Raw genomic sequence first — 57,671 nt, forward strand, 5'->3', positions numbered from 1 at the left:
TTCAGAAGGGCCGTGGCCGGAGTTGGACGGTGGGGTAGGGGGTGGTTTGGGATGGGGTGGCCTGGTGGTGGCCGGTTCGTGCGCGTTCGATGAATTCGAACTGGGATCGGCGTGCGGGTTCGCCCGGTGCGGGGCGGGCGTGGCGGTAAGTGCCATCCGGCTGCAGGATACGGGCGCGGGTGTTGTCGGCCAGGGGCAGGGCGAGCAGTTCGTGGATGACGCGGTCGCGGAGGACGCCGTCGAGTATGGGGAAGGTGGTTTCGATGCGCCGGTGGAAGTTGCGGGGCATCCAGTCTGCGCTGCTGAGGTAGACCTCCGGTTGACCGCCGTTTTCGAAGTAGAGGATGCGGCTGTGTTCGAGGAAGCGGTCCACGATGCTGCGGACGCGGATGTTTTCGCTGATGCCGCGGAGGCCGGGTCGGAGGCAACAGATGCCGCGCACGATCAGGTCGATGGAGACGCCGGCCCGGGAGGCGCGGTAGAGGGCTTCGATGACCTCGCGGTCCACGAGGGCATTCATTTTGGCGATGATGCGTGCGGGGAGGCCGTGGTGGGCGTGTTGGCTTTCGCGCTCGATGCATGCGAGCAGGCGGGTTTTGAGGTCGAACGGCGCGACCCAGAGCTGGCGCAGTTTTTGGAACTGGGTCATGCCGGTGAGCAGGTTGAACAGGTCGGTGACGTCCTCGCCGATGTCGGGGCGGCATGTGAGCAGTCCGATGTCGGTGTAGAGGCGGGCGGTGACGGGGTTGTAGTTGCCGGTGGCGAGGTGGACGTAGCGGCGGATGCCGTCGGGTTCCTTTCGGACGATGAGGGTGGCCTTGCAGTGGATTTTGTAGCCGACGAGGCCGTAGACGACGTGGACGCCGGCTTCCTCCATTTGGCGGGCCCAACGGATGTTGTTGGCTTCGTCGAAGCGGGCGCGCAATTCGACGACGGCGGCGACCATTTTGCCGTTGCGCACGGCTTCGATGAGTGCATCGCCGATGCGGGGGTCGCCGCCGGTGCGGTAGAGGGTTTGTTTGATGGCCAGCACGTCGGGGTCCCGGGCGGCCTGCTGGAGGAGGGCGACGATGCTTTCGAAGGATTCGTAGGGGTGGTGGAGGAGGATGTCGCGTTGACGGATGGCTGCGAAGAGGTCGTTCTGGCCCTGGAGGGGGCGAGCCACGGGCGGGATCCAGGTGGGATAGCGCAGTTCGGGTCGGGGGTGTTCCTCGTAGAGGACCATCAGGCGGGCGGGGTTGAGGGGGCCCTCCACGAGGTAGAGGTCTTCGGGGCCGAGGCCGAGTTTGTCGAGCAGTTCATTGCGGACTTCGGCGGGGCAGTTGCGTGCAACTTCGAGTCGGACGGCGGCGCCGCGGCGGCGGCGTTGGAGTTCTTCCTCCACGGCGGCCAGCAGGTTGGCCACCTCTTCCTCGTCGATATAGAGTTCGCTGTTTCGGGTGACCCGAAAGGGCCACCAACCCTGTACGGTGCGTTCCGGGAAGAGGTCGGGGAGGAAATGGCCGATGAGGTCGCCGAGGAAGACGTAGTCCGAGCGGCCTTCGCGGCCGGGCAGGCGGAGGAGCCGGGGGAGGACACGTGGGACTTCGAGGACGACGAGTCGGGGGCCCTGGTTGGTGCGGCCGGTGCGGCCGAGTCGGATGACCAGGTTGAGGGCGCGATTGGGCAGGAGTGGGAAGGGGTGGGCCGGGTCAATGGCCAGCGGGGTGAGGACCGGTCGGACCACTGTTTGGTAGTAGTGTGACAGCCAGGCGCGGTCGGCCTCGCTCCAGTTGACGGGTCCCAGGAAACGGATCCCGTGTTGGGCCAATCCCGGGAGGAGTTGTTGTCGCCAGCAGGCGTTGTGGTCCCGGACCATGCGGAGGACGCGGCGGCGGATGGCGAGCAGGGTTTGGCGCGGGGTCAGTCCGTCGGGACCGGTTTCGGTGCTGCCGGTTTCCAGTTGTTGTTTGAGACCGGCCACGCGGATTTCGAAGAATTCGTCGAGGTTGTTGCTGACGATGCAGTAGAACTTGAGTCGTTCGAGCAGGGGATTGTCCGGTCGCAGGGCCTCTTCCAGGACGCGATGATTGAATTCGAGCCAGCTGAGTTCCCGATTGATGAAGTGTTCGGGGCCGAAGCCGGGGGGTTCGGCCGCGGGGTGCGATGTGGGTGAATCGGTGCGGGCCGGCCCGGGCCCGTCCGGGCTGGCGGCGGGGCGATTCGGCCTGGATTTAGGTGATTTGCGGCTCATGACCGGCGGGTGCGTTCACGGCGTCCGGGGAGGTGACCGCATCAGGGTGCTGGCTCTGTGGACGTTACAGGGGGTTCGGAGGCGCCGTGGGGATGCGGTCGTGGGGGCTCAGTCCACCACCTCCATGTCCATTTCGCGGCTGTAATAGAGGATGCGGCCGCAATGGGTGCAGGTGACAATGTCCTGTCCGGAGCGGCAATCCACGACGACCTGGGGCGGCAGGCGCATGTGGCAGCCGCCGCAGACGCCGTGGGCGATGCCCACGACGGCGTTGCCGCCGCGGGTGCGCAGCAGCCGCTCGTAACGTTGGCGCAGGGAGGGGTCCAGATTCTCGGCCAGGCGCGTGCGTTCGGCCTGCAGGCGTTCGCCCTCGGCCCGGAGGTTTTGTTCGCGTTGTTGCAGGCGGGTTTCCTCCTCGCGCACCCGTGCTTCGGTTTCGCGCAGGGCCTGTTGGGCGGCCTGGATTTCCTTTTGGACCTGTTCGGCTTGTTCCATCAGGTCCAGCTCGCGGTCCTCGATTTCCCGGATGGCGTTGCGCAGGCGTGAAATTTCCTGGGACAATGCCTGGTATTCGTTATTCTTACGGGTTTGGAGTTGTTGCTGGCTGTAGCGTTCGATGAGCTGCTGTTTACTGGCGACGTCCAATTCGAGCTGGCGGCGTTCGTTTTCGAGCTGGCGGAGGCGTTGTCGGGCGTCCTCCAGGGTCTTTTGGGCGGTCTGCAGGCGTTGACGCAGGGCCGAACGCTGCGGTTCGAGTTGGGCCAGTTCTTCCCGGACCCGCAGCAGTTGGCGGTCCCGGTCCTGCAAGATCAAGAGTTGTTCCAGAGCTTCCAGCATGGTGCAGACCCCTGCCGCGAATGCTAGTGGGTGGGGACGGGTAGCGTCAATGCGCGGGAGCCTTTTGGGCGGGGTTTGTCCCGGGCGGGTCGGGTGCTGGCGTGACGCGGAGGCCGTGGAGGTGGGCCAGTTGAGGCAGGGGCTGGGAGAGGAAGCGCTCGTGGAATTCGGGGCTTTCCAGGAGATGTTGTTCGAGGACCGGGCGCCGGTCGCGTTCCAGCAGGTGGCGGAGCTCGTGCAGGTTGTCGGACCATCGGAAGCCGTTGAAGAACTCGACGCCTGCGAACTGCGTTTTGTAGAGGGCGTTTTGGGAGTAGCAGGTGCCCAGGTGGAGGTAGCGGAGGCCGGTGCGTGCCAGTTGGTCGACGGCCGTGGTCATCATGAACATGCCGATTTGGGCCCTGCGCCAGGCCAGGTCGTAGAAGGCGTAGGAGTAGTAGGCAGCCCGCGGGTGTTCGAGGTACAGAGTGGCCACGCCGACGATTTGGGAGTTTTCGCGCAGTCGCACTTCGAGGATGTGGGAGGTCATGGGGCAATGGAAGAGCTCTTCGAGTCGGGCTTCGGACATTCGGCCGGGGCCGAAACGTGCGTCGGCGCAGGTGCGGCACAGATCGCGGACGGTCGGTGTCCATTCGAATTGGTGGCGCGGCAGGAGTGCGGCCTGGAACAGCTCGGCGCGGCGGAGGATGCGGCGGTTTTCGGAGGAAGGCCGGTAGCGGCTCAGGTCCACGCGGATTTGGCGGCAGAGGTAGAACCGGTCCAATTGGCGAGAGGAGGGCAGGAACCCGGCGGCGAAGAAGTCGGCGGGGGTTTCGCCCGGATCGGGGAATGCCCAAACTGCGTAGGGGAAAATGTAGTGGTCGTAATCGGGTCGGGCTTCGGAGAAGAGGAGTTTCATGGTGCGGGCACGGAGGGGGCTGCCGTGGCCGGGATGTAGTGTCGGGGCAAGCGGGGTTGCCAGCAGACGAGGGCTTCGTAGACCACGGATTGCCTTAGAGTGGCGAGGTCGAAGGCGGTAATGGTTTCGGTGCCCTGGCGACCGAGCAGGACTGCTTCATCGCCCAGGTCGGCCTCGGGGATGTGGGTGATATCCACGGCGAAGGCGTCCATGGCGACCCCGCCAACGAGAGGTGCGCGTTGGCCGCGGATGAGGACGTGGCCGGTGTTGCGGACGCGCGGGAATCCGTCGCCGTAACCCACGGGGATCACGGCGATGCGGCGCGGGGCAGTGGCGCGGTAATGCATTCCGTAGCCGACGGTGTCACCCGGCTGGAGGTGTTGGATGGCGACGATGCGGGCCTTGACCGAGAGGGCGGGTTCGAGTCCGGCGATGCGGCGGCAGACCCGTGAGGGATACACGCCGAGGGGTAGCAATCCGATGCGGACCATGTCGAAATGGGCTTCGGGGAGGTCGAGGTATCCTCCTGTGTTGCAGATGTGGCGCCAGCGGGGTCGGATGCCGCGTTGTTCGAGTTGGTCCAGGGTTTGGTGGAACCGTCGGAGCTGTTCCCGGGCGAACGTTTTGTCGGATTCGTCGGATTGTGCGAAATGGCTCAGGACACCTTCCCACTGGAGGGATGGTTCCGCCATGACGGCCTCGATCATCGGGGTGACGTTGTCCCAGCGGATGCCGTAGCGGTTCATTCCGGTATTGATTTTGATGTGGACCGGGACCCGTTTACCGGCCCGGGCGGCGGCGTGAGCCAGGAGGGGCACGAGACGGGGTTCGCCCAAAACGCAGGTCAGGTCATGCCGGACGGCCCAGGGGAATTCTGCCGGGTCCCGTTCACCCAGCAACAGGATGGGGAGGTGCAGACCGGCTTCGCGCAGTTGGATACCCTCCTCCAGTGTGGCTACGGCGAGAAACTGTGCACCGGCGTTGACGGCCACGTGGGCGACGGGGACCGCGCCATGGCCGTAGGCGTTGTCCTTGACGACGACCAGAAAAGCCAGGGAAGCGGGGGCGTCCTGGCGGATCCGCAGGAAATTTCGGGCGATGGCGCCCAAATCCACTTCCACCCATGCGGGTCGTGGTGGGTGGAGGGGCGGGGTCTGGACGGCCGCGTCCGGGCGGACCTTTTCGGGTCCATTGAGGTGCGGGACCGGTTTCACGGCCGGCTCGGACTGCATGGCGGTTTGTGTTGCCGGTTTCATGCAACGGTTTGGCGTCAGTCGCGGGGCCCGTGGTTGGGTGCCGGGGTGGGCGGGTGGTTTACTCGCTGCCGGGGGGCCACAGGCACCGGCCGATGTCGGTTCGGTAGTAGCTGCCCGGGCTGCGGATCCGCCGGATGTTGTTGTAGGCGCGTGACACGGCGGTTTCCAGCGTCGGGCCGAATCCGATGACATCGGCCAGTCGGTGTCCCGTGGCCCAGAGCCGGCCCTGGTTGTCCTGGCGCACCTCGTTCCACCACAGGTCCGTTTCCTCGGTGTCCAAAGGTTCGGCGATTTCCACCGGCACTTCGGGGCCGGTCAACTGGACGTACGGGTACCCGTAACCTGCCAGGGTGATCGAGCAACCGAACCGCCGATGGGCGACGAACCGCGGGTCCAGTTTCAGGTTTCGGGCGGTGCGGTGCAAGGTTTCCCATGGATTGGCCAGCATGCGCAGGAACATGGCGCCGGACGTGACGCCAATGCGCACGTTGTATTCCAGCACCCACCAACGGTCCCGGAGTCGGGCGGCCGTGACCTGGAGGGGTCCGTGGAACCCCACCTCGCGCAGCCATGGCAGCAGTGGATGGACCAGTGTGCGGGCCAGGCCGTACCGGTCTTCGGGATCGGCCTCGACCACCCCGCCGAGGGGTGCGCCGGCCACGATCCCGAGATTGCCGGTGAATGCGCGCTTGTATTCCTGGTTGGTGACCAGGGACCAGACCTGACCGGCGCTGACCAGGACGATATGGCCGATTTCCGCTCGCCCCATGTACTCCTGGAGGAACAGGCCTTCGCGATCGTCCACGCGTTCCAACCAGGCGCGGGTGGCCTCCGGGCTTTCGCAGACGATGGTGTGGACGGGGCTGAAGGGGCCGCACAACGGGTTCTTGATCACGTACGGGGCCGGGTGCGACGCCAGCCAGGCCAGCGCCTCCTGGCGGTTCTTGACGGCTACGGAGGTGGGGAAGGGGATGCCCACCTTTTGGCACAGGGCCCGTGCGAAGTCCCGTTCACGTTCCAGGCGCAGTCCCTCGCCGGTGGGGCAGAGAATGGGCACACCGGAGCGGATCAGTTCCTCGGCCCAGGGAGCGCGGGCCCAGTCGATGGATTGGGGGATCACGAGGTGGATGGTTCCGGAGCGGAGCAGGGGCATCGGGCTGGGGTACTGGTCTTTCGAATAAGTCGGTCCGGCCAGGGATGGGGCCCAATGGGCGTAGTCGCGGGTCAGGTAGGTTGCCACGCGCACGCCGTCGTCGCGCAAAATGGAGGCTGTGCTGTGGGCGAAACTGCCCACGCCCAACACCAATGCGCCGCGGTCGTCACCTGGAGAAGCGGGTAGTGGTTCGGCCATGGTGATCCTTTGCCGCTGTCCTTGTTTTGTTTCGGGAGACTCTGGTTTGGACGGGATTTGGTCAAGCTCCGGGGTTGAGCCTCTGCCAGATGGAAGCCATCCAGCTGTGTTGCGATCCTGCCGGTGGCTGGAGAGGGTTCGGGGTTGAACTCGTGGGAGGCCGGAGCCCGCCGGGCGCAAGTTACGGACCCGTGTGCCGGGGAGTTTGGGGTGTGCAACGCGGGCCGCTGCGGCCCGTGGGGCGCCCCGGGCTGTGCGACTTGTTATCGAGACCGGTCAAAGGGACGGCAGGGTGCGGTGTGCCGGTGGAGGAAGGGGACGGATGGGTCTTGGGGCGGGGGCGGATTCAAGGAGTGCGGGGTTGGCTGGTTGGGTTTGGGCAGAGGCGGTGGGTGAGCCAATCTTTGAATGCGTCGAGGTTCTTCCATGCGGTGGCGACGTGAACGGGGCGGCCGGTGGGGTCGATGCGGGTGAAGCCGTCGGAGGTAACGGTCAGCGGCAGGGTTTCCATTTCGCAGAGGTCGCGGGAGACGGCGAGGTAGATGGCGACGCAATCGAAGAGGGTGGAGGAGCGTTGTTCGATGTCCCGGGGTGCCAGTTCGGGGCGGCGTGCGGCCCAGACGCGGTAATTTTCGAGGATGGTGCGCGGGATGGGGTGGTTGCTGGTGCGGAGTTGCGCGAAGCGCGGTCCGTCAAGTTGCACGAGTCCGCATGTATCCAGCGGTGTGAGGGTGATGTCCCATGGGGCGGCGAGGACCTGTTGGGCGGCACGGGGGTCGCAGCGGACGTTCCACTCGGCGTCGGGGCTGTTTTTGCCGCCGTAGCCGCGGCGCACGCTGCCGTGCATGCCAATGAAGCGGGCGCGTTGGGCGATGCGGGGTTCCTGGGTGAGGGCGGCCGCGATATTGGGAAGCGGTCCGATGGCGATGAGGGTGACCGGCCGGGGGGATTGGAGGATGGTTTCGATGAGGGCGCGGATGCCGTTGGTGTGCACGGGACCCGGGTAGGTGGCGAGGTCGTAATCGCCGAGCCAGGCGGCCTGGGATTCGTCTCCGCCGACGTTGGGCACGTCGATGCCGAGGCCGATGGGGACGTCGGGTCGGCCCATGGTTTGGAGGAGTTTGGCGGCGAGTCGGGCGCGGTAGAGGGGTCGTCCGTAGTCGGTCAAGACGAGTTTGAGGTCCAGTTCGGGGCATTGGAGCAGGAGTCCGAGGGCCCAGGTATCGTCGATATCGTCGCCGATGTCGGTGTCGAGGATGACAGGAGTTTTGTGGACCGGTGCGGGAGGTTGGGATGGGGTGGTGTGCTGCGTCCCTGGCGGAGCGGCGGGGCTGGAGAGGGCGGGACAAACCCACAGGACCAGTGTCAGGAGGGTGAGCATCACCGGTTTCATGGTTTTGGATCAGCGTGGGAATGAAAGCAGGGCGAGCCGGGCAAGGCGAGTCGGAAACGGTGTGTGGGCGCGGTTCGTCGTGGGCTTCGGGTTGGGCCGTTGGACCGGCGTGGGCCCGGTGCGAGGCGGTTTGGTGGCGTGGTGGCTGGACCGGTGCCGGCGCGAGGGTGTGGGGACTTGTGCGCGATGGCGGTGGGGCTGGTCCTGTTAGAAAAAAAAGAGCCGCCCGGGTTTTGCGGGCCCGGGCGGTGGGCGATGATGTCGGTTGAGGGTGCGGGTCGGGGTCAGGCGGCGAGGGCGCGGGCTTCGAAGGTGAGCTCTCCGTTTTTGCAGTCGACGGTGACGATGCTGTGATCGGGGACCTCGCCGGCGAGGAGTTTGCGGGCCAGGACGGTTTCGATGTGGCGTTGGAGGTAGCGTTTGAGCGGGCGGGCGCCGTAGACGGGGTCGTATCCGGCGCGGGCGATGTGTTCGCGGGCGGCCTCGGTGAGTTCGAGTCGGATGTGTCGGTCGGCGAGGCGCTGGCGGAGCAGTTCGAGTTGGAGTTCGACGATTCGTTTGATTTCGGCGAGGGTGAGGGGTTTGAAGAGGACGATTTCGTCCACGCGGTTGAGGAATTCGGGTCGGAAGTGGGCGCGGAGTTCGGCCATGACCTTGCGGCGGACGCCCTCGGCGATTTCGCCGGTTTCACCGGCGTTTTCGATGAGGTGGGGGCTGCCGATGTTACTGGTCATGATGATGATGGTGTTTTTGAAGTCGACGGTGCGGCCGTGGCTGTCGGTGAGGCGGCCGTCGTCCAGGATTTGCAGCAGGACGTTGAAGACGTCGGGGTGAGCCTTTTCGATTTCGTCGAAGAGGACGACGGAATAGGGTTTGCGGCGGACGGCTTCGGTGAGCTGGCCGCCTTCTTCGTAGCCGACGTAGCCCGGGGGCGCGCCGATGAGGCGTGCGACGGCGTGTTTTTCCATGTATTCGCTCATGTCGATGCGGATCATGTTGTCCTCGCTGTCGAAGAGGGCCTCGGCGAGGGCGCGGGCCAGTTCGGTTTTTCCGACGCCGGTGGGTCCGAGGAAGATGAAGGAGCCGATGGGGCGTTTGGGGTCTTTGAGGCCGCTGCGGGCGCGGATGACGGCGTCGGCGACGGCCTGGACGGCCTCGTCCTGGCCGATGACGCGGCGGTGGAGGATTTGGTCGAGGCGGAGGAGTTTTTCTTTTTCGCCCTCGAGGAGTCGGGCGACGGGGATGCCGGTCCAGCGGGAGACGACCTCGGCGATTTCATCGGGAGTGACCTCTTCGCGGAGGAGGCGCTGTCCGGATTTGCTGACGGTGTCGGCTTTGGCCTCGAGTTCGCGGAGTTGTTTTTCGAGGGCGGGGATTTTGCCGTACTGGTATTCGGCGACGCGGCCGAGGTCGTGTTGGCGCCGTGCCTTTTCCATTTCGTTGCGGGCCAGTTCGAGGGCTTCGCGGAGTTTTTGGATGTCGTCGACGAGTTGTTTTTCGGTTTGCCACTGGGCGCGGAGGGCGTCGCGCCGGGACTGGAGGTTGGCGAGTTCTTTTTCGAGGTTTTGGAGGCGTTCGCGGCTGGCTTCGTCCTTTTCCTTGCGGAGGGCCTCGCGTTCGATTTCGAGCTGGGTGATGCGGCGTTCGAGCTGCTCGAGTTCCTCGGGCATGGACTCCATTTCGGTGCGGAGTTTGGCGGCGGCCTCGTCGACGAGGTCGATGGCCTTGTCGGGCAGGAAGCGGTCGGTGATGTAGCGGTGGGAGAGCTGGGCGGCGGCGACGAGGGCGGCGTCCTGGATGCGGACCTTGTGGTGGAGTTCGTAACGTTCGCGGAGGCCGCGGAGGATGGAGATGGTGTCTTCGACGCTGGGCTCATCGACGAGGACGGGTTGGAAGCGGCGTTCGAGGGCGGCGTCTTTTTCGATGTATTTGCGGTATTCGTCGAGGGTTGTGGCGCCGATGCAATGGAGTTCACCGCGTGCGAGCATGGGTTTGAGCATGTTGCCGGCGTCCATGGCGCCCTCGGCCTTGCCGGCGCCGACCATGGTGTGGATTTCGTCGATGAAGAGGATGATCTGGCCCTGGGCCCGTGCGATTTCCTGGAGGACGGCCTTGAGGCGTTCCTCGAACTCGCCGCGGTATTTGGCGCCGGCGATGAGGGCGCCGAGGTCGAGGGCGATGATGCGTTTGTCGCGGAGGCTGTCGGGGACGTCACCGGCGACGATGCGCTGGGCCAGGCCCTCGACGATGGCGGTTTTGCCGACGCCGGGTTCACCGATCAGGACGGGGTTGTTTTTGGTGCGGCGGGAGAGGATCTGGATGCAGCGGCGAATTTCGCTGTCGCGGCCGATGACGGGGTCGAGTTTGTTTTGGGCGGCCAGGCGTGTGAGGTCGCGGCCGTATTTTTCGAGGGCTTCGTAGGTGGCTTCGGGGTTTGCGCTGGTGACGCGCTGGTTGCCGCGGACCTCGGTGAGGGCTTTGAGGAAGTCTTCGCGGTGGAGGCCGAGGTTTTTGAAGATCTTGCCGATGCCGGTGCCCGGGGGTTCATCGAACATGGCCAGGACGAGGTGTTCGACGGAGACGTACTCGTCCTTCATGCGCCGGGCATGGTCGCGGGCGGTGACCAGCAGGCGGTTGAGTCGTTGGGTGATGTAGATGCCCTGCTGGGTGGTGTCGGTGCCGGAGACGCGCGGCAGGCGGGCGAGTTCCTCCTCGACCCTGGCCTTGATGAGTTCGGGGTTGACCCTGGCTTTTTCGAACAGGCGCGGGATGAGACCGCCCTCCTGTTCGAGCAGGGCCAGCAGGAGATGTTCGACATCGACCGCCTGGTGTTGGTGTCGGACGGCGATGTTCTGGGCTTCCAAAAGTGCCTGTTGGGATTTTTCGGTGAATTGGTTCAGGTCCATAGGCGTAAAGCGGTTGGTTCAAGGGTTGGATGAAATGGCGGCAGGTTTGGGTGAAGCCGTCGCCTTCCGTCGAGTGCGTGTTGGGGTGGATGCGGCGGCGCGGCGCCCGGTTTTCAATGCCAGGGCCAACACCTCGTCCACGGTCTCGACGGGATGAAATTGGATCTGTTGTTTGACCTCGGGGGGCAGCTCGGCGAGGTCCTTTTCGTTGTGTTTGGGGATGATGACGGTGCGGATGCCGGCGCGCAGGGCGGCGAGGCTTTTTTCCTTGAGGCCGCCGATGGGCAGGACGATCCCGCGGAGGGTGATTTCCCCGGTCATGGCGATGTCGGGTCGTACGGGTTGGTTGCTGAACAGGGAGGCGATGGCGGTGAACATGGCGACGCCGGCGGAGGGACCGTCTTTGGGCACGGCGCCGGCGGGGACGTGGATGTGCAGGTCCATGTCCTTGAAGGCGTCCGTTGGGATGCCGAGCTGGCGGGCGCGGCTTTTGACCAGGCTGAGGGCGGCCTGGGCGCTTTCCCGCATGACATCGCCGATCTGGCCGGTGAGGAGGATGTTGCCCTTGCCGGGGTAGGCGAGGGCCTCGATATGGAGGATTTCGCCGCCCGTGGGTGTCCAGGCCAGGCCGGTGACGACGCCGGGCCGGCCGGAGGTGAGCCGGGTTTCGTGGATGTAGCGGGGCGGGCCGAGGATGGTCTCGACCTGCTGGGGGGTTACGGTGAAGCTGGTGATTTCGCCCCGGGCGACACGTGCGGCCACGTGGCGGCAGATGGCGGCGATTTGGCGTTCGAGTTCGCGGACGCCGGCTTCGCGGGTGTAATCCTGGATGATGCGGCGCAGGGCCGGTTGGGTGAACCGGCACTGCCCGTTTTTGAGGCCGTGTTCCTGGAGCTGGCGTTTGACCAGGTAGCGTCGGGCGATTTCGAGTTTTTCGCGGTCGGTGTAGCCGTGGAGTTCGATGACTTCCATGCGGTCGCGGAGCGGGGCGGGGACGGTGTCCATGACATTGGCGGTGCAGATGAACATGACTTGGGAGAGGTCGAAGGGGACGTCGAGGTAGTGGTCGACGAAGGCATGGTTTTGGCGGGGGTCGAGGACCTCGAGCAGGGCGCTGGCGGGGTCGCCGCGGAAGTCGCTGCCCAGCTTGTCGATTTCGTCCAGCATGAGGACGGGATTGCGGGAGCCGGCGCGACGGATTTCCTGGATGATGCGGCCGGGCATGGAGCCGATGTAGGTGCGGCGGTGGCCGCGGATTTCGGCCTCGTCGTGGACGCCTCCGAGGCTGACGCGGGCGAATTTGCGGCCGAGGGCGTCGGCGATGGACTGGCCGAGGCTGGTTTTACCGACGCCGGGCGGGCCGCAGAAGCAGAGGATGGGTCCGTGCCCCTGGGGGTTGAGTTTGCGCACGGCCAGGTATTCGATGAGCCGGCGTTTGACCTTTTCGAGGTCAAAGTGGTCGCGGTCGAGGATCTTCTGGGCCCGGTCCAGGTCGAGGTTGTCCTCGGTGAGTTTGTTCCAGGGCAGTTCGGCCAGGGTCTCGAGGTAGGAGACCACGACGGCGTATTCGGGGCTGGCCGGGTGCAGGTGTTGCAACCGGCGCAGTTCGCGTTCGGCCTGTTGGAGGACCGGCTCGGGCGGGCCGGCGGCCTGGAGACGTTGTCGGAGTTCCTCGATTTGCTGTTCGACGCCGCCGTCGTCTTCGCCGAGTTCCTTTTGGATGGCGCGGACCTGTTCACGGAGGAAGGCGCGGCGTTGCTGGTCGGTGATGGCGGAGGTGACGTCCTTTTGGATTTTCTGCTGGATGCGCGCGATTTCGAGTTGGGCGGCGACGTGTTTGAGGACGGCGCGGACGCGCCTGGCGACGTCCAGCTCCTCCAGGAGGGGCTGTTTTTGTTCGACGGGCAGGTTGAGGCTGCCGGCCATGAAATCGGCGAGTTGGCCGGGGTCCCTGAGGTTGCGGATGACGGCTGCGGCCTGGTCGGGCGGGTCGAGGGTCATTTCCACGAGTTTGAGCGCGGTTTCGCGGAGTTCCTCGACCGTGGCGGTGAACTCGAGGTTGTCGGCGGGCGGGGTGGTGGATTTGAGGAGGCGGATTTCGGCCCGCAGGAAGGGGGCGACCACAAGGGCGCGGACGAAAGCGATGCGTTCGAGGGCCTGGACGACGATGACCAGGGTGTCATCGGGCTGGCGGAGGAGCTTGAGGACGCGTGCGGCGACGCCCACGTGATAGATGTCCTCGGGGCCGGGCTCCTCCGTGGCGGCGTCTTTCTGGGTGAAGATGCCGATGATTTTGCTGTGGGGCAGGGATTCCTCCAGCAGTTTACGGGAGGAGGGGCGTCCGATGGTCAGAGGGGCGATCAGTCCCGGGAAGAGCACCGTATTCCGGACGGGCAGGACGGGCAGTGTATCCGGGATGGCGACTTCGTCCTCGGAGGATCCGGTGGTTGCACCGCCGGGGCTGGCGGCGGGGTCGGTGCCGGGTTTGGGATCCTCCATGCTCAGCGGGATGGCGATGAAATCCAGCAGGCGTTTCATGGGTTCACCACCTCCGTGATGGGCGTCTGGCCGCCGTGGTCGAGCGGCAGTTCGATCCAGAGCAGGCCTTCGCGGTACCGCGCGGTGACGCGGTCGGTTTGGACCGGCTCGGGCAGGCGCACGATGCGTTGGAAGGGCCCGTAGTCGATTTCCATGGCCAGGACCTGGGGTGTCGGGTCGCCCGGATTGCGATTGGGTTCGGGTGAGGGGCGGTTGCCTTCGATGATGAGGCGCCGGGGTTCGACCCGCACGGCGATCTGGTCTTTTTGCATGCCGGCCAGGTCCACGCAAACGAGGTAGCGGTCGGACAGGCGAAAGGCGTTGATGGCGGGCTGCCAGAATCGCTGGGACTCCATGTGCACCACGCTGAGCTGGTAGAGCTCGCCGGTGACCTGGTTGAGTCGGAACTGCCATTTCTCGAAGGCGCTCATAATACGGACGGGTTGGTTGTGTCCGGATGCCGGGAGTGTGGCTGGGTGGTTGGGCGTGCGTGGGTGGTTTTGGCGGATGCCGGGTCGGCGGTGGAAAGGGCCATGGGGCCGGGTGTGGGCAGGGCCGGCACGGGTTCTTTGGGTTGGGGCCTGGGTTTACCCACGAGGCGGTAGAATTCGTTGCCTTCGAGGGTTTCGCGGGCGAGCAGCTCGGCGGTGATGGATTCGAGCTGGTCGCGGTGTTGGGAGAGGATTTGGCGGGCTTCTGCGTAGGCGCGGTCGAGCAGGGCACGGACTTCCTCGTCGATTTCACGGGCGGTTTGTTCCGAGCAGTCGCGTTGGAATCCGCCATCGGCTCCCGGGAGGAAGGTGGCCGTGCGTTGGGCGCAGTGGGCGAGGCCGATGCGCTCGCTCATGCCGTAGACGGCGACCATGTGGCGGGCGAGGGCGGTGGCCCGCTCGAGATCGTTTTGTGCGCCGGTGGAGACCTCGCCGAACACGATTTCCTCGGCGGCGCGGCCGCCCAGCAGGCATTTGATTCGGTCAAACAATTCGCTGCGGGTGAGGAGGAACTGGTCTTCCTGGGGCAGTTGAAGGGTGTAACCGAGGGCGGCGCGGCCGCGGGGGACGATGCTGATTTTGTGGACGGGGTCGGCGTGGTTGCAGTAGGCGGCGACCAGTGCGTGGCCGACCTCGTGGTAGGCGACGCGTTTCTTTTCCTCGGCGTTGAGGCGCCGGGAGCGGCGTTCGGGACCGGCCACGACTTTTTCGATGGCGGCGTCGATGTCGGCCTGGGAGATGGCATCGGCCTTGCGGCGGGCGGCCAAGAGGGCGGCTTCGTTGAGGACGTTGGCCAGGTCGGCTCCGGAGAAGCCGGCGGTGGCGGCGGCGACGCGGCGCAGGTCCACGTCGGCGGCCAGTTTTTTGTTGCGGGCGTGGACTTTGAGGATGGCCTCGCGGCCGTCGAGGTCGGGTGCGTCCACGATCACCTGGCGATCGAACCGGCCGGGTCGGAGCAGGGCGCGGTCGAGGATTTCGGGCCGGTTGGTGGCGGCGAGGATGATGACGCCGGTGTTGGCCTCGAAGCCGTCCATTTCGACGAGGAGGGCGTTGAGGGTTTGCTCGCGTTCGTCGTTGGCGGGGCCGAGGTGGACGCCGCGCTGGCGGCCGATGGCGTCAATTTCGTCGATGAAGATGATGCAGGGTGCGTGTTCCTTGGCCTGTTTGAAGAGGTCGCGCACGCGTGCGGCTCCCACGCCGACGAACATTTCGACGAAGTCGGCGCCGCTGATGGAGAAGAAGGGCACGCCGGCTTCACCGGCGACGGCGCGGGCCAGTAGGGTCTTGCCGGTGCCGGGCGGCCCGACCAGGAGGACGCCCTTGGGGATTCGGGCGCCGAGCTGTTCGTAGGCTCGGGGGTTTTTGAGGAAGTCGACGACCTCCTGGAGTTCCTGTTTGGCCTCGTCGCAGCCGGCCACGTCGGCGAAGGTGACACCGGTATTTTTGTCGAGGATGAGCCTTGCGCGGCTGCGGCTGATGCCGAGGACCTGTTCCCCGGCGGTACTGAGGCGGCGGCTGAGGAAGTAGAACAGGAGGACCATGAGCCCGATGGGCAGGACCCAGCCCAACACCAGCTGGCTCATCAAGCCCGGCCGAACGCCGCTGAACTCGACCCCGGCTGCCTCGAGGTCCTTGATGAGGTCGGGATCTTCCACGCGCACGGTGCGAAAGAGGAACGATCGTTCGGCCGCGGCGGTTTTGTTGGCAGTGGCTGCTGTTTCGGGGGCGGTATGATCGTCGGGCGTGGTCTGGCCCGTTTGCATCCCGGGTTGCGGGGCAGGGCCGGGGGCGATGCGCCCGAAGATTTCCGTTTCGCGGACTTCCACCTGTCGGACCTCGCCCACTCGGAGGTGACGTTTGAACTGGCTGTACGGGATGGTTCGGACGGTCCAGTGATCGAACCATTCCTGCCAGCCCCAGAGGACCAGCAGGGTGGCGATGAGATACAGGAGAACGAACCGGCCCTGTGGGCCCTGCGGGTTGGGGAGTTTCAGTTTGGGTGGTTTTTGCGTCATGTCGTCGGTTGTTCGGCCCGCGGTGCCGGGACGGGGTGAACTCGGACCCGGCGCCGAGGTTGGACCCCGTCCCGGCTTTCGAGGCTCACGTTCCTAGCGGCGTCGAGTGGCGTCAATCACAATGTAGCGGCTGGCGCCCTGACTCCACACGCGCAGCAGGACGGTGGACTGCCGGTTGGCCTCGCTTTCGCGGACGGCGTCATCGGCGTTGGTGACGCGGCGGCGGTTGATTTCGAGGATGACGTCGCCGGGTCGCAGCCCTTGTTGGCCCGCGGGGGAATCAGGGGCCACCTCCACGACCAGTGCGCCGCGGATGTGGGAGGGGATGCCGTACATTTGCCGGTTGCGCGGGGTAAGGTCGTCCACCACCACGCCGTCCAAGGGGTCGGCCTGGGGACCTCGGCGGAGGCCGCCCGGGCGGCCGGCGCGGGCCAGGCCGCCTTCCTCGGGCATTTCGCCCAATTTGACGCGCAGGGTTTGTTCACGGCCGTCCCGCAGGATGCGAATCCGGACCTCCGACCCGGGCCGTGTTTGTGCGGCCATGAGGCGGAGATGCCGATCGTTTTGGACTTTTCGCCCGTCGAATTCGAGGATGACGTCGCCGGCTTTCAGGCCTGCGTCAGCGGCCGGCGAGTTTTCGATCACATCGGCCACCAGGGCGCCGGAAAGGTCTTTCAGCTTGAATTCCCTGGCCAGTTCGGGGGTGACGGGCTGGATGTAAACGCCCAGATAGCCCCGGGTGACCTTGCCGTCTTCGATCAGCCGCTCCATGACGTAGCGGGCCAGGTTGGACGGGACGGCGAAGCCGATGCCGAGGTTGCCGCCGGAGCGGCTGATGATGGCGGTGTTGATGCCCACGAGACGGCCGGCGATGTCCACGAGGGCCCCGCCGGAGTTGCCGGGATTGATGGGGGCATCGGTTTGGATGAAGTCCTCGTAGTCCAGGCCCAGCCCTGCCCGGGATTTGGCACTGACGATTCCCATGGTGACGGTCTGTCCGACGCCGAAGGGATTTCCGATGGCCAGGACGACGTCGCCGACGCGGAGTTTGTCGCTATCCGCGATGGTGATGGCGGGCAGGTCCCGGGCATCTACCTTGATGACGGCCACGTCGGTCCGGGGATCGGTCCCGACGATTTTGGCCTCGTATTCGGTTTTCCCATCGGCCAGGGCCACGCGGATTTCGTCGGCACCCTCGACCACGTGGTTGGCTGTCAGGATGTAGCCGTCCTCGGTCACGATCACGCCGGAGCCGAGGCTGCGTTCGCGGCGCTCGCGGGGGAGGGCATCGGGGATTCCGAAGAATCGCCGGAAAAACGGATCCTCCATGAATGGGCCCCACATGGGCAGTTGGCGGACGGTTTTGGTGCTGTAGATGTTGACCACGCTGGGGGCCACCTTTTCGACAATGGGACTGAAGGAGAAGGAAGGCTGCGCGGTTGCCGGAAGCGGCGCATCGTCCACCTTGAAGCGCGGTGCCTGGGCCGCCGTCAGCGGCGTACTGCCGCCCAGCCAGGTCAGGAGCACGGCGACAAGGCACCGGCAAGCCAACAAGCCGATGCGGGATCGATGTTCGGTTGGAACGGGGCTTTGCACGTGGCTCGTTCGCGCGTGTTCAAAACCTTGATTGTTTCGGTGTGGTTTCATGGTCAAACTCCTGTTTTCGTGGTTCATATTTGAAGCTTCGACAGCACCGGGTGGGTAAACGTTTTGTTGTCATCGTCCGCGGGCTGCTCGGCTGGTTCCGGTTGGTGGGACCGGCCGAGTCCGGGGCGCGACCCGGCGCTCCGGCAGGGCTGGGGTACAATAAGAGGGGCGCCCGTTGTGAAGGGCGCCCCGCTTTGCGCCCGTGCCGGGAGCGGAGGAAGGTCAGCTGACCTTGACCTCAATTTGTTTGGGCCGTGCCTTCTCGCTCTTGGGCAGGTGCACCCTCAGGACACCATCCTTGAACTCGGCCCGAACATTGTCGGGATCCGCGTCTTCAGGGATGGTGAAGCTTCGGACGAACCGCCCATAGAAGCGCTCCACCCGATGATATTTCCGGTTCTTTTCCTCCTTCTCGGCCTTGCGTTCACCCGAGATGGTCAGCGTGCCACCTTCGACGGTGACTTTGACGTCGTCTTTGCTGACCTCGGGCAGTTCGACCTTCAGGAGGTACTCCTTGTCATCCTCGACGATGTCCACCAAGGGCGACCATTCGGGGACGGTGATGGTTTCCTCGTCCGTGGCCAGCGAGGTGCGGCGGAAGGGCGACCAATCCAACAGAGCGGCCATCCGCCGTTGCATTTCCTCCAGCTCCCGGAACGGATTCCAACGGGTCAATGCAGCCATAGGCAACCACTCCCAGCACAGGCGGACAGGTTTCTGTTGGTTGGCCCGGGCGCGCCGCCGCCTGATGATCCGGCTACCCCGGGTGGCCGGGTTTACTCCTTTCGCCGATGCCCACCCGGACACCGGCGCCCAGCCACCTGCACATATAGAAAAGGCCATGCCAACTGCCGGTGCGATTTAACATGTTGATAATCAGCATGATATGTGTTTGAAGGCGGGACGCTCGGGTGTCACAATGACACACACAGCGGTTTTTGGTTGTGTCACGCGATGTAATAGTGTCACAGTGACACACTTGGGCTTTGGGTCTGGGCCGGGTGGGTTGGTGTTTGGGTGGTCGTTGGCTGGGGGTGTTGGGGTGTGCGGTGTTAGGTGGTGTAGGCATGAGTTGGTTTGCGGGGTTGCGGGTTGACGCAGGTGAGGCAAGGGCTACGGGGGCTACACCGGGGCAGGGGGAAGGGAGGAGTCATTCACGGTTGGCACGGGTTGGGTTGTCTGGGGTGGGCCGGGGCGGTTTGGCGGTGGTTGGGTTGCGGCCGGGGGAGGCGGCGGCTGGCGAGCTCGGGAGTGCGAATGGGTGGTATCAGGTTTGCCTTTTGGGTCCGATTGTTGAGATCGAGCGGTTGGGCAGGAGGGTTTTTGTGGTCCGGGAGTTCGATGTGGCCGTTGGGTCCGGACCGGATCCGTTCGGAACGTCGTTGGGTTGATGAAGCGGCGTTTTCAGGGGTCGGGTGGTATTGGTTTTGGGGCCGGCGGGAATTGAAGTGCGGGGCGGGCAGTGTTGCGGTAGAGGTGGGGTCATGCTGAAGACGGGCATTTTGAATCCGAACGTGTTGTCGCTGTTGGCGCGAGTCCGGCATACGAACACGCTGGTGATTGCGGATCGGGGTTTTCCCTACTGGCCGCAGATTGAGACGGTGGACCTTTCGTTGGTGGATGATATTCCCACGGTATTGGATGTGCTGCGCGCCATCCGGCCGAATTTTCGGATCGGGCGGGTATGGATGGCGGAGGAGTTTCAGCGCGAGAACACGGCCGAGACGCGGGCGAGGTTTGCGGCGGCGCTGGAGGGTGTGCCGGTGTTTTTCGAGCCGCATGTGGAGTTCAAGAAGCGGGTGCCGTCGGCCGTCGGGTTGATTCGGACGGCCGACACGGTCCAGTACGCGAACATGATCCTTGAGTCTGCGTGAAGGGCGCGTGTGTTGGTGCGTTCCGGGCTCCCTGGGGCGCGGCGGCGGGTTGGCGTGGTCAGGCCAGGAGCACGGCGCGGTAACGGACCTGGTTTTGGCGGACGCGGTTGAGCGCGTCGTTGACCTTGCTCATGGGGAAGGTCTCGACCCTGGGCAGGACTCCGAAGCGCGCGGCGTTTTCCAGCATTTCGAGGATGGTGGCGCGGCTTCCGATGGGGCTGCCCATGATGCGTCGGCGTTTGACCAGGAGCGGGAAGATGGGCACGGAGATTGGGGCCGTGGGGGCGCCGACGTAGCAGAGGACGCCGTCGGAGGCCAAGAGGTCCAGGTATGGTTCAACCGGTGTGGGCACCGGGGCGGTGTTGAGGATGATGTGGAGGGGCCGGTCGGGCCGGCGGGAGGGTTGGTCGTTGCGGATCAGGATGGCGTCGTGGGCGCCCAGTTGAGCGGCCTCTCGGGCCTTGGCCTCGGTGGTGGTGAAGGCGGTGACGTGGTTGCCGAGTCGACTGGCGAATTGGATGGCCATGTGGCCCAGGCCGCCCATGCCGATGATGCCGATGCGGAGGCCGGAGCCCATGCCGGCGGCGCGGAGGGCCGAGTAGACGGTGATGCCGCCGCAGAGAAGCGGTCCGGCGGCTTCGGTCGGCAGCTCATTCGGGAGGGGGAAGCAATAGCGGGCGTCGACGGCCAGGTGCGAGGCGAACCCGCCGTGGCCGTGGGTGATGACGCCCTGGCTCTGGTCGCAGAGGTGGTCCTGGCCGCGGAGGCAATCTTCGCATTGGCCGCAGGAGGAGCGTTGCCATCCGATACCGACCCGCATTCCGGGGCTGAGGTGGGTGACGAGGGGACCGACTGCGACGACTTCGCCCACGACCTCGTGTCCGGGGACCAGCGGGTAGCGGGCGAAGCCCCAATCGTTGTCGATCATGTGCACGTCGCTGTGGCAGATCCCGCAGGCGCGGACGCGCACGAGAACCTCGTTGGGTTGCAGTTGTTGGATTTCGTAGGACCAGGGCACCAGCGGTTGTCCGGGGCCCAGGGCGGCATAGGCCTCTACTTGTGTCATGGTGGACAGGATAGGCGGGAACGACTGGCCGCACAACTGAGGCCGGTTCGGCTTGGGCTGAGGTGTTGGTGACGGCGGTTTCCCGGGGCGCACCCGGTTTATGTCGGGATCGGATCCGGTGTTTTCCCGGGTGCATCCGTAGAAATCCGGACAAGGCGGGTTGGTGGGTTCCCCGGATTGTGGATGGGGCTGGCGCGGGGTGAGAGTGTGGGGTGTTGGGGCCGTGCAGTGTTTTCGGCCCTGTGGTCATCAGCCATGCAAACCCGTGGCAATACAGCGAGAGCTTGGGGCGTTTTTGGGCCTTTGCGTTTTGCCTTTGGGCCGCGGCATGGGCGGCGGGTGCGGGGTGAGGTTTTGTCGGTGGTGTTGCAGGGTTTGATGGTCATGGGGCTGTTGGGTGGGAGTTTTGCGTTGTGTCGGGCGTATGTGTTGCAGTCCATTTGCGTGCAGGGTTCGAGCATGGTGCCGACGTTGCGGGAGCGGCACTGGTATTTGGCGAGTCCGCTGTTGGTACGGTGGCAGGGGGTGCGGCGCGGGGACATTGTGGTGTTGCGGGATCCGACGGATGGGGGGCTGGTGGTGAAGCGTGTGGTTGGGGTGGCGGGTGACACCGTGGAGTTGCGCGGGGGCCGGGTGTATTTGAACGGGCGGTTGTTGGACGAGTCTTATTTGCCGGAGGGGACGCGGACGGATCCGGTGCGTGGGCAGTGGGCGCGGGTGACGTGTGGTCCGGGGGAGGTGTATGTGTTGGGAGACAACCGCGGGGTGAGTGCGGACAGTCGGGAGTATGGACCGGTGCGGTCCGAGGCTGTGCTGGGTCGGGTTTTGTGGTGAGGGGGGCTGGTCTGCGGGTCAGCGGCTGGAGTAGTAGGCGTCGACTTTGGCGGCGACGTCGCGGTAGTTGATGTCGACTTCGTAGATTTGCTTGAAGGCTTCGATGGCTTCGTCGCGTTTGCCCATGGCTTCCAGGACGGAGCCGAGCTGGTAGAGGAGGTCTTTTTTCTCCTCGTCGAAGACGGTTTTTTCCTTGATGGCGTTTTGGAGGGTGCGGGCGGCCAGGTCGTACATTTTCCTCTGGGCGAAGCAGCGGGCGAGGTAGGCGAGGGAGGGGATGCGTTTGTGGGGGTTGTTTTGGGCTTTTTGGAACTCGGCGATGGCCTCGGTGATGCGGCCGGCTTCGAACAGGAGCTGACCGTATTCGAATCGGATGGCGAGGTCGGTGGGGTATTTTTCGACGCGTTTGCGGCATTCTTCGAGTCGGAAGGCCTGTTTGGCGGCTTCGATTTCGCGGGCGCGTTCGGCGTAATCGGGTGCGGCGGGGTCGAGTTGGGACAGTTGGTGATCGAACTTGCGGACGATGGTGTCGGCGATGGCGCGGTCGAGGCTGGGATCCTGGCCGGCTTCGGTGGCTTTGATGCGTTCGTAGCAGGCCAGGGCGCGGTCGTAGTCGTGTTTTTGGGTGTAGAGTTCGGCAAGGGATCGGAGGAGCCGGATGTTTTGGGGTTCGGCCTGCAGTCGGGTTTCGTATTCGCGGATGAGACGTTCGGTCGTGTCTTCGGTTTTTTGGACTTTTTGTTCCTGTTCGAGGACCCTGGCTTCTTCGGCGTTGCGGAGGATGTCGCGGTAGGAGCCGGTGCCGGTTTCGAGGGCGCCGTAGCCGGCTTCGGTGAGGGTGCGCCGGGCCGACAGGTTTTTGAGTTCCTGGGCGAGGTCGGGGTCACCGGGGTAGACATGGACGAGGGCTGCGAGGACCTGTTCGCCTTTGGCGACCTGGCCGGCGTCGGCGAGGGCGTGGGCGTATTGGACGGCCACGTCGCGGTCGCGCGGGTCGTGGGCGAAGAGGACCTCGTAGGAGAGGAGGGCGGTGCGTGGGAGTCCTGCGGCGACGGCGGCTTCGGCGAAGATTTTGTGGGCGGTCATGTTGTTGGGGTCAGCGTTGAGGGCTTCCTCGGCCAGTTGCATGGCTTCGAGGGGGTTGGAGCGGAGGGCGATGCGTGCGCGGGCCAGTTCGGGGGAGGCGGCGGCGCCGCTGAGGATGCGTTTGAGGAAGCCGGTGCTCCTGGCGGCGGCCCTGCGCTGTTGGGCCTGTCGCAGGGCCTTGCGGGCGTCGAGGAAGGTGGGTTCGCGGTTCAGGACCTGGGTGAGGAGCATTTGGGCATATTCGTAATTATCCCGTCGGAGCGCTTCCAGGCCGCGCTCGTAAAGTTCTCGAACCTCGCGTGAAACTTCATGGAGCGACTTTTCGGACATGGTTCCAAGTGTAGGACGGCGTGGTGGTGGGGGCGATTCAAAACTGGACGGGGATTGGGTGGGGCAGAGGCGGTTTTGGGCGGGCTTCAGTCAGGGGTGATTTCGCGGAGGCGTTTTTCCAGCTCCCGGCGGAGTTGTTCACGGTCGGTTTCCGAGGCGTCTCTGGGCACCTGGAGGGGCGGGGCAAGGATCACCTCCCAGCGGGCGAAGGGAATGGGGACGAGGAAAGCGTCCCAAGAACGGAGGCGGATGCAGTGGCTGAGGCGGTACGAGGCGGGGATGATGGGCAGGCCGGTGACCTGGGCCAGGGCGATGACTCCTTCCTGGACGACGTAACGCGGACCGCGGGGTCCGTCCGGAGTGATGGCCAGGTCGTATCCGCGTTGGGCCCAGGTGGTCAATTCCAGCAGGGCCTGGGGGCCGCGGCGGCTGGAGGAGCCGCGGACGGGTTGGACGCCGTAGCATTCGAGCACGGCTGCGAGTAAACCGCCGTCGCGGCTGGCACTGACAAGGGCGGCCAAGCCGCGGGATGCCGAGTGGGGGCGGGCATAAGTGAAGTAGGCTTCGAGGCACAGGGCCAGGCGGTTGTGCCACATGACGTAGATGGCCTGCGGCGGCACCCGGCCGCCGGTCCCGGTTTGATCCACGAGCGACTTTCGAAGGGTTCGTGCGACGGTTCGGGCGGCTACGTGGATGAGGCGGGCCAGGAAGCGTTGGAGCGGCGTGGGCTTGTGGGGGATGACCACTCCGCCCCGTCTGCGGCGTTGGGGGTGTTCCTGGGGGGCTGGCGGTGAAGGGGTCATGAGCCACCGAAACCGCGCTTGAGCGCGGCGCGCACCAATTCCTCGACCGTGGCCCGGGGGCCGAGTGCGGTACCGACTTCACGGATGCGCATTTGTGCTTCCGGACCTTTGTAACCGAGCGCCATCAAGGCCAGCACGGCGTCCTGCCATCTGGCGTCCGAGCCGGCGGGTGTGCCGGGGCCGGCGGGCGGCGGGCCCAGGTCGGTTCCGCCGAGTTTGTCTTTCAGTTCGACCACGATGCGTTCGGCGGTTTTGCGGCCCACGCCGGAGATGCGGGACAGGGCGCGCACATCGCCCTGGGCCACGGCGGCGCGAAAGGCCGGCACGCTCAATCCGCTCAGGACGTTGAGTGCGATTTTGGGGCCGATTCCATTGACCGTGTGGATGAGCAGGCGGAAGGTGTCGCGCTCGGCGGCGGTGAGGAAACCGTACAGGCGGTGAGCATCTTCGCGGACCACGAACTCGGTCAGGAGGCGGACCTGCTGGCCGATGGGCGGCAGTTTTTCGTAGGTCGAAAGAGGAATGAAGACCTCGTAACCCACGCCGTGGACGTCTACGAGGACCTGGGTGGGCCAAGCTTCGACCAGTGTGCCATGAACGAAGGCGATCATGGATGTCTGTTGTGGTGATCAACGTGCATGCGTGGGTGGTGTGGTGGCGGGCGACGTTCAAGTCGGGAAATCAGTGCGGCTGTGCCCGGGGTCATGGACGGTCAGATACGTTTGCTCAGGCCGGTCCAGGGGCGGCTCAGGGCCTGCCAATGGGCGAGGGCCAGGGCCAGGGCGTCGGTTTCGTCGGACCGGGGTGTGTTGGTGAGATTGAGCATGCGGCGGACCATGTTTGCGACGGCCTGTTTGCCGGCGGCGCCGTGGCCGGTGACGGCGAGTTTCAGTCGGCGCGGTGCGATTTCGTAGATTTCGAGGCCGGCTTCGGCGAGGACACTCAGGGCGGCCCCACGCGCCTCGCCCATGATCAGCGCGGTTCGCAGGTTTCGTGCGTGGAACAGGCCCTCGAACACCGCGATCGTGGGGTGGTGGGATTGCACGATTTGCCGCAGGGTTTGGGCGATGGCGGCCAGGCAGGTCGTGCGTGACCAGGTGCGCGGGCACAGGACGGTGCCGTAGGCGACGGCGCGAAGTTCCGCGCCGCGTTTTTCCACCAAGCCGTAGCCGGTGCCGCGCAGGGAAGGGTCCACGCCGAGTACCAGCCCCTCTGTGATTGCCGGGGCCACGGTTTGGGTCGGGTCGGTGTTCCTGCCCGGCCGGCGGAGGCGCGCCTCCAATGTTTGGTAGTCTCGAATTGAGATACCCACCGCCGTCAGTTTGCCAGTCCGGGGAGGATCGTCCAATGGGAAATTGTTGTTCGTGCCGGCTGCCGGGAGCGGTCAGCCGAAGAGCCATCGGCAGATCCAAACCGAGGCAAGCATGGCCACGGCGTCCGTGATGAGTCCGGCCCAGAGGGCGTGCCGGACCTTGTGAACGCCGACGGCGCCGAAGTAAACGGCAAGGACATAGAAGGTGGTTTCGGTGCTGCCGTACATGGTTGCTGCGGTGCGGGCCAGCAGGGTGTCGGGTCCATGAGCACGCACGATTTCGGCGAAGATCCCGAGCGCGGCGCTGCCGCTCAGGGGTCGGACCAGGGCCAACGGGAGAAGTTCCGACGGGAACCCAATCCATTCCAACAGGGGTCCAAGCAATCGGCCCAGCCATTGGAGTCCGCCCGATTCGCGGAACACGCCGATGGCCACCAGCATGGCCACCAGGTAGGGGATGATGCGGAGGGCAATGCGGAGGCCGTCGCGGGCGCCGATGACAAACTGCTCGTACACGCGCACGCCGCGCAGGGCGGCATAAAGGGGAAATCCGGCCAGCAGAAAGGGGACGGCCCATTGCGACAGGGCGTTCAACCACCGGACGAGGGCCGGATCGGCGGTTGGCGGCGTGGTTCCCCACAGGCCCAGGGCACCATTGGCCACGGCGGCGACAGAGCACAGGGCGTAGACAGTGAGGACGCAACGCCCCGGGCCGCTCAAGGGCCGTGACGGTTGCGGAATCGTCGTCGGTTTGTCTGCATTTTCCGGACGTGAGGGGTTTGGGGCTTGTTGTCCGGGTTCTGGCGGAGGCGGGGTGCGGGTGTGGGGTTGGCGAAACCAAGGGAGGCGTTCCAACAGGCGTGTGGCGGTGACAGCGGTGACGGCGCTGCAGGCGGTGGCGAGGAGTGCGCTGGCCACGATGGCCGTGGGCCGGGCCGATTGATGGGCGGCCAGGACGGAGATGGCGGTGGCGGGCAGGAGCTGGAGTGAGCCGGTGTTGAGGGCCAGGAACGTGCACATGGCGTTGGTGGCCGTACCGGGGTGGGGGTTCAATCGGTTGAGCTCCTGCATGGCGCGCAGTCCGAGGGGCGTTGCCGCGTTGCCGAGGCCGAGGATGTTGGCCGCGATGTTGAGCAGCATGGCGCCCATGGCCGGGTGCCCGGGCGGGACGTCGGGGAACAACCGGCGCAGCAGGGGCTGTAGCGCACGGGCCAGGAGGTTGACCAAGCCGGCCTGTTCGGCCAGTCGCATCATGCCGAGCCAGAGGGCCATCAGTCCGATCAACGGAAGGGCGATGGCCATCACGGCGTCCCTGGCTGCCGACAGGGCGGCTGTGGTCAGTGCGTCGGCCCGGCCGGTGAGCGCGGCCAGGGCCACGGCGATCAACAGCATGGCCAACCAGATGTGGTTCAGCATGGGTGCGGTGGTGATGGCACCGGGCTGGTGCGATGTGCCGATGTATTCATGGCATTGGAATGCCGATCCAGTCGAGTCCGAGCCGGAGCCACAGGGGCATGGTGACCAGGCTGACCAGGGAGGTGCTCAGGACGATGCGCAGCGCGGTGGCGGCGTCGCCGTGGTAGTGCCGGGCCATGACGATGGGAAACACGGCCGCGGGCATGGCAGCTTCGAGAACCAGCACACGCTGGAGGTCGGGTGTGATGGGGAGCCAGCGGGCCATGGCCAGGAACAGGAGGGGGAGGAGCCCGAGTCGCAGGAGGGTTGCGACGGACATGACGCGCCAGCCGGCTGCGGTGCGCAGTTGGGGCAGTTCATCGGCCATGATGGCTCCGATCAGGAGCAGGGCCAGGGGCACGGCGCATTGGCCGAGCCAGTGCAGGGCCGTGTGCAGCGGGGTGGGGATCCATTCGTTCAGGCGGGTGCCGTTCAAGATCAAGCTCATCACGACCGCCCCCAGCGCGGGGTTGAGGACGCGGCGCCATTCGATGCGATGGCTTGCGCCGGACAACCCCATCACGCCCAGGGTCCACAGGGCTGCATCCACGCCCACCATGTAGAGGAAGAGCACGCCGGCGGTGGCTTTTCCGAACCAGAGGAGACAGAGGGGCAGGGGGATGTAGCCGTAATTGTGAATGGCGGTCGTAACGGCGAAAGTTCGGGCTGCGGCCGGGTCGGTGAGGCCGTGCCAGGGGCGGGCGGCCGACGCGACGACAAGCGCCAGGGCCACGGTGGCGTACCCGGTCAACGGCGCCCACAGGAGGTTGTCCCAACGGTTGAATGCGGGGTTGCCCAGTGCGGAATCCAGGATGAGGCACGGCACAAAGACGTACAAGGTCAGCCGGAGCAGGCTTGCGTCAGCCTCGGTGGTCAACCATTCGAGTCGGCGGAGGAGGAAACCAGTGCCGATCAAGCCGAACACGGGTAGGACCGCCTCGAGGATGGTTCGATACGCGTTCATTGCACGGTCAGCCCCGGCCGGTTGAATCCCCGGGCGGCACTGTGCCGGTGAACACTGCCAGGACGGTTTGGAATTCGATGTGTTGGAGTTGCCGCGCGAGGCGTGCAGCGGCCGCGTCGGACGTTGTGAGGATGGTTTCGATCAGGTCCACGAGGGCGAACGGATCCCAGGCGTCGTTGCGGATCAAGCGCCGTGTCCATTCGGCGGGCGCGTGTTGTTTGAGCCACGGTCGGGCGCGTTGGGCCAGGGCGGTGAACGCCGGATGCTGGCCGGTCCGCCGCCACCAGTATTTGGAATTCCAGAAATCGGGTTCGCGGCGATGGACGAGGGCATGGACGAGTGCGCCGTCGCGGTTTTCCAGGGCCTGGACCAGTTCGTGGGCCCGGGTCCACTGATCGTACCACAACAGAATCAGGGCGCGGATGGCGCGCGGGTCGGCTGCGCCGGGTGGCAACGAGGATTCGAGCCGGGCACAGCTGGATTCGACTTCTGCCGGCACTGGCGGCGGTTGCGCCGGGGCGACAAGATCCGGCAGGGTGGGTGTTTCCAGGAGGCTGAACCAGGCTTGTGGGGTCATGGGGGTGTGGTCGGGGTTGCGGGGCGTGCGGTTGAGGCGACGCGGTGTGGTGCGACCCGACCCAGCGTCCGGACCAGGTCTTCCACGACCCAGGCGGGGTGGCGCCGGCTGAGTGCGTCGGCGGCGGCACCGTGTTGCCACACGGCGTATCGGATGAGGCGCTCCGGGTCGCCCTGGAGCGGCGGTTGAGCGCAGAGACCGGCCAGGTAACCTGCCAGGACATCGCCGCTGCCGCCCTGGGCAAGGTCGGGATTGCCGCTCGGGTTGACAAAGATGGGGCCGTGCTGCCGTCCGATGAGGGTCTGATAACCTTTGAGCACAATCCAGGCTCCGCCGAACTGCCCGGACAGCGCGCGGACGGCAGCCACGCGATTCGATTGGACCTCGTTGGTGGTGGTGCCGAGCAGGCGCGCGGCTTCGCCCGGGTGCGGGGTCAGGACGCGCAATGCGTCCCGGGGTATTGGGCCGCGTGGCACATGGTCCAGGGCGCTTGCGTCCACGACAATGGGGACATTGGCCTCCTGCCACAACCGGGCGAGCGTGGCGGGGATTTCCGCCGGAAGATCTGCGGCGGCCAGGCCGGGCCCGAACAGCAGGGCGGTGTACCGACCGGGTAGCGGATGTGCCGCCGACCAGGGATGGACCATCACGGCCTGGAGCTGGGAGGCCACCACAGCGTAGACGGAGGCGGGTGTGATCAGCGTGATGAGACCTGGCCGTGCGCGTTGGGCGGCGCGGGCAGCCAGGACGGCCGCGCCGTGGTAGCCGGTGCTGCCCGCCACGATGGCGAGGTGGCCGAAGGTGCCCTTGTGGGCCGCTACGGGCCGGGGCGGTGGCCAGTCGAGAAAATCCTCGGGCAACGTCCAGCAAAGCTCCGATTGGATCGGGCAGGGGACCAGGCCGATGTCGGGAATCACTTCGAGTCGGCCGGTGAAGGTATGGGCCGCCGGATGCAGGAGTCCTTGTTTGGGGGCTGCGAGGGTGAGGGTGCAGGTGGCGCGGAGGGTTGCGCCCCAGGGTCGGCCGGTGTCGGCGTCCAGGCCGGAGGGGACGTCCACGGAAACGATGCGGCTTCGGGCCTGGTTGATGCGCTCGATCAAGCGGCACCAGGGCTCGGCCAGGGGGCGGTTCAATCCGATGCCGAAGAGGCCGTCGAGGATCCAATCGGGGCCGCGGGCCAGGGCGCGTTCGAGGTCGGGCAGGGCGGTTTCCGGGTCCCGTACCTCGACGAGGTCGACGGCGCGACCCTGGAGGTGGGGCAGTGCGGCGCGGGCGTCATCGCCGTTATGTCCCTTGCCGGCCAGGATCAGGATGCGATCGTTGTGGGGCACGTGTCGGCGGAGCCAGGCTGCCAGGCAGGCTCCGACGCGTGCGATGACCGCCGCTTCGGTTCGGCCTGCCGACCAGCTGGCCTGTTCCCACTGGCGCATTTGCGCCACGCTTACCACGGGCACGGGCATGGGCCAGGACGCTTACGACTGTTGGTTGTGCTGGCGCCGGACCGGCAGTCCCGGACCTTCGTGTATGGGCGGGTCGGCGCGGTTTTGTCGGAGCCGGCCCGGAAGATGCGGGTTGCTGTTCGGTCCTTTGTCCGCTGCGGTTGCAGCGGGCATGTGCGCGAATCTTTGTAATCCGCCGTGACCAACGAAACAAGGCCGGTCGTCCGGAGCCGTTGGTTGCGGCGGTTTTTGGCGGGTGCAACGGGGCTTGTCCGCCGTGTGAGGGGGTTTAACGGGGGCGGCCCCTTTGCCAAGCCTTTGGAATGGTGCGGGATGGCGTTGTGCCGGTTTGGGGCGGGTCAGGCACAGGCCCGGGTTTGCGGGGTTGTTTCCGCGAGGTCTTGTCGGGTCTGGCAGGCCGGCCCGGTTTCACCGCGCAGGCAACGCTCAATGGCATCGAACAATGCGCGGGGGTGATAGGGTTTGGGCAGGAACAGCGTATTGGGCTGCTTTTCCAGGGCATCGCGGACGACGTCGGGGCTGTAGCCGCTGGTGTAGATGACCTTGAGGTCGGGGTTGAGGCACTGGAGGGTGAGGGCCAGGTCGTGGCCGTTCATGGTGCCGGGCATGATCACGTCGGTGAGGAGGATGTCGGGGACGGCGCCGCAACTTTCCCAGACCTGCATGGCTTCGTCGGCGTCGCGGGCTTTGAGTACGCGGAATCCGCGGCGCTTGAGCAGTTCGGCGGTGAGGTCCCGCACCGGCAACTCGTCTTCCACGAAAAGGATGAGCGGGCCTTGTCCCTGGGGCGGTGTGATCGGTGCGGGCGCGGTTTGGCTTACTGTGGTGGGGGCTGCGACCGTGGCGGCGGGTGCGACGGTGGGTTCGTTGATGCTGGTGGTGGCCACGGGGAGGTACACACGGAAAGAGCTGCCCCGGCCCGGCTCTGTGCGGACCTCGATCCAGCCCTCGTGTTGTTTGACGATGCCGTGGGCGGTGGAGAGGCCGAGCCCGGTGGCGCGGCCCAGGCCCTTGGTGGTGAAGAAAGGATCGAAGATGCGCGGCAGCACGTCGGGGCTGATGCCACAACCGTGGTCGGTGACTTCGAACCAGACGAAGGAACCGGGTCGGGCTTCGGGGTTTTTTGCGGCGGCGGTCTCGTCCAATTGGACGTGTCCTGTGGTGATTTCGATGGTATCGCCGTCGGGGGCGGCATCCCTGGCGTTCAGGAGCAGTTGGAGCAGGACCTGCTCGATGCCGTTGGGGTCGGCCAGGATGGGCGGCAGGGTGGCCGGTGATTGGAAGCGGACGGCATGGCGGTCGCCGAGCTGACCGGCCAGGGCGGGTACCAGCCGCTGCAGGGTTTGGGCCAGGTCGGTGGGCCTGGGTTGGAGCCACTGGCGCCGGCTGAAGGCGAGCAGCTGTTGGGTCAACCTGGCGGCGCGTTGGGCGTATTCGATCGTGCGTTCGAGCAGGGCATTTTGAAGGCCGGGGTTCACGTCGCCGCTTTGCAGGAGTGAAACATTCCCGATGATGACGGTGAGGATGTTATTGAACTCGTGGGCGATGCCGGCGGTGAGCTGGCCGACGGCCTCGAGTTTCTGGGTTTGCCGCAGTTGCTCTTCCAGGCGGATCTGGGTTGTGATGTCCTCGGCGGCCACCAACAGGCAGGTTTCCTGGTCCAGGACGAAGGGTTGGGTGCTCAGGAGGACGTGGCGTTCCTGACCGTCGGGGCGCCGCAGTCTGCAGTTGTGCTGGCGCAGGGGCTTTTGGAGGTCGAGCACGATCGGCGTGGCCGGGGATTGGTCCTGGCTCAACCATTGGAGCGGGAAAGGTTCTGCGGCCAGGAGGTCGGCGCGTGTCCAGCCGCTGAGCTCGACGAAAGCCGGGTTGGCGTCGAGGCACCGGAGGGGGTTGACACGGAGGAGGGCGAGCGGGACGGGGCTGAATTCGAAGGCGCGGCTGAAGCGTGCCTGGCTTTCGCGGAGTGCGACCTCGGTTTTGAGGCGTTGGGCGATTTCCTTTTGGAGCTCGGCGTTGGCGGCCACCAGTTCGGCCGTGCGTTGTTGGACGAGGCGGTCGAGGTCGGCGATGCAGAGCCGGGCCTGCCGGGCCAGTTCCCATTTTCGGGTCAGGGCATGGGCGAGCTGGAGGACTTCGATGGTTTCGAAGGGTTTTTTGAGGATGAGGAGGCTGTCGGTTTGGCCCAGGCGCCGGACGAAGTCGTCCCAGGCGTAGTCGGAGTGTGCGGTGCAGATGACGGCCTGCAGGTCGGGGGCGACCTGCCAGAGCCTCTCGAGGGTTTCGACGCCGTCCCAGCCTGGCGGCATGCGGACGTCGACGAAGGCGAGCTGGTAGGGGTCACCCTCTGCCACGGCGCGCCGGACCATTTCGAGGGCTTCCTGGCCCTGGTGGGCGGAATCCACGCGGAAGGTCGTCTTGAGGGTGGTTTGTTCGGGTTCACCGAACAGTGCGGCTTCGGCGGCATCCAGCTCTGCGGTGGCCCCGGCGGCGGACCCGCCGCAGAGGATTTTGCGAAAATCGGCGTGGATGGCGGGGTTGTCATCCACGACCAGGATACGGGGTGCGGGGCTGGAGCTCGGCGTGGTCATGAGGTGGCCGTTGAGGATTTATACGGGATGCGGAGGGTGAAGCGGGCGCCGCGGCCCGGTCCGTCGCTGTGAGCGGTGAGCGTGCCGCCGAGGGCCTTGGCGGCCAGGGCGCTGCTGTGGAGGCCGAAGCCATGGCCGTTGGGGCGGGTGGTGAACCCGTGGGTGAAGATCTTGGTGAGGTTTTCGGCGGGGATGCCGACGCCGTTGTCCTCGATTTCGAGCACAAGCCATGCCTCACCCTCGCGCCGGATGCGCGCGATGATGCGCTTGTCGGGCCTGCCCGAGTCGCTGACCGCGTACTTGGCGTTGCGGATCAGGTTGACGAGGATTTGGAGGACCTTGTGTCGGTCCACGAGGATGGGCGGTGCCGGTTCGAATTCCCGGACCAGGTTGACGGTGTGGCGGGTCAGGGCGGCTGCGTTGATGCGCAGGGCATCCTCCATGAGCTGGGTGGGATCGATTTGTTCCTCGATGCCGGCCAGTCGGGCGTAGTTTTGCTGCATGGCCACGATTTGCTTGATGTGTTCGACGTGGTCGCGAACCTGGCCCAACTCGGCCAGGAGGAACTCCTGCTGCTCGGTCAGGGCCTGGCTGACCGCCTCGAGATAGCCGGGGAGATGTTTGCCGCGGGGGTCTTCGGTCAGGAAATGGTCGAGGTGGCCGATATGTTCCCGCAACAGTTGCGGCACGCGGGCCAGGTTGGCGAAGCGGTTTTGGCGGACGCGGTCCAGCAGCATGGAGCAGGAGACGTTGATGCTGTTGAGCACGTTGCCGACGTTGTGCAGGACGTCACTGGCCACCTCGGCCATGCCGGCCAGGCGCGAAGCGTCCACGAGGCGCCGATGCACCTGTTCGAGCTCGGCTTCGGCCTTTTTGAGCTCGGTGATGTCCTTGGAGATGCCGAAGGTGCCGATAATTTCGCCCCGGGCGTTGCGCCAGGGCATTTTGGTGGTGAGGCACCAGGTGACGCGGCCGTCCTTGTGGGTTTCTTTTTCGACCTTGCCGATGACGGGTTCTCCCGTGGCGATGATGCGCTGTTCGTCCTCGAAGGCGGGGCGGGCGTGTTCCTCGGTGAAGATGTCGAAATCGGTTTTGCCCACCAGGTCCTGCGCCTGACCCACTTGGGGGAGCTTGTCCAGAAGGGCCCGACTGAATCGGACGAAGCGCGATTGCCGGTCTTTGAAGTAGATGGCGTCCGGGATGTTGTCCAACAACGTTTGGAACAGTTCCCGTTCGTATCGCAGCTGGTCCTCGGCCTGTTTGAGTTCGGTGATGTCCTTGGAGATGCCGAAGGTGCCGATGATTTCCCCCTGGGCGTTGCGCCAGGGCACCTTGGTGGTGAGCGCCCAGGTGACGCGTCCGTCGGCGTGGGTTTCCTTCTCGAGTTTGCCCACGATGGGACGTCCGGTGCGCATGATCTCCTGTTCATCCTCGTACGCCGGCCGGGCGTGTTCCTCGGTGAAGATGTCGAAGTCGGTCTTTCCGATCAGTGCGTTGGGATCGGTCAGCCCGTAACGCTCCACGAAGGCGCGGCTGTAATGGACGAACCGGGACTGCCGGTCCTTGAAGTAGATCATGTCCGGGCAATGCTCCATCATGGTTTGGAAGAGATTGCTGGCGTGGGCTAGGGCCTCCTGGGCCTGGCGTACCGCTGTGATGTCCTCGTAGGTGCCCAGCACACCGATGATTTCGCCGCGGGCGTCCCGGATGGGGACCTTGCTGGTGCGCAACCAGGCGATGGAACCGTCGGGCCGGGTTTGCGGTTCCTCGTAGTTGATTTTGGCCTGACCGGTACTCATCACCTCCTGATCGTCGGCCCGATACCGCTCCGCGTCGGTGTGCCACGGCAGGTCGTAATCGGTTTTCCCCACGATGGCGTCCGGATCGGGCAGGCCGCAATCCTCCGCAAAGGCGCGGTTGCAACCCAGGTAGACAGAGTTTCTGTCCTTCCAGAAGATCCGGTTGGGTGCGGCGTCCAGGATCATCCGCAGCATCTGCCGGGAGCGGAAAAGCTCCTCTTCCATCTGTTTGCGCGCTGTGATGTCCCGGCCGATGCACTGGACCACGGGGCTGCCGTCCACGGCCTGCGTCCGGCGCAACGACAGTTCCACCTGCAGTTCGCGTCCGGAAGGTCCGCGGAGCCGTGTTTCAATGCGCAGGGGCGCATCGGACGCCGTTTCGTCTTCGAGTAACCGGCGGATGGTCTCGCAGCAGGGAGGGGAGAGCACGTCTTCCAAAGCGATGTCGGTCCATGTTGCCGACTCCACCCCCACGGCCCGTTGGAACGAGGGGTTGCCGGATCGGAACCGGCCCGAGCCGTCCACGGTGAATATGAAATCGTGGGCCTGTTCGATGAGCTCCCGGAAGGAACGTTCCAGTGCAGCCTCGCGTTCCAATCGTTCCTGCAGTGCCCGGGTGCGCAGTGCCACCTGACGACGGAGCCAAAGGCCCCAGACGCCCATGCCGGCGGCAATCGCGGACAAGAAGCTGATGACTGCGGCTGATTGTTGGACGGTCCAGCCGGCCGGGATGGACACCTGCGCCATGGTACGGCCTCCCGGCTGGTCGCCTCCCGTTGGTCCGCCTGCCATCAGGGACGGCGCCGAGGCCATGGCCCTGGAACCCATCACGGGGGTGTGGGCCAGGGCCAGGAGGAAACCGGCTGCCGCGGTAAGGCTCCCTGCAATCCACCAGAACCTTCCCGGTTGAACCACGGGTTCCCGGGCTTCATCGCGGGCTGTTTGTTTGAGGTCCATGGCATGCAAGCCCCCGGGTTCGGGCCCGGCCTGCTTGGGTCGTTCAGGGTTGGGTCGTGCGCCCTGCCGACCCCGTGTCCCCCGGACCTTTGGAGGGCCGGTGATCCGATCCTGCGGCGGCTGATTGTCGTTGCTCTTCGGCCGGCGGGTCCCGTTCGACGGGTTGAGCCCCGCCGCTCATGGATGCCCGGTGGCGAGCGGAGTCCACGAGCCGACGCCTGGCCGGCTCAGCGGGTCCACGCCAGCCATCACAATGTGACTGTCAGCAAGCCTATCGGCGGAAATGGCAAGGACTTTAGAGGCAAAATGAAGCCACCTTTCCGGTCAGGTCCCCTGCCGGAAGGGGAGAGTGGATGGCGGAGTGCACGATCCCGGAAACTTGGCGGGCGTAGGAGGGTCCCGGCCGGGATATGGCAGCGGTGGTTTTGCAGGACCCCGACGGGCGAAGGTGCAGGTTGCCGCCCTTGCCCGGGTCAGGCCAGTGCACGTGCGGTGGCCTCAAGCGAGGTCAGGTCTCCCACGTTGTAGATCTCGGTGTCCTTTTGGATGCGCTTGAGGAAGCCGGAGAGCACGGTACCGGGGCCCAGTTCAATGAAGCGGGTGAATCCTTCGGCCAGGAGGTGGCGCATGCTGGCTTCCCATAGCACGGGTGCGGTGACCTGCTCGACCAGGCGCGATCGGATGGAGTCCGGGCCGTTATGGGGCCGGGCTGTCACGTTGGAGATTACGGGCACTCGCGGGGGTCGGATGGTCACTGTGCTCAGGGCATCGCGCAGGGCCGGCTGAGCCGGGGCCATCATGGGCGAATGATAGGCACCGGCCACGTTGAGCAGTACGGCTCGTTTTGCGCCGCGTGTCCTGGCCAGTTCCACCGCTTTCTCCAGGGCGGCACGAGGGCCGGAGATCACGATCTGCCCCGGGCAATTCAGGTTGGCCATGACCACGCCGGTTTCGTCGCAGACGGTTTTGGTGGTGGCTTCGTCCAGTCCGATGACAGCAGCCATGGCGCCGTCACCGGCCTCGCACGCCTCCTGCATTTTTTGGCCGCGCAGGCGCACGAGCCGCAGTCCATCCTCAAAATCGAGGGCACCGGCGGCGGTTAGGGCGGTGAACTCGCCGAGGGACAACCCGGCGGTTGCGTGGAACTGCAGGTCCGGGCAGCGGGCTTGCAGAAGCTGCCAGGCCACCCAACTGACCAGGAAAATGCCGGGCTGAGCATGCTCGGTCCGGGTCAACACTTCGTCCGGTCCTTCAAAACAGATTCGGGCCAGATCGTAACCGAGGATCTGCCGGGCGCGGTCGAACCACCCCCGGGCTGCGGGGTCTGATTCGGCCAGATCCCGGCCCATGCCGACGTATTGGGCACCCTGACCTGCGAACAGCAAGGCGGTTTTTTTGTCCATGGCGCAGTTTACTGAATCGGAAAACGGCCCCTGGGGAAAGCCTGCAATTTGGGTTCGTGCGGGGGCGGGCCCTGCGTCCGTGTTTCAGGAGTGCCTCTCGCCCGGTACCCGGGAGATGGGGCGGCCGGAGGCCAGACGGATGCCGTTGCAGCCGAGTCGCGAACCGACGTTCAGCTGCCGTGAACGGCCGCCTTGACGGTGGCGTGACGGCTCGACAACTCCGGCCTTCCGCCGCAACTTGTGCCCGATGGCAAACGAGAGCAGTGAACGGTCTCCGCTGGATTTGTTGTGGGAGGAGTACGGCGAGGTTTTCCGTGAATTTGACGATCTCACGCTGGCTCGGTGGCTGGCGCAGACGCTCGGGCAACTGCAGGGCAGGGCGTGGCGAATGTCGCATCCGCTGGTGGCCGCCTACCGGCTGGCCGCCCAGGAAGCCCATCGGCGCGGGGTGTGGTTGAAGCGCCTGGCGACTCCCCCCTCGGCCTATTTGGAATCGCCGTGTTGCCGTGCGCCCATGCTGCCCTTGCTGACCCGCGACGTGCGGGACGCGGGGCTGCTCTGCCAGCATTGCAATGACACGATGGTGCCTTTTGAAGAGCTGCCGGAGGATATCCGGCCCGACCTGGAACTTTGGGCGGCCCAGTATGCGCCCGTACATGCGGTGGCGCATTGGGATGATCGCCAGCGCAAAGCGGTGGGCAATTACGATCGGGCGTTGGACCAGGCTGCGGAGGAGGCCGAACGCTTGTTGGTGCGGGCTGGCAGCGAACTGGCCCCCCGCCTCCTGGAGTTTTATCCCGCGGTCATTTGGGAGGATCAGGACGAATGCCTCGATGTGCGTCCGGAGGACGTGATTTTGGCGCCGGAGGAAGAGTGAGGTCACCCTTTGTCCAATGGGGCCGGCGGCCGGGGGCGTCGGTTCCGCCGCGGATGAAGCCGTACCGCAGCGGGTTTAAGATCGCCGGGCGGCGTTGGGCTGCCGCATGGGCGCGGAGGGCGGGGCCGGCGCTGGTGTCAACCGGCCGACTCCCAGACTTTGCGTGTCTGAACCAGTTGTTCGAGCAGTTGTGCGTCGGCCGCCGGAAACCGATGTCGGCGGAGTGTACGGCGGTCCACCCATTTCCACGCGGCACAACCGAGGGCTCTGGGTTCGCCCGCCCGCCACCGACAGAGGTAAAAATGGATTTGCACCCGCACCTCAGGGTACTCGTGTTGCACCGTGCACCACAGCGGGCCCACCTCCACCTCAATCCCCAGTTCCTCCCTCAGCTCCCGTTGCAGGCAGGCTTCGAAGGTTTCGTGGGGTTCACGTTTGCCTCCGGGAAACTCCCAGAGCCCGCCGAGGTGTGTCCCGGCCGGGCGGCGGGTGATGAGGAGGCGGCCCTGGTGGAAGACCAACCCGGCGGCGACCTCGACGTGTCCCGGGCTTGAGAGGTGATGGGCAGCGACCATGCCGTGGGGGCGGGCGTGGGGCGCGGCGGTTACCGGCCGACACTTTTGTAGATCCAGCCCAGCCGTTCCATCTCGCGGGGATCGAAAAGGTTGCGCCCGTCGAACATGATGGGATGGGTCATGACCCGTCGGGCCCGCTCCAGGTCCAGCTTCTTGAAGATTTCCCACTCGGTGGCGATGACCAGGGCATCGCAACCTTCGGCGACGTCGTTCATGTCCTCGATGTAGGTGGCCTCGGGGAGGACGGCTCTGGCTTTTGGCATGGCCTTGGGATCGTGCACCCGCAGTCGGGCCCCTTCCTTGAGCAGGCGGCGGCAAAGCTCGATGGCGGGCGACATGCGCACGTCATCGGTGTTTTGCTTGAACGCCAGACCAAGGACGCCGATGGTTTTGTCCTTCAGCACCCAGAGCGTGTCGGTAATTTTTTTCACGAACCGGTCCATCTGCTCGGCATTGATGCGCTGGACCTCCTTGAGCAGTCGGAAATCGTACCCGAGCTGCTCGGCGATCTTGATGAAGGCGCTGAGGTCCTTGGGGAAACAACTGCCGCCGAAACCGATGCCGGCCTGGAGAAACTCCCGTCCAATGCGGTGGTCCATGCCCATTCCCAGGGCCACCTCCTGGACGTTGGCCCCCGTGGCCTCGCACAGGATGGAGATGGCGTTGATGTAGGAGATTTTCAGCGCGAGGAACGAGTTGGACGCGTGTTTGATCAACTCGGCCGAGTTCAGGTCCGTCACGATGATCGGGGCTCGAAACGGTTCGTAAATTTCGCGCATTACCGGCACCGGCCGCGGCGATTGCACCCCGATGACGATCCGGTCCGGGTGCATCAGATCCTCCACGGCGTAGCCCTCGCGCAGGAATTCGGGGTTGCTGACCACGTCGAAATCCACGCGGGCCCGGCAGTACCGCCGGATGGTTTCGGCCACCTTCTCACCGGTGCGGACCGGCACGGTGCTTTTGTCGACCACCACCTTGTAGCTGGTCATGCACCCTGCGATCTCGCGGGCGACCTTTTCGATGTAACTCAAATCCACGGAACCGTCCGGCAGGGGCGGCGTCGGCACTGCGATGAACACCACCAGCGAGCGTTCCACGCCCTCGGCGATGCTGGTGGTGAACCGAAGCCGGCCGGCAGCCACGTTTTTGTGAACCAGTTCTTCCAGGCCGGGTTCGTAGATGGGCATGCCGCCGGCCTGCAGCAGGGCCACCTTGGCCTCGTCGTTGTCCACGCAGGTTACGTCGTGACCGACCTCGGCGAAACAGGCACCGGTGGTCAATCCCACATAACCCGTGCCGATGATGCAGAGTTTCATGGCATCCTGCGAATTCCGGGGAATGCCTTCGTTTACGGTGTGGCGCGGTTGGTGGCCGGGGCCGGTGTGCCGGGCAGGGACGCCGGCAGCGTCACAGTCGGGTTGGCTCCGGGGACGTCCGGGGCCGCACCGGTCCGCGTTTCACGGGTCGTCAGCTCCGGGTGGGCGTCCAACAAAGTTTGCAGGGCGAGCCGGGCCTCACCTCCGAGGATGGTCATGGGGGTGGCGCGGGCCACCTCTTCGTAATACCGGCGTGCCCGCTCCAATTCTCCCCGTGCCTCACAAAGCCGGCCCAGGCGCAGCCGTGCCAGAAACACCGTGGGATCCGAATCCAGTCGTCGCTCGGCCAGCGATTCGTATCGTTCCATCGCCTCGTTGGTTTTGCTCTGCACCTCCAGGGCCGTAGCAAGGCCGAACACGGCCTGGTTCAGCAGCGGGCTGTTGCGGTAATCGCGCAGGAACTGTTCGAACCGCCGCTGTGCGTTTGCGGCATCGCCCTCCTGCAACAGGGCGTTTGCCGCCAGCAAAAGGGCCTGACCGGAAGCCCTGGTGCCGGCAAAGCGTTGCGCCACTTCCAACAGCGCGGCGGAACGAACCGCCTCGGTTTGCCCCGTCAGGGCCGGGGCGGCCGCTTCGGAGAGGGCCCGGGCGGCCTCGAGTTCCCGTTGGCCACGCGACCAAATGTAGTAGGACACGGCCAGGCCCAACACTGCGAGACCCGCCAGCCCGTAGAGGAGTTGCCGCTTATAGGTCTCCACCCAGGCGTAGGCTTGGATCCACCATGCCGGTTCGGTCACCTGCTGTGTTGCCATAATTAAGCGCGCAATCTCCGCACGGGCCGCTTCGATGGCAAGCCTGAAATCGGCCGGCACCGCAGGTGGGCGGGCCATTCGCGGGCCCGGCATCGGGGCGGCGTTGTCTTGAAAGGATCAGGCTCTGAGTTGAGCCCCGGGCATCCGGCAACCGTCGAAGGGGCTCCCATCAAGCCTGGCGTGGCGGTCAGCGTCTTTTCGGGACCTCCCCGGGGCAGAGGTCCCTGGTAGCCTCACAAGACACGGGCGCGGCCGGGCCTGTGCCGGAGCGACGCCTTTGGGGTGCGAGGAGGAGACCTCCCGGTCAAACGGGCAATCCATGCCGGTAGTGGATTGCGCGGTGAACGTCACTTCCCCGACCCTTCGGGCGAATGGTTGGTGTTGGGGTGCCGGAGCTGTCGAGAATGCCGGTGCAGCTGGTTGCACGAATTCCACGCCCCTTTGCCCGGGCGGAGGCAGGGGTGTAAACAGGGCTGGGTTTGTTTTTTTCCGTCCCCGGCCAGCCTCCAGACCACACGCCAGCAAGGCAAGCCGCGCTTATGCTTCGGGCCCGGGAACTGGCGGAACCGTCATGGGCAAGACCTGCTCGAGGTCCGCGTGCCAGCGGAAGGGCGCGGTTACGACGGCGTTCGAAGAAACCGTTGCCTGCCGGCCCGGCGTCAGAACCACCAGCGCACGTCGCGGTCCTGCGGGTTGTAGCGTTCCCGGATCAACTTGAAGGGGCGCCACGCGCCGTGGCCGTCCAGGAAGAAGGCGTTGCCGCCGCCGGGAAAGTTCCCCTTGCGGTGCGGGTTTTTGTGCAATCCGTCCCTGGTCAAGCCGCTGGGGACGCCCACGAAGTCGTTCGGCCCGCGCGAAAGAAGCGCGTCCACGATCAACTCGGCCATGGCGGGGTTGGTGTTGCCGGTGGTGCGAAGATGGAACTCTTTGCCCGGATACATGCGGCTGGCCATCTGGGGATCCGGACGCCCGCTGGAATCGAGGCGGGCGCCCAACCAACCGTATCCGACAATCCGCCGGTTGCCCGGGCTGATTTCCCACCAGTTGACCTCCACGTCGTACTCCTTGACCGAGGCCCGGACGCTGGGGCAGTAAAACACCGATCGCGTGGCGCCGTAGTTGGTGATGGCGTTGGCGGTGTCCCAGGGCATGTCCCACAACCAGAACCCGTTGCGGACATGGGCGGGAATGTAATCGCGGTTTTCGTTGGCGTACATCATAACGGCCATGCCGAACTGCCGGATGTTGCTCATGCACCGTGCGCGCACGGCCTTTTCCTTGGCCTCGGACAGTGCGGGCAACAACATGCCGGCAAGGATTGCGATGATGGCAATGACGACCAACAGCTCGATCAGGGTAAACGCGATGACGCGGTCCGGACGCCTGTCTGCTCGCACGTTATACTTCATATGGCTGACTGGCTCTGGCGTTCGTTTCTGCCCGCCGGGCCGGCCCTTTATGCCGACCGAGCTGGGCTTTCTGTTGGAAGATTAGACCGTCGAGAAGTTGCCTCACACCCTTCAATGTTGCACGCTGGATTGAAAATTTTGCATCCGTGGGCCGGGCCAGCCCCGGAGAACCGGAACTGGCCGGCCTCCAGCCGGGGCGTCAGGATCAGCAGCTCGTCACTGTCATGAACCAAAAGCCGAAATTCCAGACCCGGCCAATTCGACGATTGAACCCGCCATGAACGAGCTCCGTCGAGAACTCCGTCTCGAACAAATCATTTCCGGCGGACAGACCGGGGTGGACCGCGCGGCCCTGGACGTCGCCATCCGCCTTGGCATTCCTCACGGGGGTTGGTGTCCGCGTGGCCGTTGGGCCGAGGACGGCGCGATCCCCGACCGGTATCGCCTCCGGGAAACGCCCGCTGCTGAACCCGAACAACGCACGGAATGGAACGTGCGGGATTCCGATGGAACAGTGATCTTCAGTATCGCGCCCCGGCTGACGGGGGGCTCGGCGTATACCCTGTGGATGGCCGGGCGATGGGGCAAACCCTGCCTGCACCTTGCGCGCGCATCTCATCCCGTGCCGGAGGCCGCCCGGCAGCTGCGGCATTTTCTGACCGAACACGGCATTCGCGTTCTGAACGTGGCCGGCCCGCGGTCGAGTGTGGAGCCGGAAGTGGCCGAGTACGCCGCTGCTGTGCTGGAGATGGCGTTGGTGGGGCGGCGGCAGTCCCCGGACGAGGGGTCGGACACGCGTCCGGGAAGGGTTTGAGCCAGCGACCCCGGCGGTGGGCTCCGCCCGGATTTGATGGGGCGCATGGTCGCTCGCGGGGCCGGAGGCGACCTTTCGTCTGCAGGGAGTCGGAGCTCCCAATGGCGTTCAGGGGCGGATTCGGTACCGCACCCTCGATATGCTCTACCATGTCAGCACCAGTCCCACCACGCCGGAGACCGCCACCAGAGCGCCCGCAACGGCCCTGATGGTGGGCCGGTCGCCTTCCATCCACCATGCCAGCGGAATGATGGTCAGGGGGGTCAGGCTGGTGATGGCGAGCACCACGCCGGCCGGCAGCTGGGACAGTGCCCATTGGTAGGAACTGACACCGAGCACCAGTCCAAAGATTGCGTTTCCCAGGACCCAGGGAATGGCTTGCCGGCGTAGGCGCCGGACCTCGGACACCGAATCCACTCCGCCGGCTGGGTTTCGAGTGCGGCCTGCCACGGCCAGGCGCCATGCGGCCACCACCACACCGTACCCCCCCAGGACCCGCAGGAATGCCGCCGTTCCGCCATCGGGAACCATGTCGAGCGCCGCAGACCTTGTAAACGCCACGCGGTTCAGTACCGCGCCCACGGCCCCCAGGAACGCCGAAGTCAGGGCCCATAGCACCCCCGGGACGGCCTGGGGATGCGTCTCGGTTCCCTTTTTGGGCACCAGGGCCATGCCCACGCCCAACAAGGTCCAGACCCCGAACCCGAGCGCCGCCGGGCCGAGGTGGGTCCCAAGAAAATGCCATTCCATCAAGGCCGCCATGGGCGGAGTCAAACATGCGATCAACAGGATGGTGAGTCGGGAGCCGAGGCGCGGCAGTGCCTGAAACATGGCGGTGTCACCCAATCCAATGCCGACCAATCCGCTCCACGCAAACCAGGTCCATGCCCCGTTGCAGAGGCCGTGTCCGGCTGTGACAGCCCAAAGTCCCAGCAGGCCCAGGGCAAGGGTCAGACGCCAGAAGTTGGCCTCGGTGCCGCCCAGAAGCCGGGCTGACCGCACGGCAAACACGGCCGAGCAGGCCCAGAGGAATGTGGTTAGACAGGCCGCCCACATGCGGCAGGAGTCTGGCTGAGCTTGGGCCGTGGTTCAACGGCGGTTCCGGCCCGGGACACGTTCATGGGGAAGGGCAGGATCGGCGGTGCGGTCGTCGCGTGATTCTCAGCGCGCGCGCTGTGCCGGCTCCGTGTCGCCCCAAACGAAGCAGGATCGGCACGCCGGAAAGAGCCTCACGGCGCGGGGAGAATGGACGGAAGACCAAACGCACAGAACACAGCGGACAGAAGCCCCGAACAAGGCTTTTTGTTCTTCGCCGGCGCAACCCACCGGGCCCGGCGCTGTCCCTCGCCGCCGAGCGACGGCCGATGGACCCATTGCGGCTCATGGAGCGTCGACGCCTGGGAAACGAACCCTGCCCGGCGAGGGGACCCGGTTGGTGGTGACGACACTGCGCATGGGTACGGAATTCAAGCCATGTGCGACCGGCCTCGGGCATTCGCGTCGTGTTGTTTCAGGGACCTGAGATGCATTAACCATGGCGGTTTGACAATCGCTGGCCGGCGGTCAACCCGTGCCACGGCGCGTGGAGGGTCGGGGCGGTGGTGCCGGGCGGATCTGATGCAACCGACATGCCCGGTTGCCGGGCTGCAGATGCGGCCCATTGGGAGTGGGGAGCAGGGCATTGTGGCACGGGTGATGACTCGGGTTTGTCGGGGAAGGCCCTGGTGCAGTGGACCGCTTCCGCACCGGCACCATGGCACTGGCTTCCCGATCTGCATCGGGCAAGGGCCCTTCGGTTTTTCCGTCGTTGCGGCACTGTTTGGGTTCGGGCGACAGCACTTGTGGGAACAAGGAGGCGAGCGGGGTGAAGAAGCGCCCGCTGTTAGCGGGGACGGGATGCATCATTGACAACAACGAGTTGTGACGTTGAGTGTTGCGGCATGAGAACGGTGCGTGAGGCAAATCGTTGGGCGGCCGTGACCGGTGCGCTGTTGTTGGTGGCGTTGGCATCGAGTGGTTGTGTGGCCTTGTTGGTGGGCGGGGCGGCGGCAGCCGGGGCCGGCACGGTGGCATATGTCCGGGGGGAGTTGCAATCCACGTTGGATGCACCGTTTGACCGAGCCTGGACGGCGACAGTCCGCGCGTTGGGAGATCTGGGGATGCCGGTGACAGCACAGGAAAAGGACGGGCTGTCGGGTCGGATTACCGCGCGTGCGGCTGGCGATCGGAAGGTGACGGTGCAATTGCGGAAAGTTAGCGGGACCGCCACCGAGGTTCGGATCCGGGTGGGCACGTGGGGTGACGAGGGAGCTTCGCGGCAGATTCTGGAGCAGATTCAGCACCGGCTGTGACGAGGCGGCGCCGTGTCTGGTGGAGCGTTGCGTCCTGCGAGGATGCAGCGCCGGGCACCGTGCGGTTTACAACTGATCGGGGCGGGAGAGAAACTCGGCCACCCGGGTGAGAAGCCGGCCCGCGGCACCGCCGTCCAGGACGCGGTGATCGAAGCTGAGGGTGAGGTTGGCCTCCCAGACGGGGATGAATTGCTGTTTGCTGTGGCTCCAGTGGGGCACGCGCCGACTGGCCCCCACACCGAGAACGAGCGTTTGTTCCGGAAGTGGAATGGGGGTGGCCCAGGTAAGGCCGAAGGTGCCAAAGTTGGTGACCGTGGCAATGCTCCCACCGGAGGCTTCTGCGGGCAGGCGCCGTTGCCGGGCCAACTCCAGGAGGTGTTCGTAGTGCGGCACCAACTCTTCCAGCCGGCGTTGGTCCACATTCCGCAGGACGGGGACCAGGACACCGTCCTCGACTTCCACGGCCCAGCCGATGTCAATGGCCCTGGGATGGACAATCCGGTTACCGATGAGTCGTCCGGCCGGGGCACTGTTTTCGGCCAGGGCCAGGGCCAGCGCGCGGATGGCGTAGAGGGTGGGACTGGCCTTGACGCCGCTGCGCTTGCGATGCGCCAGGATGGGATCGAGCCGGAACGGAAGGCCCACGGTGGCCAGGGGACGCGTCCAGCTCCGGCGCATGGCGTCGGCCACGCTGACGCGCATGGGCGAGGCCGGGGTGATGCGATGTTGCTCCAGACCGGCCAGGAACCGTTCGAAATCCTGGATGGTGACGCGCCCGCCGGCACCACTGCCCGCCACGCCGGCCAGGTCGGCTGCGTGGAGGCCCAGTTCGGCCATGCGGGCTTTGAGGCGCGGGGACATGTAGCCGGCGCCGGTGGCGTTGGCGGGCACGGGCAGGCCGCGCACGGTGGGCTGGACCCGGTCGGTGGCCGTGGGTGTGGCCGGTAGGGCCGTGACCGGGGCCGGGTCGGCCTGGGCAGCGGGCGCGTCGGGGGCGGGTTGAAGACCGGCGCGGGCGGCGTCCTCCGCGGTTGCCTCGATGTAACCCAACACGGCCCCCACGGGGTAGCTGTCGCCCACCTTGACCGTGAACCGCCGGATTACGCCCCGGCAGGGCGAGGTCACGTTCATGGCCGCCTTGTTGGTTTCCACCTCGATGATGTCCTGGTCGGCTTCGACGCGGTCGCCCTCGCGGACCAGGAAATTGACGATCATGGCTTCGGCGATGGACTCGCCCAACTGGGGCATGATGATGGGGATCTCCGGCATGGTCGGCAGATCAGAGTTGCAGGAGTTGTCGTGCTGCGTGGGCTATGGTTCGGGCCGTGGGGCGATGCGCAGCCCACAGGTTCGGATGATAGGGAATGGGTGTGTCCTTGGCGTTGAGACGTTGCGGCGGTGCATCCAGCAGGGACAAGCCCTCGCTGGTGACCCGGGCAATGACCTCGGCGGTAACTCCGCCCCAGGGCCACGACTCGCCCACACACAGCAGGCGACCGGTCCGGGCCACCGACGCCATCACGGTGTCCGTGTCCAGGGGCTTGACCGAACGCAAATCCACGACTTCAAGTTCCCAACCTTCTTCGCGCAGTTCCTCCGCGGCCGCGAGGGCTTCGTGGACCATGGCGCTGTAGGCCACCACGGTGAGGTCACGTCCCTCGCGCGCGATCCGTGCCTTGCCCAGGGGCAGGGCTTCGGTGGGCAGGCGCTCCGCCTTCAGGTGGTAGTAGAGAAACTTGTGCTCGCAAAAAATCACCGGGTCATCCACGGCCACGGACTCCAGCAGCAGGCTGTAGGCGTCCTCCACCGTGGCCGGTGTGACCACAATCAACCCGGGGAAATGGGCGTAGATGGCCTCCAGCGTCTGGCTGTGGAACGGGCCGCTGCCGGATGTGCCTCCGCTGGGCAACCGGATCACGATGGGGCAGGGCACCCCTGTTCGCCAATAGAGAGTGGCGGCCTGGTTGACGATCTGGTTGAAGCCCACGCTGGAGAAGTCGGCAAACTGCATTTCCACGATGGGACGCAGTCCTTCGATGGCGGCCCCCACGGCAAAGCCCACGATGGCGTCCTCGCTGATGGGCGCGTCAATGACGCGGCCGGGGAACTGTCGGGCAAGGTTCTTGGTGGCCTTGAACGCCCCGCCGAAGGCGCCCACGTCCTGGCCGTAAATGAACACCCGCGGGTCCTCGGCCAGGGCCCGGGCCTGGGCTTCGCGAATGGCTTCGAGGTAGGTGATGCTCATGCCGGCAATGCATCCCGTGAATGGAGGGGCAGGGACTCCCACCCGTGAGGTGCCTCGACCAGGTGCGCGGTGGCCAGGGCGCGCCAGTCTTCCAGGCGCGGATCCGGCGCGGGCTCCTGTTGCACCTGTGCCACCGTGGCTTCCACCTGTTGCTGGGCTTCCAGCCGCCAGGCGTCCAGTTCAGCGGCCGTGGCGAAACCGCGTTCCAATAACTGCTGTTCTGCCACGGGAAGACAATCGCGTCCGAACGGCATTTCCCGCAGGCGCGGGTCCATGTAGGTGGCGTCGTCGTGCTCGCCGTGACCGGCCAGCCGCAGCAACTGGGCCACCACCATTTGGGGGCCGCCCCCCTCGCGGGCGCGCGCCACGGCCCGCTGCAGACATTCGAGGCAGGCAATCAGGTCCGTGCCGTCCACGCGATGTGCCTCAATGCCGTAGCCGGGGGCGCGATCCGCCAGATCCTTGCAGGCGAACTGGCGGCTGGTGGGGGTGGAGTAGGCGTACTGGTTGTTTGCGATGACCAGCACCAACGGCAGCCGTTCCACCGCTGCCTGGTTTACGGCTTCATGGAAGGCCCCGGTGGAGGTGCCCCCTTCTCCAAGGCAGGCCAGGCCCACGCGACCGGTCTCGCCCCGATACCGCTTGGCAAACAGGGCGCCGTTCACCACCGAGATCATCGCGCCCAGATGACTGATCATGGGCAGGTAACCCCGCCTCGGGTACCCCCGGTGCACGTTGCCGTCGCGGCCGCGCATGGGGCCGAGCCGGGAGCCCAGATAGGTGCGGAACAGGTCCACCAACGGCTCCCCAAAGGCCAGCCGCCCGGCGGCGTCGCGGATCAGGGGTGCGTAAACGTCCCCTTCCCGCAACGCCAGGGCGCCGGCCACGCTCAGGGCCTCCTGGCCGCGACCCAGAAAGACGCCCCCGTGGATTTTTCCCGCTCGGTACAGGCTGGCCAGCTTGTCCTCGGCGATGCGGGCCAGCAACATGAACCGATACGCCCGTCGGCAAAGCCCCTGGAGCGAGGTGTCCGCCAGCGCGGCCTGCGCGCTGCACGTTTCCTGTAGCATGACACCATGCTAATGGTCGGCACCGGGTTTCGGCAATGCTTCTGTGGTGTCCTGCGCCGGGTCACCTGTCCGCGGGTGCCACCTGATTTGGCATTCCCGCCGGGCCGCTATACTTTTGGCCCATGTCGGTCAGAGCCAGGACAGAACGGTCCACGGAATTCACCCCTGCGGCCCCGTCCCGGGCCGGTGGGCAGGATCCGGCGGAGTTGTACGACAAGCAAAACGAGCGGGACCATCGCGAACTTCGCATCGAGAAGGTGGGTGTGCGGGGGCTGCGTTTCCCGATTGAGGTGCGGGACAAGGCGCACGCGCGGCAGCATACCGTGGCCACCATCGGGATGTTTGTGGACCTGCCGAAGGAGTTCAAGGGCACGCACATGAGCCGGTTTCTGGAGGTTTTGAACGCGCACGGCAATGTGGTCCACGTGGAGAACATCCCGGACATTCTGTTTGCGATGCAGAAAAAGTTCCACGCCGCGACCTCGCACCTCGAGATGGAATTTCCGTACTTCATGACCAAGGTTGCGCCGGTGTCGCGTCTGCCCAGCCTGATGGATTACACCGCGCGGTTCGACGCCGCGGCGTGCGGATCGGAGATCGACTTCGTGCTGACGGTGAAGGCCAATGTGACCACGTTGTGTCCGTGTTCGAAGGCCATCAGCAGTCGGGGCGCCCACAACCAGCGCGGGACCGTCACCGTGGCCGTGCGGTTCCGCAAACCGGTGTGGATCGAGGATCTGATCGCCATCATCGAGAGTTCGGCCAGCTGTGATTTGTACGCGTTGTTGAAACGGCGCGACGAGAAGTTCGTCACCGAGAAGGCCTACGACAATCCGGTGTTTGTGGAGGACCTGGTGAGGAACGTGGCCCTGCGCCTGAACGAGCACCCCGACATCACCTGGTACCGTGTGGAGGCCGAAAACCACGAAAGCATCCACAACCACAACGCGTACGCCTGCCTGGAACGGCGACGCGAGTCCGCGCCCGCCACGTCTGGAAAACGCCGGAACCGTTGAGTGCGGACCGGCTCCGGGGCCGGCCGATGGTTCCCGGGGTCAAACCGGGCCCGTGAAGTCCGTGCTGGATGCCCGGGCCCGTTCACCAAACCGGCGGGCGCAGTTCCCAGGTTTCAACCAGCTCCGCCGGGATTTCTCGCAAGAACCGGGACGGCGTTTGCACGGGGGCCGCGTCGGCTGAACGTGCCCGATGCAGCAGCGGGTAGGTCAGGTACAATTCATTCCGTGCCCGGGTCACGGCCACGTAGAAGAGTCGGCGTTCCTCCTCCTCGCCTTCCTCCTCTTCCAGTGCGCGTGCCGAGGGGAACATCCCTTCGCACAGCATGATTACGAACACCACGTCGAATTCGAGTCCCTTGGCCTGATGAACCGTTGAGAGGCGCAGCCGGTCCGGTTTCCATCCCCCGGGCTGCTCATCCTCGGCCTCCACGTTGGTGAGCAGGGCCGTCTGGGCGAGAAAATCGTACACGTCGTCAAATCCGTCGGCGTACAGGGCCAACTGTTCCAAATCCTCGCGGCGGGACCGGTAGTTGGGGTAGTTCAGCTTCAGGTACTCCTCGTACCCTTCCTGCAGGACGGTGCGGATCATCTGGCCCGGTCGCCGGCGCAGCTCCGGGTCCTCCAATTTCGTCACCAGCCGGGCGAGTTCTTCCCATGCTGCTGCGGCCTTCCGGCCCACCTCCCTCTGGCAGGCACGCAGGCAGGCGGACACGGAAGCCCCGGCCGCGGGCACGGCGCCGGCCTGCAACCCCGTCTGCCTTGCCAGCCATTGGGTCCGGAAACTTTCCCAAAGCCGGGCCGCGCCCCGCTCCCCGATGCCGGGCAGCATCTGCACCACCCGTTGGAACGCCACGCTGTCCAGCGGGTTCACCACCAGCCGCAGGTGCGCCGTAACGTCCTTCATGTGTGCCTGCTCAAGAAACCGGAGCCCGCTGGTGATGGTGAACGGGATCTGGCGGCGGGTCAGTTCCATCTGGAGTTCCAGCGCGTGGTGATGCGCCCGGTACAGCACGGCGATGCGATCCAGTGAAGTGCCGGCCTCGCGCAACTCCATCACCCGCTGCGCGACAAAGGCGGCCTGTTGGGAGTCGTCCAGACACGCGACGACGGCCGGGCGGGGGCCGGCCGGTCGCACCGCCACCAGGACCTTGGGGAACTGGTGCCGATTGGCCCGAATGACGGCATTGGCCACCTGGAGGATTTCCGGCGTGCTGCGGTAGTTGGTCTCGATCTTGAACACCCGCGCTTCGGGGTAGCGGTTGGGGAATTCCAGGATGTTTCGGGCATCCGCGCCCCGCCAGCCGTAGATGCTCTGGGCGTCGTCGCCCACCACCATCAAATTGTGGTGCCGCGCCGCCAGCAGGTCCACCACGGCGCTCTGGACCACGTTGGTGTCCTGATACTCGTCCACCAGCAGGAAGAGGAACCGGCGCTGCCAGTACTCCCGTGCGTCCGGGTGCTGCTCCAGCAGCTCCAGCCACCGCACCAGCAGGTCGTCGAAATCCATGACCTGTGCGGCCCGTTTCCGTTCTTCGTACAACCGGTGAACCTCGGTGATGGTGTTCAACAACGGCTCGAAGTAGTCAAAGTACCGGCCCACCACTTCGGCCAACGACAGCCGCAGGTTGGCCGCCAGCGAAAAGATCTCCGCCAGCACCTCGGCCCTGGGAAAGTGTTTGCGCCGGGCCTCCGGCACCTTGTCCCGGAGACAGGTGTTAAGCAAATGACGGGCATCTTCGCGGTCCAGGATGCCGAAATTGGCCGGGTACCCTAGGCGCTCGGCGTGCAGGCGCAGGATTCGGTGGCCGATGGCGTGGAAGGTCCCGCCCCAGAGCGATCCCGGCAGCCGGCCCAACAGGGTTTCAACCCGCTGCAACATCTCGCGCGCGGCTTTGTTGGTGAAGGTCAGGAGCAGGATTCGGTCCGGTGGCACACCCTGCTCCAGGAGGAAGGCCACGCGATAGGTCAGCGTACGGGTTTTGCCGCTGCCGGCTCCGGCGATCACCAGGGCCGGACCGGGCGGCGACATGACCGCTTCGCGTTGCTGGGGATTCAGCTCGCGCTCGTAATCAATCCGCAGCCGCGTCGAGGTCGCAAAGGGCCGAAGTACGTACTCTTGCGCCATCCGATTCATTGATGGTCCGGCGCCGGTCGCGGGCCAAGGCAAAACGCCGCCCGGCCGCCGTGTTGAGCCGTGGCCGGTGCTGCAGGTCGAGTTCATCCGCAGGTGACCCCCGATTTGGATGGGGCGGGGTCGGGCCCACTGGAGGCGGGCCATGTTCCAGGGGTGTGGCCAGCAGCATCGGAGGGCACGGGACAGGTCGAGGTGGCCTCTCCATTGGACAAACTGCCAATCCTCTTGCAGGTTGGCATTGTGCTGCAGGACTGGTGGTTGGAACGATGTCTCGGGATGCGATCGGTGACAGCCCGGCAACGGGCGGTGGAGCGCCTTGCCGGTCGCAACGACCCCCCGGCTTTGCGGTTGCTGGCCCGGGCGGCCCGGGACATGGACCCTTCGGTGCGCCGTGCGGCCATGAGCGCCTTGGGCCAGGCAGGCTCGGAAGTAGCCGTGACGATTCTTATCAACGGCCTTCACGACCCGGACGAACAGGTGCAGGAAACAGCGGTCCTGGCCCTGCGGCGGATCGGCGGCCCGGCGGCCGTGGCCGCGCTGGCCCGGGTGCTGGGGCATGGGCGCCCTCGCGTTCAGTTTCGCGCGGCCCAGGCATTGGAGGCGTTGGGGTGGAAGCCGGGCGGTCCGGCGGAGGAGGCTGCCTGGGCGGTGGCCCGGGGCGAATTTGATCGGGCGGCCCGGCTGGGATCGGTGGCGCTGCCACTGCTGGGACGGCGCCTGCGGGAAGGAGAATATGCCGAACGGCTTTCGGTGGTCCGGGCCCTGGCAGGGTCCGGGGATCCCGAGGCGGGTACGCTGTTGATGGAAGCCCTGCGCGATCCGGACGCCGCGGTGCGCACTGCGGCGGCCGAGGGGCTCGGATTGCGCGCTCATGTTGCGGCGGTGCCGGCCCTGATCCGCCTGCTCAAGGATCCCATGCCCCAGGTTCGGGCTGCTGCGGCGGCGGCGCTGGGGCAACTGCGGGACAGCGCTGCGGTGGAGCCCCTGATTGCAGCCCTGGAGGATTCGCAATGGGAGGTGCGGGTGGCAGCCCTGGAGGCGTTGGGACGGTTGGGGGATCGGCGGGCGTTTGCATCCGTGGCGGCCCGGCTGGAGGACAAGGAACAGGAGGTGCGCGAACAGGCCGCAGAAACCCTCGGCGTGGTGGGCGACGAAAGCGTGGTGGAGAAACTGGTGCTGACCTTGTTGGACCCGCACGCAGGCGTGCGTCAGGCTGCTGCCCGGGCCCTGCATCGGATTGACCCGGGTTGGCAGCGGTCGCCGCGGGTCCAGAGCCTTCTGCCCACGATCCAATCCGCGCTGGAACATCGCGACCCCGGCGTCCAGTTGGCTGCGGCCAGTCTCATCCGGCAGGTTACCGGTCTGACACCGGCGGAGCTGGCCCGGCAGGGGTCGCCCATGCAGCAGGCCCGGCGGCAACAGGCCGCCGCCCGCGCGCTGGAGATGTTGAGCGGCGACGAGGACCCGGCCATTCGGCTGGCGGCCGTACAAGCCCTCGGCCGCCTCGGCCTGACCGACAGTGTTCCCGCGCTTGAGGCCCGCCTGAACGATCCCAACCCATGGGTCGCCGCCGGCGCCCGGGAGGCTTTGCAGGGTTGCCATGCCCACTGAACCGGCCAATCCCACGCGTTCCGCCAGCCCGGCCACCGAACGCCGGCGGGTGTTGTTTGTGGACGATGACACCGCGTTCCTGGACACGGTGACCGAGTTGATGTCGGAACTGAGCGGCGGTACCTGGGAGATCCTCACGGCCCGAAACGCCAGCGAGGCGTTTCAAATCCTGCAACAACGGCCCGTGGACCTGGTTGTGCTCGATGTGGAGATGCAGGCCATTGACGGCGTGCAGGTGCTGTCGCTGTTGAATCGCAGTCATCCCCAGCTCCAGAAAGCCGTGCTGACCGGTTACGCCACGGAGAATTATCGAGCCGCATGCCTGGCTCAGGGGGCCGAGCTGTTTCTGGAGAAACCTTCCACACCGGAGGGCTGGGCATCGGTCCACGCGGCACTCCAGCAGCTGCTGGATTTTCCGCCCGAACGAGGTTTTCGGGGCGTGCTCCGCAAGGTGGGGTTGACTGAAATCCTGCAGATGGAGTGTCTCGGTCGGAGCTCCTCGGTGTTGGAGGTCACCGCCGGAGCGCTCACCGGGCGGATCTACGTCGAGGAGGGCCAGATCGTCCATGCCGAGCTCGGGGAACACACCGGCGAGGCCGCATTCCAACGGATTTTGGCGTTGCCGGGCGGGCAGTTTGTAGTCCACCCGTTGGGTCAGGTACCGGCGCGGACCATCCGGAACTCGTGGGAATTTTTGCTCATGGAGGCGGCGCGGGTGCAGGATGAGCTGCGGGCCGAGCTGGCGGGAGCCGTGGAGGAGAGGGCCGGACAACCCACCTCCTCCGTGGCAGGTCCGGAGCCGGTACCGGCGGCTCCGGGGCAACCGGCCGTGGGCGCCGTGCCCGAGCCGGCCGTACCGGATCAGGCACCCGGGCCGGCCCACGCACCGTCCCTGGGTGCCGGGGTATCCGGTGGGACCGGCACCCCGGAACCATCCGCCGGGCCTGTTTCGGGCGTTGAAGAGGCCCCGCCGCCACCGGCCTCCGCCGTGGTGATCTGTGATGACCAGGGCCGGCTGCTGTATGAGTGGCAGTGCCCCGATCATGCGGCCTGGATCAACCTGCTGGAGTTTGTCTCCCAAAAGGCGCGTCGGCTGGCGCCGGCGGAGGAATTTGGCGGGTTTGACCGTTTGGAGGTGTTTGAGGAGTCAGCGCGGTGTGTGATCCTCTTGCGCCCCGGTTTTGCGGCAGGTTTTGTGTTCGGGAGCGAATCGCTCGTGCCGTCCGGCCGGGCCACCGGCTCCGCTCGTTTACGGGAAAACCCCGGTGCCTGGGCCGAATGGTTGCGGCAGCGGTCGAGGGAACCCGGGGTGGTCTTGCGGGTCATCCGGTTCCCCGACCGCACGGTGGTCTCCGACCTTGACGCCCGGGATTTCTCCACGGCCTGGTTGGATCACCTCGGGCGGGCCATCCTGGACACGTACGAGGTCCTGCAGGCGCATCACATGCGACCGTTGCGCCTGCGCTGGAGGTATGAACGGGTCACGGTGGACTGTGCCCGGCGGGACACAGGCGCGGTGTTGATGTTGTTCAGCCACACCGCCGGGCGGGTGGACCCGGCGCCGGTGGCGGCCACGCTGGAGAGTTTTCGGACGGCCCCGTCGGTCGAATGACCCCGCCCGGGCTCAGGCAAACACGACCTCGGTGGTGGTGGCTTCGGGGTCCCATCCCCGCGGTGGCCTGTCGCCCACGGCGGCGATGTCCTTGATGGACAACTGCCGACCGCGCACCCGGGCCGATTTCACCTCCACCTTAGACGGGTCGCAGGTCTGCTGGTGGATTTTCTGATGGGGCGCGGGTTTGTAACGGATGTAGAGCCGTTCCGGAGTGTCCGGGCTGAAGTAGAGGATCCGGCCCTTCTCCGGCAACAGCGAGTAGAGCTTGTTCAGGATCATCCCGCCGAAGGTGAAGCGCTTGAGGTAATTGGCCCTGCGATCGGCGTAGACGCAGGTGAAGACGCGATCCCGCTCCGGCAGGCCGCACCACACAACCTCGGATCCGACAAACAGTTTTTCCGGCAGCTCGATCATCTTGTAACTGCCGTCGCGGAAGACCAGTAACAGGCGGTCGTACCGCGAACATTCGCATTTGAACTCATCGCCCGAGACCTTGCAGCCCACGTACCCGCTCTCGCGATCGTAGCTGACCTTGAAGGCCTTGAAGGCGACGGCGCGGGCGTCCACCTCTTCGTGCCGGGCGGATTTGGTGGTGCGGCGCGGGAACAGCGGACCATACCGTTCCAGCAACCGTTCCAGATGGGCGATGGCATAGGCGGTGAGGTTTTTGAGGTTCTTTTGCACCTGCTTCAATTCAGCCTGCAGGGTTTCCATCTCGTGCCGGTGCTGTTGGATGTCGAAGAGCGAGATCCGACGGATACGCAGCTGGAGGAGTTTGTCCACGTCCTCGTCGGTGAGGGGTCGGGCCAGTTCCTTTTGAAAGGGTTGGAACCCTTCGTGGACGGCGCGTCGGACCGCCTCGGCCGTGCGGCACTGTTCGATGCGTTTGTAGATGCGTTCCTCGATGAAGATCCGTTCCAGAGTGCGGAAATGGAGTTCGTCCCGGAGCCGGCGTTGGCGCAGTTCCAGTTCCCGCCGCAGGAGGTCCACCAGCTGGGCGGTGTTTTCCCGCAGCACCTCGCTGACGGTCATTTCCACCGGCCGATGATCCTTGATGACCACGATGCGGCTGTTGAGGGTGACCTCGCAATCGGTGAAGGCGTAGAGCGCGTCCACCAGTTGTTCGGCCTCCACCCCGGGCGGCACCTTGATCTCGATGGCCACCGACTCGGACGTGTAGTCGTGGATGGACCGCACCTTGAGTTTGCCCTTGCGAACGGCGTCCTCGATGGAGGCAATGATGGAGTCGGTGGTGGTTCCTGGCGGGATTTCCGTGATCACGACGGTGTGCGGGTCCTTGATCTTGATGCGCGCGCGGACCTTGACGCTCCCGCGGCCGTCCTGGTAATCGCGCGCATCCATGAGTCCGCCCGTGGGGAAATCCGGCAGGACCTTGAAGGGCTCGCCCTTGAGAATGGCGATCTGGGCCTGCAGGAGTTCCGGGAAGTTGTGCGGCAGAATGCGCGCCGACAGGCCCACGGCGATGCCCTCGGTGCCGAGCATGAGCAACAGGGGCAGCTTGCAGGGAAGGGCCACCGGCTCCTGATTGCGCCCGTCATAGCTGGGCACCAGCTCCGTGAGATCGTCGTTGAACAGTTCCTCGCGGGCCAGGTCCGTCAAACGGCATTCGATGTACCGTGGCGCCGCGGGCGGATCGCCCGTGAAAATGTTGCCGAAGTTGCCCTGGCCTTCGATCAGGTAGCGCTTGTTGGCCAGCACCACGAGGGCCTCGTAAATGGACGCATCCCCGTGAGGGTGAAACTTCATGGTGTCGCCCACCACGTTGGCCACCTTGGTGAAACGGCCGTCGTCGCTCAGGTGCATGGCCCAGAGGATCCGTCTCTGGACCGGCTTCAAACCGTCGGCCAGGCTCGGGATCGCCCGGTCACGGATCACGTAGCTGGCATACTCCAGAAAGCTGCGGTCCACGCGGCGGTGCAGCGGCGTGGTCGGGTGTTTGGGATCAAACGGCCGACGCGATACGGAAGCCACGGTTTCCGCCTGGACGTGGCTCTCCCCGTTGCCGTTGTCTCCGGCCGGAGCTGCGGCAGCGGGCGAATCGGCGGACCCCGCTGCAGCTCCGGTCCCTTCGGACAACGGCGGAGCCGGTTGCTGTTCCGATGGTTTGGCTTTGTGGCGCTTGCTCATCGGACCCCCAAGGTACGGTTCCCGTGGGTTCTGTCCAAGCCCCGGCTCGGTCACCACCTGCCGGGTCCGCCAAGGTTTCGGAGCCGCCAGGTGGTGGGGGACATCGGCGTGATGCCGGAGAGGAGCGCCATACATGGAGGTTTGTGGAACAGCCCTTGGAGGGGGCGGCTCCGGGCCGATGGTGCGGACGGTCGCCAGGCCGGGCCGGGAGATGGTGCCGGTGCGGGAGGGCCAAGAGGGCGGTTTCAGATGCGGTCCGGGAACCAGTCAGGCCGCCGGCAGCGCTCCGGGCGGTGGCAGGACCGTGACCAGCTGCGGCCGCCGGGCCGGGATTGATGTTGGAATACGACCTCGGCGCCCGGCGCGGCTGGCCGGAGGCGCCGGTGCCCCGTTGGGCGTTCCGTCGCTGGACAAGCATCTGGCTGCCGGGAACGTCTCCCACCGGATTGCACCTGCGCGAACCCGCGCCGCAGGGTCGGACGGTTGTGGCCGCTCTGGTGCAAGCCCACAGATGCCCGGTCGTCCCCGGCGGTCCCGACAAGTACGGCCGGTTGGGAAGCCGGCTTGCGAAGGCCGAAGTTGTCTAACGGTACTCCGGCGTTACTTCACATTGCAGGGCTGGGACGTTTCTCCCCTGGCGCGTCGCGGCTTCATAAGTGACTCCCTCCGGTGCCGCGGCGTTCTGGAGGGGCTACTGCATGCGAGCAGGTTCGGACCGGGCTGCTGATGGGTCGGCCTCGCCGCGGATCACCCGGCCGAGTTGTCGCCCGGTGCTCCTGCTCTGACCCTCCTTGCGGGTTTGGAGGGGATTGGGATACCGCCCATGGTCCTGTCGGACCGTTTTTTTTTGGATCGGCGGCTGCAGGGATGGAATTGGGGCCGGGCCAGCCTGGCATCGTTTTATCCCCTGCGGGGGCAGTTGCGGTTTTGGCAGGGGCATCGCTGGCGTCGTTGCAGCAGGGGTGGTTGGATCACCCCGACTTCGGGCCCATCGTGAACTTGAGAACCTCAGGACGGATAGGCCCAATCAGCAGGTCCAAAAAACCAAACGGGGATGGCCGTTGCGGCCATCCCCCGGGGTGGGGGTGAAACCGTGTGGTCGGATTCTGGTAGCTATTTGGAGGTGCGACTGCGTTGCAATCGCTTTGCCCCCTTTCGCAGCAACCATGCAGCGAGAAATCCGAACGGGCCCAGGGTGGAGACGGATGGCTCTGGTACGACCTCAACTTTGAGTCGTTGGGGGTCGTTCATGCTGGGCGCGCTCCATGAGGAGCCGTAATTCACAGTGTACGAAAACGCGCTTGGGAAGCCTTCCCCGGACTCCGACGGGGTCCAACCCCATTGCAGGGTGCTACCAGCATCGGGCCGAACGACTACGTAGAATGTGGTCATTTCGTTCATCGGTAGGTTCAGCCCGGTGATACTCAGCACGTTATCGGGGTTCGTTGTCGTGGGATTTGGCAAGCCGCTGGCAAGGGTGGCCACCGGCGATCCGGGTCTTCCTCCCGCACCGGAGTTATCCCAGAGCTGCACACTGAAGGTCCCATTGTTTCCGTTGAACAGGTTGAGGTGGACGGCCTCCAATGCCGTGTAGGGACC

At 65.7% G+C, this 57,671-nt stretch carries 42 protein-coding genes; 8 read left to right on the plus strand and 34 right to left on the minus strand.

Annotation, left to right across the window (positions count from 1 at the left end):
- Position 1: 1 nt before the first annotated feature.
- From ppk1 to G4L39_RS09755, 12 genes are all read right to left on the minus strand, one after another.
- Positions 2-2,233 (minus strand): polyphosphate kinase 1, encoded by a 2,232-nt coding sequence (gene ppk1, locus G4L39_RS09700; RefSeq protein ID WP_165107818.1) that lies wholly within the window; start codon positions 2,231-2,233, stop codon positions 2-4.
- A gap of 108 nt (positions 2,234-2,341) precedes the next feature.
- Positions 2,342-3,070 (minus strand): zinc ribbon domain-containing protein, encoded by a 729-nt coding sequence (locus G4L39_RS09705; protein ID WP_165107820.1) that lies wholly within the window; start codon positions 3,068-3,070, stop codon positions 2,342-2,344.
- A 46-nt stretch (positions 3,071-3,116) separates the two neighbouring features.
- Positions 3,117-3,968 carry a GNAT family N-acetyltransferase gene (locus G4L39_RS09710; protein ID WP_165107821.1) on the minus strand — a complete coding sequence of 284 codons (852 nt, stop codon included), beginning with the start codon at positions 3,966-3,968 and terminating at the stop codon, positions 3,117-3,119.
- Positions 3,965-5,224, minus strand: a complete 1,260-nt coding sequence (gene alr, locus G4L39_RS09715; protein ID WP_205880929.1) for an alanine racemase — start codon at positions 5,222-5,224, stop codon at positions 3,965-3,967. Before alr ends, G4L39_RS09710 begins: the two co-directional genes overlap by 4 nt.
- A gap of 58 nt (positions 5,225-5,282) precedes the next feature.
- A complete protein-coding gene (locus G4L39_RS09720) occupies positions 5,283-6,575 on the minus strand; it encodes a phosphoribosylglycinamide synthetase C domain-containing protein (protein ID WP_165107823.1) in 1,293 nt (430 codons plus the stop codon).
- A gap of 346 nt (positions 6,576-6,921) precedes the next feature.
- Positions 6,922-7,968 carry a nucleoside hydrolase gene (locus G4L39_RS09725; RefSeq protein ID WP_165107825.1) on the minus strand — a complete coding sequence of 349 codons (1,047 nt, stop codon included), beginning with the start codon at positions 7,966-7,968 and terminating at the stop codon, positions 6,922-6,924.
- A 284-nt stretch (positions 7,969-8,252) separates the two neighbouring features.
- Positions 8,253-10,874 carry an ATP-dependent chaperone ClpB gene (clpB, locus tag G4L39_RS09730; RefSeq protein ID WP_165107827.1) on the minus strand — a complete coding sequence of 874 codons (2,622 nt, stop codon included), beginning with the start codon at positions 10,872-10,874 and terminating at the stop codon, positions 8,253-8,255.
- Between the two features lie 18 nt (positions 10,875-10,892).
- A complete protein-coding gene (lon, locus tag G4L39_RS09735) occupies positions 10,893-13,412 on the minus strand; it encodes an endopeptidase La (protein ID WP_240893919.1) in 2,520 nt (839 codons plus the stop codon).
- On the minus strand, positions 13,409-13,843 hold the full coding sequence (locus G4L39_RS09740; RefSeq protein WP_165107829.1) for an Hsp20/alpha crystallin family protein: 435 nt from the start codon (positions 13,841-13,843) through the stop codon (positions 13,409-13,411). Before G4L39_RS09740 ends, lon begins: the two co-directional genes overlap by 4 nt.
- Complete coding sequence (gene ftsH / locus G4L39_RS09745; protein WP_165107831.1) at positions 13,840-15,918, minus strand: ATP-dependent zinc metalloprotease FtsH; 2,079 nt, start codon at positions 15,916-15,918, stop codon at positions 13,840-13,842. The genes G4L39_RS09740 and ftsH overlap by 4 nt, the downstream gene beginning before the upstream one ends.
- Before the next feature lie 93 nt (positions 15,919-16,011).
- On the minus strand, positions 16,012-17,565 hold the full coding sequence (locus tag G4L39_RS09750; protein WP_205880930.1) for a DegQ family serine endoprotease: 1,554 nt from the start codon (positions 17,563-17,565) through the stop codon (positions 16,012-16,014).
- A 222-nt stretch (positions 17,566-17,787) separates the two neighbouring features.
- Positions 17,788-18,249: an Hsp20/alpha crystallin family protein gene (locus G4L39_RS09755; protein WP_165107833.1), complete on the minus strand. Its 462-nt coding sequence runs from the start codon at positions 18,247-18,249 to the stop codon at positions 17,788-17,790.
- Between the two features lie 800 nt (positions 18,250-19,049).
- Between G4L39_RS09755 and G4L39_RS09760 the strand changes: the two genes are divergently transcribed.
- Positions 19,050-19,439, plus strand: coding sequence for an RbsD/FucU domain-containing protein (locus G4L39_RS09760; RefSeq protein WP_165107836.1), 390 nt, complete (start codon positions 19,050-19,052; stop codon positions 19,437-19,439).
- A 58-nt stretch (positions 19,440-19,497) separates the two neighbouring features.
- On the opposite strand, the gene G4L39_RS09765 is transcribed toward G4L39_RS09760, so the two are convergent.
- Positions 19,498-20,505, minus strand: coding sequence for an NAD(P)-dependent alcohol dehydrogenase (locus G4L39_RS09765; RefSeq protein WP_165107837.1), 1,008 nt, complete (start codon positions 20,503-20,505; stop codon positions 19,498-19,500).
- Between the two features lie 339 nt (positions 20,506-20,844).
- On the opposite strand from G4L39_RS09765, the gene lepB reads away from it, so the two are divergent.
- Positions 20,845-21,339: a signal peptidase I gene (lepB, locus tag G4L39_RS09770; protein WP_165107839.1), complete on the plus strand. Its 495-nt coding sequence runs from the start codon at positions 20,845-20,847 to the stop codon at positions 21,337-21,339.
- 18 nt (positions 21,340-21,357) lie between these two features.
- On the opposite strand, the gene G4L39_RS09775 is transcribed toward lepB, so the two are convergent.
- The 11 genes from G4L39_RS09775 to fabD form a co-directional block, all read right to left on the minus strand.
- Entirely contained in the window at positions 21,358-22,755 is a 1,398-nt protein-coding gene (locus G4L39_RS09775) for a tetratricopeptide repeat protein (RefSeq protein WP_165107841.1), read from the minus strand.
- An 86-nt stretch (positions 22,756-22,841) separates the two neighbouring features.
- The gene (locus G4L39_RS09780; protein ID WP_165107842.1) at positions 22,842-23,558 is read right to left on the minus strand and encodes a lysophospholipid acyltransferase family protein; all 717 of its coding nucleotides are present in this window, start codon (positions 23,556-23,558) and stop codon (positions 22,842-22,844) included.
- A complete protein-coding gene (ruvA, locus tag G4L39_RS09785; protein WP_165107844.1) occupies positions 23,555-24,169 on the minus strand; it encodes a Holliday junction branch migration protein RuvA in 615 nt (204 codons plus the stop codon). The genes G4L39_RS09780 and ruvA overlap by 4 nt, the downstream gene beginning before the upstream one ends.
- Before the next feature lie 101 nt (positions 24,170-24,270).
- Entirely contained in the window at positions 24,271-24,870 is a 600-nt protein-coding gene (gene ruvC, locus G4L39_RS09790) for a crossover junction endodeoxyribonuclease RuvC (RefSeq protein WP_165107846.1), read from the minus strand.
- Between the two features lie 72 nt (positions 24,871-24,942).
- Complete coding sequence (locus G4L39_RS09795; RefSeq protein WP_165107922.1) at positions 24,943-26,283, minus strand: nucleoside recognition domain-containing protein; 1,341 nt, start codon at positions 26,281-26,283, stop codon at positions 24,943-24,945.
- A 49-nt stretch (positions 26,284-26,332) separates the two neighbouring features.
- Positions 26,333-27,289 carry an AEC family transporter gene (locus tag G4L39_RS09800; RefSeq protein ID WP_165107848.1) on the minus strand — a complete coding sequence of 319 codons (957 nt, stop codon included), beginning with the start codon at positions 27,287-27,289 and terminating at the stop codon, positions 26,333-26,335.
- 7 nt (positions 27,290-27,296) lie between these two features.
- Positions 27,297-27,866: a hypothetical protein gene (locus G4L39_RS14660; RefSeq protein WP_205880932.1), complete on the minus strand. Its 570-nt coding sequence runs from the start codon at positions 27,864-27,866 to the stop codon at positions 27,297-27,299.
- Positions 27,863-29,326: an NAD(P)H-hydrate dehydratase gene (locus G4L39_RS09810; RefSeq protein WP_165107850.1), complete on the minus strand. Its 1,464-nt coding sequence runs from the start codon at positions 29,324-29,326 to the stop codon at positions 27,863-27,865. Before G4L39_RS09810 ends, G4L39_RS14660 begins: the two co-directional genes overlap by 4 nt.
- A gap of 338 nt (positions 29,327-29,664) precedes the next feature.
- Positions 29,665-31,917, minus strand: coding sequence for an ATP-binding response regulator (locus G4L39_RS09815; protein ID WP_165107852.1), 2,253 nt, complete (start codon positions 31,915-31,917; stop codon positions 29,665-29,667).
- Positions 31,914-34,673, minus strand: coding sequence for a PAS domain-containing protein (locus tag G4L39_RS09820; RefSeq protein ID WP_165107854.1), 2,760 nt, complete (start codon positions 34,671-34,673; stop codon positions 31,914-31,916). Before G4L39_RS09820 ends, G4L39_RS09815 begins: the two co-directional genes overlap by 4 nt.
- Positions 34,674-35,146: 473 nt before the next feature.
- Positions 35,147-36,076 (minus strand): ACP S-malonyltransferase, encoded by a 930-nt coding sequence (fabD, locus tag G4L39_RS09825; protein WP_165107856.1) that lies wholly within the window; start codon positions 36,074-36,076, stop codon positions 35,147-35,149.
- A gap of 247 nt (positions 36,077-36,323) precedes the next feature.
- Here fabD and G4L39_RS09830 point away from each other — a divergent pair, with 247 nt between their 5' ends.
- Positions 36,324-36,953, plus strand: coding sequence for a hypothetical protein (locus G4L39_RS09830; RefSeq protein ID WP_165107858.1), 630 nt, complete (start codon positions 36,324-36,326; stop codon positions 36,951-36,953).
- A 137-nt stretch (positions 36,954-37,090) separates the two neighbouring features.
- Here G4L39_RS09830 and mutT read toward each other — a convergent pair whose 3' ends face one another.
- The 4 genes from mutT to G4L39_RS15810 form a co-directional block, all read right to left on the minus strand.
- Positions 37,091-37,528: an 8-oxo-dGTP diphosphatase MutT gene (gene mutT / locus G4L39_RS09835; protein WP_165107859.1), complete on the minus strand. Its 438-nt coding sequence runs from the start codon at positions 37,526-37,528 to the stop codon at positions 37,091-37,093.
- Positions 37,529-37,557: 29 nt separating this feature from the next.
- Positions 37,558-38,847 (minus strand): UDP-glucose dehydrogenase family protein, encoded by a 1,290-nt coding sequence (locus G4L39_RS09840; protein ID WP_165107861.1) that lies wholly within the window; start codon positions 38,845-38,847, stop codon positions 37,558-37,560.
- 32 nt (positions 38,848-38,879) lie between these two features.
- Positions 38,880-39,659 (minus strand): tetratricopeptide repeat protein, encoded by a 780-nt coding sequence (locus tag G4L39_RS09845; RefSeq protein ID WP_165107862.1) that lies wholly within the window; start codon positions 39,657-39,659, stop codon positions 38,880-38,882.
- 659 nt (positions 39,660-40,318) lie between these two features.
- Positions 40,319-41,056 (minus strand): type II secretion system protein, encoded by a 738-nt coding sequence (locus tag G4L39_RS15810; protein ID WP_343203329.1) that lies wholly within the window; start codon positions 41,054-41,056, stop codon positions 40,319-40,321.
- A 289-nt stretch (positions 41,057-41,345) separates the two neighbouring features.
- Here G4L39_RS15810 and G4L39_RS09855 point away from each other — a divergent pair, with 289 nt between their 5' ends.
- Positions 41,346-41,882, plus strand: a complete 537-nt coding sequence (locus G4L39_RS09855; protein WP_165107865.1) for a putative molybdenum carrier protein — start codon at positions 41,346-41,348, stop codon at positions 41,880-41,882.
- 144 nt (positions 41,883-42,026) lie between these two features.
- Here the strand turns inward: G4L39_RS09855 and G4L39_RS09860 are convergent, their stop codons facing one another.
- Positions 42,027-42,938 carry a DMT family transporter gene (locus G4L39_RS09860; RefSeq protein WP_165107866.1) on the minus strand — a complete coding sequence of 304 codons (912 nt, stop codon included), beginning with the start codon at positions 42,936-42,938 and terminating at the stop codon, positions 42,027-42,029.
- 884 nt (positions 42,939-43,822) lie between these two features.
- Between G4L39_RS09860 and G4L39_RS09865 the strand changes: the two genes are divergently transcribed.
- A complete protein-coding gene (locus tag G4L39_RS09865) occupies positions 43,823-44,233 on the plus strand; it encodes a DUF3568 family protein (protein WP_165107868.1) in 411 nt (136 codons plus the stop codon).
- Between the two features lie 66 nt (positions 44,234-44,299).
- Here G4L39_RS09865 and G4L39_RS09870 read toward each other — a convergent pair whose 3' ends face one another.
- From G4L39_RS09870 to G4L39_RS09880, 3 genes are read right to left on the minus strand one after another with little or no spacing between them, the layout of a single operon-like run.
- Entirely contained in the window at positions 44,300-45,502 is a 1,203-nt protein-coding gene (locus G4L39_RS09870; protein ID WP_165107869.1) for a 2-oxo acid dehydrogenase subunit E2, read from the minus strand.
- Positions 45,503-45,512: 10 nt separating this feature from the next.
- Positions 45,513-46,478: an alpha-ketoacid dehydrogenase subunit beta gene (locus G4L39_RS09875; RefSeq protein ID WP_165107871.1), complete on the minus strand. Its 966-nt coding sequence runs from the start codon at positions 46,476-46,478 to the stop codon at positions 45,513-45,515.
- Complete coding sequence (locus tag G4L39_RS09880) at positions 46,475-47,548, minus strand: thiamine pyrophosphate-dependent dehydrogenase E1 component subunit alpha (protein WP_240893920.1); 1,074 nt, start codon at positions 47,546-47,548, stop codon at positions 46,475-46,477. The genes G4L39_RS09875 and G4L39_RS09880 overlap by 4 nt, the downstream gene beginning before the upstream one ends.
- 122 nt (positions 47,549-47,670) lie before the next feature.
- On the opposite strand from G4L39_RS09880, the gene folE2 reads away from it, so the two are divergent.
- Entirely contained in the window at positions 47,671-48,564 is an 894-nt protein-coding gene (gene folE2, locus G4L39_RS09885; protein ID WP_165107872.1) for a GTP cyclohydrolase FolE2, read from the plus strand.
- Between the two features lie 82 nt (positions 48,565-48,646).
- On the opposite strand, the gene G4L39_RS09890 is transcribed toward folE2, so the two are convergent.
- Entirely contained in the window at positions 48,647-50,689 is a 2,043-nt protein-coding gene (locus tag G4L39_RS09890) for an ATP-dependent helicase (protein ID WP_165107874.1), read from the minus strand.
- Positions 50,690-50,938: 249 nt separating this feature from the next.
- On the opposite strand from G4L39_RS09890, the gene G4L39_RS09895 reads away from it, so the two are divergent.
- Both G4L39_RS09895 and G4L39_RS09900 read left to right on the plus strand, forming a co-directional pair.
- Complete coding sequence (locus G4L39_RS09895) at positions 50,939-52,309, plus strand: HEAT repeat domain-containing protein (RefSeq protein ID WP_343203330.1); 1,371 nt, start codon at positions 50,939-50,941, stop codon at positions 52,307-52,309.
- A complete protein-coding gene (locus G4L39_RS09900; protein WP_165107876.1) occupies positions 52,299-53,921 on the plus strand; it encodes a response regulator in 1,623 nt (540 codons plus the stop codon). Before G4L39_RS09895 ends, G4L39_RS09900 begins: the two co-directional genes overlap by 11 nt.
- 12 nt (positions 53,922-53,933) lie before the next feature.
- Here the strand turns inward: G4L39_RS09900 and G4L39_RS09905 are convergent, their stop codons facing one another.
- Positions 53,934-56,072, minus strand: coding sequence for a DNA topoisomerase IV subunit A (locus tag G4L39_RS09905; RefSeq protein ID WP_165107878.1), 2,139 nt, complete (start codon positions 56,070-56,072; stop codon positions 53,934-53,936).
- Positions 56,073-57,671: the final 1,599 nt, after the last annotated feature.

The sequence above is a fragment of the Limisphaera ngatamarikiensis genome (assembly GCF_011044775.1).
In the GTDB taxonomy this organism is placed as follows: domain Bacteria; phylum Verrucomicrobiota; class Verrucomicrobiia; order Limisphaerales; family Limisphaeraceae; genus Limisphaera; species Limisphaera ngatamarikiensis.

Coding starts and splice junctions, on each gene's coding strand:
- G4L39_RS09725 (WP_165107825.1), bottom strand. CDS start 7,968: ATGAAACCGGTGATGCTCACCCTCCTGACACTGGTCCTGTGGGTTTGT.
- G4L39_RS09875 (WP_165107871.1), bottom strand. CDS start 46,478: ATGAGCATCACCTACCTCGAAGCCATTCGCGAAGCCCAGGCCCGGGCC.
- G4L39_RS09820 (WP_165107854.1), bottom strand. CDS start 34,673: ATGGACCTCAAACAAACAGCCCGCGATGAAGCCCGGGAACCCGTGGTT.
- G4L39_RS09860 (WP_165107866.1), bottom strand. CDS start 42,938: ATGTGGGCGGCCTGTCTAACCACATTCCTCTGGGCCTGCTCGGCCGTG.
- G4L39_RS09845 (WP_165107862.1), bottom strand. CDS start 39,659: ATGGCAACACAGCAGGTGACCGAACCGGCATGGTGGATCCAAGCCTAC.
- G4L39_RS09900 (WP_165107876.1), top strand. CDS start 52,299: ATGCCCACTGAACCGGCCAATCCCACGCGTTCCGCCAGCCCGGCCACC.
- alr (WP_205880929.1), bottom strand. CDS start 5,224: ATGAAACCGGCAACACAAACCGCCATGCAGTCCGAGCCGGCCGTGAAA.
- G4L39_RS09775 (WP_165107841.1), bottom strand. CDS start 22,755: ATGTCCGAAAAGTCGCTCCATGAAGTTTCACGCGAGGTTCGAGAACTT.
- G4L39_RS09705 (WP_165107820.1), bottom strand. CDS start 3,070: ATGCTGGAAGCTCTGGAACAACTCTTGATCTTGCAGGACCGGGACCGC.
- mutT (WP_165107859.1), bottom strand. CDS start 37,528: ATGGTCGCTGCCCATCACCTCTCAAGCCCGGGACACGTCGAGGTCGCC.
- G4L39_RS09870 (WP_165107869.1), bottom strand. CDS start 45,502: ATGCCGGAGATCCCCATCATCATGCCCCAGTTGGGCGAGTCCATCGCC.
- G4L39_RS09840 (WP_165107861.1), bottom strand. CDS start 38,847: ATGAAACTCTGCATCATCGGCACGGGTTATGTGGGATTGACCACCGGT.
- folE2 (WP_165107872.1), top strand. CDS start 47,671: ATGTCGGTCAGAGCCAGGACAGAACGGTCCACGGAATTCACCCCTGCG.
- ppk1 (WP_165107818.1), bottom strand. CDS start 2,233: ATGAGCCGCAAATCACCTAAATCCAGGCCGAATCGCCCCGCCGCCAGC.
- G4L39_RS09755 (WP_165107833.1), bottom strand. CDS start 18,249: ATGGCTGCATTGACCCGTTGGAATCCGTTCCGGGAGCTGGAGGAAATG.
- clpB (WP_165107827.1), bottom strand. CDS start 10,874: ATGGACCTGAACCAATTCACCGAAAAATCCCAACAGGCACTTTTGGAA.
- G4L39_RS09800 (WP_165107848.1), bottom strand. CDS start 27,289: ATGAACGCGTATCGAACCATCCTCGAGGCGGTCCTACCCGTGTTCGGC.
- G4L39_RS14660 (WP_205880932.1), bottom strand. CDS start 27,866: ATGACCCCACAAGCCTGGTTCAGCCTCCTGGAAACACCCACCCTGCCG.
- G4L39_RS09780 (WP_165107842.1), bottom strand. CDS start 23,558: ATGACCCCTTCACCGCCAGCCCCCCAGGAACACCCCCAACGCCGCAGA.
- G4L39_RS09720 (WP_165107823.1), bottom strand. CDS start 6,575: ATGGCCGAACCACTACCCGCTTCTCCAGGTGACGACCGCGGCGCATTG.
- G4L39_RS09865 (WP_165107868.1), top strand. CDS start 43,823: ATGAGAACGGTGCGTGAGGCAAATCGTTGGGCGGCCGTGACCGGTGCG.
- G4L39_RS09750 (WP_205880930.1), bottom strand. CDS start 17,565: ATGAAACCACACCGAAACAATCAAGGTTTTGAACACGCGCGAACGAGC.
- G4L39_RS09765 (WP_165107837.1), bottom strand. CDS start 20,505: ATGACACAAGTAGAGGCCTATGCCGCCCTGGGCCCCGGACAACCGCTG.
- G4L39_RS09810 (WP_165107850.1), bottom strand. CDS start 29,326: ATGCCCGTGCCCGTGGTAAGCGTGGCGCAAATGCGCCAGTGGGAACAG.
- G4L39_RS09830 (WP_165107858.1), top strand. CDS start 36,324: ATGGCAAACGAGAGCAGTGAACGGTCTCCGCTGGATTTGTTGTGGGAG.
- fabD (WP_165107856.1), bottom strand. CDS start 36,076: ATGGACAAAAAAACCGCCTTGCTGTTCGCAGGTCAGGGTGCCCAATAC.
- G4L39_RS09760 (WP_165107836.1), top strand. CDS start 19,050: ATGCTGAAGACGGGCATTTTGAATCCGAACGTGTTGTCGCTGTTGGCG.
- G4L39_RS09880 (WP_240893920.1), bottom strand. CDS start 47,548: ATGCTACAGGAAACGTGCAGCGCGCAGGCCGCGCTGGCGGACACCTCG.
- G4L39_RS09890 (WP_165107874.1), bottom strand. CDS start 50,689: ATGGCGCAAGAGTACGTACTTCGGCCCTTTGCGACCTCGACGCGGCTG.
- ruvA (WP_165107844.1), bottom strand. CDS start 24,169: ATGATCGCCTTCGTTCATGGCACACTGGTCGAAGCTTGGCCCACCCAG.
- G4L39_RS09710 (WP_165107821.1), bottom strand. CDS start 3,968: ATGAAACTCCTCTTCTCCGAAGCCCGACCCGATTACGACCACTACATT.
- G4L39_RS09855 (WP_165107865.1), top strand. CDS start 41,346: ATGAACGAGCTCCGTCGAGAACTCCGTCTCGAACAAATCATTTCCGGC.
- G4L39_RS09815 (WP_165107852.1), bottom strand. CDS start 31,917: ATGACCACGCCGAGCTCCAGCCCCGCACCCCGTATCCTGGTCGTGGAT.
- G4L39_RS09740 (WP_165107829.1), bottom strand. CDS start 13,843: ATGAGCGCCTTCGAGAAATGGCAGTTCCGACTCAACCAGGTCACCGGC.
- lon (WP_240893919.1), bottom strand. CDS start 13,412: ATGAAACGCCTGCTGGATTTCATCGCCATCCCGCTGAGCATGGAGGAT.
- ftsH (WP_165107831.1), bottom strand. CDS start 15,918: ATGACGCAAAAACCACCCAAACTGAAACTCCCCAACCCGCAGGGCCCA.
- G4L39_RS09905 (WP_165107878.1), bottom strand. CDS start 56,072: ATGAGCAAGCGCCACAAAGCCAAACCATCGGAACAGCAACCGGCTCCG.